39 protein-coding genes and 9 pseudogenes (1 of these 48 running past the window's edge) are annotated in these 57,671 nt (G+C 69.4%); 15 read left to right on the plus strand and 33 right to left on the minus strand.

The annotated features are described in order from the left end of the window. Positions 1–325, plus strand: a 325-nt coding sequence (locus ACZ4Z3_RS37150) for an AbfB domain-containing protein (RefSeq protein ID WP_468505200.1), incomplete at its 5' end; no start/stop codon positions are given. A 358-nt stretch (positions 326–683) separates the two neighbouring features. Next, on the plus strand, positions 684–2,198 hold the full coding sequence (locus ACZ4Z3_RS37155) for a family 43 glycosylhydrolase (protein ID WP_468505292.1): 1,515 nt from the start codon (positions 684–686) through the stop codon (positions 2,196–2,198). Positions 2,199–3,413: 1,215 nt separating this feature from the next. Here the strand turns inward: ACZ4Z3_RS37155 and ACZ4Z3_RS37160 are convergent. Then, a pseudogene (locus ACZ4Z3_RS37160) lies at positions 3,414–3,578 on the minus strand (pirin family protein); the annotation flags it as partial. A gap of 121 nt (positions 3,579–3,699) precedes the next feature. On the opposite strand from ACZ4Z3_RS37160, the pseudogene ACZ4Z3_RS37165 reads away from it, so the two are divergent. After that, a pseudogene (locus tag ACZ4Z3_RS37165) lies at positions 3,700–3,840 on the plus strand (tyrosine-type recombinase/integrase); the annotation flags it as partial. Here the strand turns inward: ACZ4Z3_RS37165 and ACZ4Z3_RS37170 are convergent. Further along, a pseudogene (locus ACZ4Z3_RS37170) lies at positions 3,815–3,997 on the minus strand (flavodoxin domain-containing protein); the annotation flags it as partial. The pseudogenes ACZ4Z3_RS37165 and ACZ4Z3_RS37170 sit on opposite strands and share 26 nt — an antisense overlap. A gap of 129 nt (positions 3,998–4,126) precedes the next feature. Then, a complete protein-coding gene (locus tag ACZ4Z3_RS37175) occupies positions 4,127–5,035 on the minus strand; it encodes a LysR family transcriptional regulator (RefSeq protein WP_468505201.1) in 909 nt (302 codons plus the stop codon). A gap of 201 nt (positions 5,036–5,236) precedes the next feature. Between ACZ4Z3_RS37175 and ACZ4Z3_RS37180 the strand changes: the two genes are divergently transcribed. The 3 genes from ACZ4Z3_RS37180 to ACZ4Z3_RS37190 all read left to right on the plus strand — a co-directional run bounded on the left by ACZ4Z3_RS37180 (position 5,237) and on the right by ACZ4Z3_RS37190 (position 8,422). Beyond that, positions 5,237–6,457 (plus strand): FAD-dependent oxidoreductase, encoded by a 1,221-nt coding sequence (locus tag ACZ4Z3_RS37180; RefSeq protein WP_468505202.1) that lies wholly within the window; start codon positions 5,237–5,239, stop codon positions 6,455–6,457. Positions 6,458–6,497: 40 nt separating this feature from the next. After that, complete coding sequence (locus ACZ4Z3_RS37185; RefSeq protein ID WP_468171026.1) at positions 6,498–7,391, plus strand: alpha/beta hydrolase; 894 nt, start codon at positions 6,498–6,500, stop codon at positions 7,389–7,391. Positions 7,392–7,483: 92 nt separating this feature from the next. Beyond that, positions 7,484–8,422 (plus strand): NAD(P)H-dependent oxidoreductase, encoded by a 939-nt coding sequence (locus ACZ4Z3_RS37190; protein WP_468505203.1) that lies wholly within the window; start codon positions 7,484–7,486, stop codon positions 8,420–8,422. Positions 8,423–8,996: 574 nt separating this feature from the next. On the opposite strand, the pseudogene ACZ4Z3_RS37195 reads toward ACZ4Z3_RS37190, so the two are convergent. From ACZ4Z3_RS37195 to ACZ4Z3_RS37245, 11 genes and pseudogenes are all read right to left on the minus strand, one after another. Further along, positions 8,997–9,233: pseudogene (locus tag ACZ4Z3_RS37195) on the minus strand (sodium:solute symporter family transporter); the annotation flags it as partial. Further along, the gene (locus ACZ4Z3_RS37200; RefSeq protein ID WP_468505204.1) at positions 9,188–9,922 is read right to left on the minus strand and encodes a sodium:solute symporter family transporter; all 735 of its coding nucleotides are present in this window, start codon (positions 9,920–9,922) and stop codon (positions 9,188–9,190) included. The gene ACZ4Z3_RS37200 and the pseudogene ACZ4Z3_RS37195, both read right to left, overlap by 46 nt. 359 nt (positions 9,923–10,281) lie before the next feature. After that, positions 10,282–11,439 carry an NAD(P)/FAD-dependent oxidoreductase gene (locus tag ACZ4Z3_RS37205; protein WP_468505205.1) on the minus strand — a complete coding sequence of 386 codons (1,158 nt, stop codon included), beginning with the start codon at positions 11,437–11,439 and terminating at the stop codon, positions 10,282–10,284. Further along, complete coding sequence (locus tag ACZ4Z3_RS37210) at positions 11,436–11,633, minus strand: ferredoxin (protein ID WP_468170982.1); 198 nt, start codon at positions 11,631–11,633, stop codon at positions 11,436–11,438. The genes ACZ4Z3_RS37205 and ACZ4Z3_RS37210 overlap by 4 nt, the downstream gene beginning before the upstream one ends. Before the next feature lie 41 nt (positions 11,634–11,674). Beyond that, on the minus strand, positions 11,675–12,859 hold the full coding sequence (locus tag ACZ4Z3_RS37215; RefSeq protein WP_468505206.1) for a cytochrome P450: 1,185 nt from the start codon (positions 12,857–12,859) through the stop codon (positions 11,675–11,677). Between the two features lie 260 nt (positions 12,860–13,119). After that, positions 13,120–15,260: pseudogene (locus tag ACZ4Z3_RS37220) on the minus strand (ATP-binding SpoIIE family protein phosphatase). An 84-nt stretch (positions 15,261–15,344) separates the two neighbouring features. After that, the gene (locus ACZ4Z3_RS37225; protein ID WP_468505207.1) at positions 15,345–15,698 is read right to left on the minus strand and encodes a DoxX family protein; all 354 of its coding nucleotides are present in this window, start codon (positions 15,696–15,698) and stop codon (positions 15,345–15,347) included. Next, on the minus strand, positions 15,695–17,662 hold the full coding sequence (locus ACZ4Z3_RS37230) for an acetoacetate--CoA ligase (RefSeq protein WP_468505208.1): 1,968 nt from the start codon (positions 17,660–17,662) through the stop codon (positions 15,695–15,697). The genes ACZ4Z3_RS37225 and ACZ4Z3_RS37230 overlap by 4 nt, the downstream gene beginning before the upstream one ends. Continuing rightward, the gene (gene mhpA, locus ACZ4Z3_RS37235) at positions 17,662–19,245 is read right to left on the minus strand and encodes a bifunctional 3-(3-hydroxy-phenyl)propionate/3-hydroxycinnamic acid hydroxylase MhpA (protein ID WP_468505209.1); all 1,584 of its coding nucleotides are present in this window, start codon (positions 19,243–19,245) and stop codon (positions 17,662–17,664) included. Before mhpA ends, ACZ4Z3_RS37230 begins: the two co-directional genes overlap by 1 nt. Positions 19,246–19,257: 12 nt before the next feature. Next, positions 19,258–20,196, minus strand: coding sequence for a fumarylacetoacetate hydrolase family protein (locus tag ACZ4Z3_RS37240; protein ID WP_468505210.1), 939 nt, complete (start codon positions 20,194–20,196; stop codon positions 19,258–19,260). 36 nt (positions 20,197–20,232) lie between these two features. Next, positions 20,233–21,377: pseudogene (locus ACZ4Z3_RS37245) on the minus strand (VOC family protein). Positions 21,378–21,511: 134 nt separating this feature from the next. Between ACZ4Z3_RS37245 and ACZ4Z3_RS37250 the strand changes: the two are divergent. Then, positions 21,512–22,168 carry a TetR/AcrR family transcriptional regulator gene (locus ACZ4Z3_RS37250; protein WP_468505211.1) on the plus strand — a complete coding sequence of 219 codons (657 nt, stop codon included), beginning with the start codon at positions 21,512–21,514 and terminating at the stop codon, positions 22,166–22,168. 708 nt (positions 22,169–22,876) lie between these two features. Here ACZ4Z3_RS37250 and ACZ4Z3_RS37255 read toward each other — a convergent pair. The 9 genes from ACZ4Z3_RS37255 to ACZ4Z3_RS37295 are packed head-to-tail and all read right to left on the minus strand — an operon-like array spanning position 22,877 to position 31,011. Continuing rightward, on the minus strand, positions 22,877–23,272 hold the full coding sequence (locus ACZ4Z3_RS37255) for an SRPBCC family protein (RefSeq protein WP_468505212.1): 396 nt from the start codon (positions 23,270–23,272) through the stop codon (positions 22,877–22,879). A 57-nt stretch (positions 23,273–23,329) separates the two neighbouring features. Beyond that, entirely contained in the window at positions 23,330–24,790 is a 1,461-nt protein-coding gene (locus ACZ4Z3_RS37260) for an aldehyde dehydrogenase family protein (RefSeq protein WP_468505213.1), read from the minus strand. Between the two features lie 44 nt (positions 24,791–24,834). Continuing rightward, a complete protein-coding gene (locus ACZ4Z3_RS37265) occupies positions 24,835–25,620 on the minus strand; it encodes an SDR family NAD(P)-dependent oxidoreductase (protein ID WP_468505214.1) in 786 nt (261 codons plus the stop codon). A gap of 11 nt (positions 25,621–25,631) precedes the next feature. Beyond that, complete coding sequence (locus ACZ4Z3_RS37270) at positions 25,632–26,480, minus strand: fumarylacetoacetate hydrolase family protein (RefSeq protein ID WP_468505215.1); 849 nt, start codon at positions 26,478–26,480, stop codon at positions 25,632–25,634. After that, a complete protein-coding gene (locus ACZ4Z3_RS37275; protein WP_468505216.1) occupies positions 26,477–27,349 on the minus strand; it encodes a fumarylacetoacetate hydrolase family protein in 873 nt (290 codons plus the stop codon). The genes ACZ4Z3_RS37270 and ACZ4Z3_RS37275 overlap by 4 nt, the downstream gene beginning before the upstream one ends. After that, the gene (locus tag ACZ4Z3_RS37280) at positions 27,346–27,963 is read right to left on the minus strand and encodes a carboxymuconolactone decarboxylase family protein (protein ID WP_468505217.1); all 618 of its coding nucleotides are present in this window, start codon (positions 27,961–27,963) and stop codon (positions 27,346–27,348) included. The genes ACZ4Z3_RS37275 and ACZ4Z3_RS37280 overlap by 4 nt, the downstream gene beginning before the upstream one ends. A 59-nt stretch (positions 27,964–28,022) precedes the next feature. Beyond that, positions 28,023–28,811: an SDR family NAD(P)-dependent oxidoreductase gene (locus ACZ4Z3_RS37285; protein ID WP_468505218.1), complete on the minus strand. Its 789-nt coding sequence runs from the start codon at positions 28,809–28,811 to the stop codon at positions 28,023–28,025. Next, positions 28,811–29,467 carry an MBL fold metallo-hydrolase gene (locus tag ACZ4Z3_RS37290; RefSeq protein ID WP_468505219.1) on the minus strand — a complete coding sequence of 219 codons (657 nt, stop codon included), beginning with the start codon at positions 29,465–29,467 and terminating at the stop codon, positions 28,811–28,813. Before ACZ4Z3_RS37290 ends, ACZ4Z3_RS37285 begins: the two co-directional genes overlap by 1 nt. 8 nt (positions 29,468–29,475) lie before the next feature. After that, positions 29,476–31,011, minus strand: coding sequence for a carotenoid oxygenase family protein (locus ACZ4Z3_RS37295; RefSeq protein ID WP_468505220.1), 1,536 nt, complete (start codon positions 31,009–31,011; stop codon positions 29,476–29,478). Positions 31,012–31,200: 189 nt separating this feature from the next. Here ACZ4Z3_RS37295 and ACZ4Z3_RS37300 point away from each other — a divergent pair, with 189 nt between their 5' ends. Next, positions 31,201–32,121: a LysR family transcriptional regulator gene (locus tag ACZ4Z3_RS37300; RefSeq protein ID WP_468505221.1), complete on the plus strand. Its 921-nt coding sequence runs from the start codon at positions 31,201–31,203 to the stop codon at positions 32,119–32,121. Between the two features lie 481 nt (positions 32,122–32,602). Here ACZ4Z3_RS37300 and ACZ4Z3_RS37305 read toward each other — a convergent pair whose 3' ends face one another. Both ACZ4Z3_RS37305 and ACZ4Z3_RS37310 read right to left on the minus strand, forming a co-directional pair. Continuing rightward, the gene (locus tag ACZ4Z3_RS37305) at positions 32,603–34,423 is read right to left on the minus strand and encodes an alpha-L-fucosidase (protein ID WP_468505222.1); all 1,821 of its coding nucleotides are present in this window, start codon (positions 34,421–34,423) and stop codon (positions 32,603–32,605) included. Positions 34,424–35,364: 941 nt separating this feature from the next. Then, positions 35,365–35,619, minus strand: a complete 255-nt coding sequence (locus ACZ4Z3_RS37310; protein ID WP_468505223.1) for a hypothetical protein — start codon at positions 35,617–35,619, stop codon at positions 35,365–35,367. Positions 35,620–36,022: 403 nt separating this feature from the next. Between ACZ4Z3_RS37310 and ACZ4Z3_RS37315 the strand changes: the two genes are divergently transcribed. Beyond that, entirely contained in the window at positions 36,023–39,385 is a 3,363-nt protein-coding gene (locus tag ACZ4Z3_RS37315; RefSeq protein ID WP_468505224.1) for an alpha-L-rhamnosidase-related protein, read from the plus strand. An 85-nt stretch (positions 39,386–39,470) separates the two neighbouring features. Here the strand turns inward: ACZ4Z3_RS37315 and ACZ4Z3_RS37320 are convergent, their stop codons facing one another. From ACZ4Z3_RS37320 to ACZ4Z3_RS37350, 7 genes and pseudogenes are all read right to left on the minus strand, one after another. Next, positions 39,471–40,145: an RICIN domain-containing protein gene (locus ACZ4Z3_RS37320; protein WP_468505293.1), complete on the minus strand. Its 675-nt coding sequence runs from the start codon at positions 40,143–40,145 to the stop codon at positions 39,471–39,473. A gap of 111 nt (positions 40,146–40,256) precedes the next feature. Continuing rightward, the gene (locus ACZ4Z3_RS37325; RefSeq protein WP_468505225.1) at positions 40,257–42,587 is read right to left on the minus strand and encodes a ricin-type beta-trefoil lectin domain protein; all 2,331 of its coding nucleotides are present in this window, start codon (positions 42,585–42,587) and stop codon (positions 40,257–40,259) included. An 807-nt stretch (positions 42,588–43,394) separates the two neighbouring features. Next, positions 43,395–44,162 carry an SDR family NAD(P)-dependent oxidoreductase gene (locus ACZ4Z3_RS37330; RefSeq protein ID WP_468505226.1) on the minus strand — a complete coding sequence of 256 codons (768 nt, stop codon included), beginning with the start codon at positions 44,160–44,162 and terminating at the stop codon, positions 43,395–43,397. After that, complete coding sequence (locus tag ACZ4Z3_RS37335) at positions 44,159–45,136, minus strand: fumarylacetoacetate hydrolase family protein (protein ID WP_468505227.1); 978 nt, start codon at positions 45,134–45,136, stop codon at positions 44,159–44,161. Before ACZ4Z3_RS37335 ends, ACZ4Z3_RS37330 begins: the two co-directional genes overlap by 4 nt. Before the next feature lie 103 nt (positions 45,137–45,239). Continuing rightward, positions 45,240–46,178 (minus strand): VOC family protein, encoded by a 939-nt coding sequence (locus tag ACZ4Z3_RS37340; RefSeq protein WP_468505228.1) that lies wholly within the window; start codon positions 46,176–46,178, stop codon positions 45,240–45,242. 26 nt (positions 46,179–46,204) lie between these two features. Then, positions 46,205–47,282 (minus strand): annotated as a pseudogene (locus tag ACZ4Z3_RS37345) (amidohydrolase family protein). Then, positions 47,279–48,274, minus strand: a pseudogene (locus ACZ4Z3_RS37350) (FAD-dependent monooxygenase); the annotation flags it as partial. The pseudogenes ACZ4Z3_RS37350 and ACZ4Z3_RS37345, both read right to left, overlap by 4 nt. Before the next feature lie 46 nt (positions 48,275–48,320). Here ACZ4Z3_RS37350 and ACZ4Z3_RS37355 point away from each other — a divergent pair. The 6 genes and pseudogenes from ACZ4Z3_RS37355 (at position 48,321) to ACZ4Z3_RS37380 (ending at position 55,923) form a co-directional block, all read left to right on the plus strand. After that, complete coding sequence (locus tag ACZ4Z3_RS37355; RefSeq protein WP_468505229.1) at positions 48,321–49,262, plus strand: LysR family transcriptional regulator; 942 nt, start codon at positions 48,321–48,323, stop codon at positions 49,260–49,262. 314 nt (positions 49,263–49,576) lie between these two features. Next, positions 49,577–50,863 (plus strand): MFS transporter, encoded by a 1,287-nt coding sequence (locus ACZ4Z3_RS37360; protein WP_468505230.1) that lies wholly within the window; start codon positions 49,577–49,579, stop codon positions 50,861–50,863. A gap of 100 nt (positions 50,864–50,963) precedes the next feature. Next, on the plus strand, positions 50,964–51,704 hold the full coding sequence (locus ACZ4Z3_RS37365; RefSeq protein WP_468505231.1) for an EthD domain-containing protein: 741 nt from the start codon (positions 50,964–50,966) through the stop codon (positions 51,702–51,704). 1,240 nt (positions 51,705–52,944) lie between these two features. Further along, complete coding sequence (locus ACZ4Z3_RS37370; RefSeq protein ID WP_468095393.1) at positions 52,945–53,187, plus strand: family 43 glycosylhydrolase; 243 nt, start codon at positions 52,945–52,947, stop codon at positions 53,185–53,187. 143 nt (positions 53,188–53,330) lie between these two features. Next, positions 53,331–55,088 carry a cellulase family glycosylhydrolase gene (locus ACZ4Z3_RS37375; protein WP_468505232.1) on the plus strand — a complete coding sequence of 586 codons (1,758 nt, stop codon included), beginning with the start codon at positions 53,331–53,333 and terminating at the stop codon, positions 55,086–55,088. Between the two features lie 185 nt (positions 55,089–55,273). Further along, a pseudogene (locus tag ACZ4Z3_RS37380) lies at positions 55,274–55,923 on the plus strand (TetR/AcrR family transcriptional regulator). 233 nt (positions 55,924–56,156) lie between these two features. On the opposite strand, the gene ACZ4Z3_RS37385 reads toward ACZ4Z3_RS37380, so the two are convergent. Continuing rightward, on the minus strand, positions 56,157–57,671 hold the 3' portion of the coding sequence (locus ACZ4Z3_RS37385) for a glycoside hydrolase family 6 protein (RefSeq protein ID WP_468505233.1). The gene runs 207 nt beyond the window's last position; only the last 1,515 of its 1,722 coding nucleotides appear in the window; its start codon lies off the right edge, out of view — the gene reads right to left on this strand; it ends in the stop codon at positions 56,157–56,159.

Below are 57,671 nucleotides of genomic sequence, written 5' to 3' on the forward strand. Positions count from 1 at the left end.
CGTAGCCCCCCTCGCCGACTCGCAGTTCCGCGTCGTCACCGGCCTCACCGGCACCGGCACCGTCTCCCTGGAATCGGCGAACTTCCCCGGCTACTACCTGCGCCACAAGAACAACGAGGTGTGGGTGGAGAAGAACGACGGAACGACGCTGTTCGCCGGTGACGCCTCCTTCACCGCCCGGCCCGGCCTCGCGGACTCCGCCGGCGTCTCCTATGAGTCGTACAACCTTCCCGGCCGATACATACGCCACTACAACTACCTGCTGTACGTCCAGGCTGTCAGCACGACGACCGCTCAGGCAGACGCCACCTTCTACACCCAGTGACCCACACCCAGTGCCCCACCCCGGCGTCCCGTAACCCTCGGGCGGGTCCGACCCCACGGGCGGGAGCTGCGCGAACGAACCGGCACATCTGCCACCCCTGGCGTCGCAAGGGATGCGGCGGTCTCCTTTCCGGCCCGCCGCACGCGAAGAGTCTCCACGCCCCGACTTGCGGCCGGACAGAAAAGCCTTCAGAACCGGTCGGGGCGAGGGTGAGAACAGGCCGTCGGATTCGACCTATTGACGCCAAACCCGGCGAACGTCGATCAATCAAGCGCGCATACGAACAATGATCGCTATCTCGAATGAGCGGGGGAGTCGCTCGGACGAGGTGCTGGAAGGACCCCTCGTGCTCCACACCATGAACCATCAACGGTCACATCGTCGCTGGGCGATGCTCGGGGCGGCTCTGCTGTCCTTGATCGCCTCCCTGCTCCTCGTTGTCACGCAGCCGACCGCCGCAGCGGAGGGCCAGCCGTTCACCAACCCGGTCAAGTCGCAGAAGGGCGCCGACCCCTGGCTCGAGTACTACAACGGCAACTACTACCTGGTGACGACCACGTTCACCAACAAGCTGCTCATGCGGAAGTCCCCCACTCTCGCCGGGCTGAGCAAGGCCCCGAGCGTGGAGATCTGGTCGGACACCACGGCGGGCCGCAACGCCAACATCTGGGCACCGGAGATCCACTTCCTCGACGGCAAGTGGTACCTGTACTACTCGGCCGCACGGGCCGGCGCCGCCTGCTGCGACACCCAGCGCACCCATGTGCTCGAGAGTTCGGGTACCGACCCGATGGGCACGTACACGTACAAGAACATCCTCACCGACGCCAGCCTCACCCCCGGCCCGGCCGCAGCCCAGGGCTGGCTGATCGACGCCACTGTTCTCAAGCACGACAACCGGCTCTACCTGGTGGGCAGCGGCAAGATCAACGGAAGCGTGCAGAGCCTGGTCATCGCCCCGATGAGCAACCCGTACACACTCAGCGGCCCCTTCAGGATCATCTCCAGTCCCACCTTGAGCTGGGAGACCGTCCGCAACCCCGTCAACGAGGGCCCCGAGCCGCTCTACCACGACGGCCGGACCTTCCTGACCTTCTCGGCCAGCGACTGCCAGACTCCCGACTACAAGCTGGGCCAGCTGGAGCTCACCGGCAGCGACCCCCTGGACCCCGCCTCCTGGACGAAGAAGCAGACGCCGGCCTTCCAGCGCAGTGATGCCAACAGCGTCTACGGTCCGGGTCACAACGGCTTCTTCACGTCGCCCGACGGCACCGAGAACTGGATCGTCTACCACGCCAACAGCTCAGCCACTGCCGGTTGCGGCAACTCCCGTACCACCCGCGCGCAGAAGTTCACCTGGAACGCCGACGGCACGCCCGACTTCGGCACCCCGGTCGCCCTGGGCACGACGCTGGCCGGCCCGTCCGGCGAGACCGCGACCACCCCCACCGCGTACACCATCGTCAACCGCAACAGCGGCAAGTGCCTCGACGTCGAGGGCGGCAACACCGCCGACGGCGCCAACATCTTCCAGTGGAGCTGCAGCGGCGGCGCCAGCCAGAAATGGCGCATCGAGGACATGGGCGACGACTCCAGCCGACTGGTGAACGTGGCCACCGGCAAGGTCGCCGACATCGCGAACTGCTCCTCCACCGACGGCACCGACATCCGGCAGTGGTCCTGGCTGAACAACAACTGCCAGAAGTTCCGCCTGATCTACACCGGCGGCGACTACGTCCGGATCACCAACGTCAGCACCGGGAAGGTCGCCGACGTCGCGAACTGCGGCACCGGCAACGGCGTCGACGTGCGCCAGTGGTCCTGGCTGAACAACAACTGCCAGCAGTGGCGGCTCGTACCCACGACCGCCTGAGCGGCCTGATGCAGCCAGTGCGCCGGGCGGACGCCACAAGCGCTTCGCGAAGCAGAGACTCAGATCGTGAAAGCGCAGTGACACAACCCCGGCGCACGGCTCGTGGACCGAGAACCCGAGCGGCCCAGCCCTGACGGACCTGCCGATCGTGGAGGCCATCGACACCCGCGCCGGAACGCTGTACGAAATCGGACCGGACATCGCGGGGGCCTTTGCCCCAGCCGGTCCCGTACGAGGCAGCGCTCACGTTCTCAGACGCGCCACTGACACCCGCCCTGAAACGAAGCCGGCCGCCGTCCAGCAGACGGTTGTCCACGACCCACTGCCCTGGCGCCTCGCTCCCAACGACTACTCATCGTGATCACCTCGCCTCCTCAGGCGGCCACGGATACTCTGTGGCTGCGCATCTCCCAAGGGACCTCCTATGGGGAGAATCTGGGAGTACGACGGCCGCTGGGGAGCGCGTGGGGAGAACGAACCGCGTAACTCCGGATGAAGCCGAAAGCCCCTGAAAGATACGTTCGCGCTGGTCAGAGGCCCAAGGGAGCCCATCACCGCAGGTCAGGGCGACCTAATAGAGGACTTCAAGAAGATCTCTTCGTCAACGGCTTCGCGAATCGTAGTCCGCCTGCCATACGCGCTGCCCTCTCATGCCGCGCCACCTCACAACCAAGATCCGGACCATACGCGGGCCAGAGTCCGCCCACGTCCCTCAGAACCGCGCATTCGCGCCGATCAGGGCGATGCGCGTGATGTACCACCAGCAGACGAAGAATTCGCTAGTCACTCTCCGGCGCAGCACCTTTCGGATCGGACACAAGCGGCGCCGCCGACAGGCAGCGATGACGTCCGAATCTTGGGGAATCTCCACAAGGCGGCATTGAGAGCGTCGCCGCCCCACCCCAACGTCTGACTCGACCGCCAGCCAGGTCAGCATCGGTCCGGACGCCACCGAACCTGCAAACGCCTCCGCAAGCCCCGGAGCTTGGAGAAGAGCCCCCCACCCGAACCTGACGAGGTGTCAGCAAAGTCAGCATCAGGTCAGCAAGAGTCCTGCCACAGCCGCCCACAGACAGCCACACCGAGGAATCCCCAACCACACCGGCTTGAGCCAGCCAGCTGTTCGGACGCCTTCCGGCAAGCAGGTGGAAGTCAGTGAGAACTACCCGACCGCCTTCCGCCCTGCGACCACCTACACTGACGCGTTTCCGCAGGTCATCGCGCCCTTCCCCGCGGTTTCAACGGCACCGGCGGCAGTTCCGGTGCGGGCAGTGGGGCACCGTCGTACCCCTTGACCTCCCCGAACCGCGCCCCTTCCATCCAGTCCCGGCGCGCCCGTTCGATCTCCTCCTGCGACCGTCCGATCCAGTTCCAGAACATAGCGGATCCTGCGCGCTTTTCCGCAGGTCAGCGCTGTTCCGAACCGGTGAGGGTCAGCAAGCTGCCAGCATCGGTCGTGGAGGAGTCAGCAGCCATGGGTTCCGCTGTCCTGGTTCGTGGGATGGGGTCGTTTTTCAAGGAGTGTGAGCATCCGCGGTCGCGGTGGTCGAAGTGCCCTCACCCTTACAGGATCCGGTACCGGTCGGCGGCGGGGCGGCAGTTGGAGGAGTCCGGGTTCGCGACCCAGGATGCGGCCATCGAGCCAAGGTGACGTGCTCCTCGGCGTCGAGCCGGTCCATGGTCTTCTTCACACCGGGTACGGGCGGGATGTCCCGCTCCGAAGCCGAGGAGTCGAGTGGGCCGCTGCTGAAGAGCCAGAGCGGGCGTTCGACCAGTTCGCGACGGTCGCGGCGGACGTAGGTGATGATCCGCGCGTGCAGAGCCTCGATCGCGACTCGTTTTGAGGCCGGTGCGTCGCTGGGGATGACGACCCGCTCGCCGTGCAACTGCTCCTCCTGGTCGGTGTACCACGACCCTACCCAGCCGGCTTAAACCACAGGGCCGCTCTCGACTGCCTGGCCGGCCTGAGCGGCCATGCGACGCAGCCATATGTGGGCCGGTTCCCGCTCATGGAGGGGATGCCACCACAGGGACTCCACCAAGTGGCCGATCTCGAAGGCGGGTTGGACGACGGTGATCGGTTGTCCGGAGAGGGCGGGGATCGCGACCCGTTCGGGCATCAGGCCGATCCGGTCGGTCCCCGCGACCAGGTGGGGAATGGCCAGGAAGTTCTCCGTGACGATCTCCGCGTGCGGTTCGATGCCCTCGGCGTGCAGGCGGTTCAGGGGGGAGAAGACCGGCGACGGGTGACGGTAGGGCAACACCCAAGGGTGTTCCGCCAGTTCCTCCCGCCCGAGGACGGTCGGGGCGCGGTCGGCGGACATCACGCACACCCAACGGTCCTTGTACAGGTCGAAGGTGGGGATGTTCGACAGGATGCCCTGGGGCAGGACGAGGGCGTCCACCGTGCGCAGGTTGTCCAGCGCCTGCTGCACGACCCGTTCGGTACTGTGCTGGAAGCGCAGCCGCACGTTCGGCGCGGCGGTGCGGACCAGGTCGGCCAAGGCCCGCCCGAACGTGGGCAGTTGGCAGTCGGCCATGATCACGGTGAACTCGTGCCGGGCCTGCGCGGGATCGAAGTCGGGGCGCGTCTGGAGGACCCGGTCCGCCCAGTTCAGGGCCTGCTCGGTGTGTTCCACCAGTCGTTCCGCCAGGGGGGTCAGCTCGTAGCTGTTGCCCACCCTGACGAGGAGTTCGTCGCCGTAGTGCCGACGCAGCCGGGCCAGGGCTGCGCTCAGCGAGGGCTGGCTCAGACCGAGCCGTTGTGCGGCCCGCGTCACACTGCGCTCCTGGAGGAGCGCGTCCAGCGGCGGCAGCAGGTTGAGGTCCAGAGTCACGGCACCCACCTCGAATGATCATCAGCTCTGTCTATGTCGAGCATAAGGGATTTCGGCTTCCCTGATCCCAGGGCGGACGCAAGAGTGGTGACACGGCTCGGCGGGACCCCGTGTCACACGGACCGCCACCACACCCAGACGTTCGCATTCTCGGGCCTGCACCGATCGTGCAGGTGTTCCGAGCCCATCAAGGAGGCGACAATGCCGTCGTTCCATGTCCTGATCGCCGGTGGAGGCATCGGAGGGCTCTGTCTCGCGCAGGGTCTTCGCCGCGCGGGCATCAGTTGCACCGTCTACGAGAGCGCGCCGGGCATCGGGCGGGCCGGCTACCGCCTGCACATGAACGGTGCGGGTGGCCGCGCTCTCCAGCAGTGCCTTCCGGACAACCTCTTCGAGCTGTACATGCAGACCTCGCGGGAGACGCCGCGCCGGGAGGTGATGGTCATGCTCGACCACCAGGCCCGCGAACTCGGCGCCCGCCCCCACATCGGCCCGCCCAACGACCCGCGGCGGCCCCACACAGCCGTCAACAGGCGCACACTGCGCCAGATCATGGGCCTCGGTCTGGAGGACATCGTCCGCTACGACAGCACCGTCACCGGCTTCGAGGCGGACGGCGACAAGGTGCGGGTGCTGCTCGACGACGGCACGAGCGCGACCGGGGACGTACTGGTGGGCGCCGACGGCATCAACTCCGTCGTGCGCAGGCAGTTGCTGCCCGACGTTCCGGTCGTGGACACCGGAATGCGCGGCCTGTACTCCATCGCACCGCTGACCGACGATCTGGCAGCACGCCTGCCCGAGGCACTGTTCGACGGTTTCGCCGTCGCCACGGGGCCGAACGGCGCGATGTTCGCCTACGGCGTGTACCGGCCGCGCAGGCCGGTCGCCGAGGCGTTGGCCGAACTGGCGCCCGGCGCCCCCGTCGATCCCGTCGATCCCTACATCATGGTCAACCTCGGCCTTCCGCCCGGCAGCCCTGTCGCCGCCGGGGCTCCCGACCTGTGGCACAGCTCCGCCGACACCCTGCACACGCTGATGCGCACCGCGGTACGGGGCTGGGATCCCGCCCTGGCCGATCTCGTCGAGCACGTCGACGCGTCGACGATCTTCCCGGTGTCCACGCGTCACCTACAGCCGGCAGACCCCTGGCCGGCCGGCCGCGTCACCCTGCTCGGTGACGCGATCCACGCCATGCCTCCCTCGTTCGGCTCCGGCGCCAACACGGCACTGCGCGACGCCGCGGCCCTCACCCGGGCCCTGGAACGCGCCGCCCACGGCGACACACCCGTGGCGGAGGCCGTGGCCGAGTACGAGACCGAGATGCGCGCCGAGGTCTTCCCCATCCTGCGCGCCTCGGCCGACCCGCGGGCCGCCGACATCGACTTCCTGCCCGACGACCTCCCCGTCAGCCGCACCTGATCGCCGACCTCCCGACACGAGCCGCACCACGAGGAGAACCATGCCCGTCACCGAAGACATCGAGTTCCGAGTGTCGGAACTGACCCTGCGGGGCAAACTGTTCCGCCCGACCGACGGTCCCGAACGCCTGCCCGTCGCCATCCTCCAGGGCGGCCTGGGCGGTCCCGCGGAATCCATGTTCGCCATGGCCCGGGGCTTCACCGACGCCGGTCTGGCCTGCCTGATCTACGACCACCGCAACACCGGCTACAGCGACGGCGAACCCCGTCAGCAGTTCGATCCCTGGCAGCAGTGCCGGGACCTGCGCGACGTCATCACCCATCTGACCCTGCGCGAGGACGTCGACCCCGACCGCATCGCCCTGTGGGGCATCAGCATCGGTGGCGCCAACTCCCTCTTCACCGCCGCCACCGACCGCCGGGTCAAAGCCGTCGTCAGCATCATCCCCCCGGTCAGCGGCTGGAGCGCGCGCACCCTGCAACCGGCCGACACGCTCGCGGAGCTGGAAGCCCTCATCCCCGCCGACCGTCAGGCCCAGCTGCGCGGCGAGCCGGCCGCGAGCATCCGCCTGCACGGCGTCCCGGAACCCGGGGACCCGGTCATGTTCAGCGACCAGGAGGGTCTGGAATTCGTCGAGAACATGATCCACCATCTGCCCAGCTTCCGGAACGAGATCACCATCTCCACCCTCGACCGCATCTTCGAGATGGAGGTGCGCGCCTACGCCGAACGCATCACCGCCCCGGTCCTGATGATCCTCGCCTCCAAGGACACCGTCGCCCCCGTCGAGGAGGCCCGCGAGATGTACGAGCGGATCCCCGACCCGAAGGAGGTCATCGAGTACCCGGGCCAGCACTACGAGATCCTCTCGAACCACTTCCCCGAGATCATCACCCGCAGCGCCGACTGGCTGGCAGCCACCCTGCGCGGCTGACCGCCCTGCCATCCGCCCCCGTCCGGTCCGCCGGAGCCCGCGTGGCCCGGCGGACCGCCCCCCCATCCCCCGAACACAGAGAGGTGTCGTCGATGCGTCTGCTCGGACTTGCCTGCGGGCAGGAGGGCGGCAGTGCCGAGGTACTGCTGAAGGCCGCGCTCACCGCGGCCGCGCGCGAGGGGACAGCCGTCGAGATGGTACGGCTGACCGACATGTCCCTGGTGACCGCCGCCACCGCGGACGCCGGGGACGACGCGGCCTGGTTCTGCGACCGGCTGCTCGACGCGGACGGCGTGATCGTCAGCTCCCCCACCTACACCCGCAGCGCACCGGGCGCGGTGAAGCTCCTCATCGACCGCGCCTTCGGTCCGCGCACGGACGTGGTCTTCGTCCGTGAGGCCCTCGCCCGCCGCGAACACGGCCCGGCCGAGCAGAAGGAGACTCGCGGCCTTCTGGGCGTCGACACGGCCCCCGACCCGCGGGTCCTCAAGCCGCGCGTGGCCGGCTTCATCGCCGTGGGAGGCTGCCCGTCACCCCACTGGCGCACGCTGACGCTGCCCACTCTGCACGCCCTGGCCTTCCCCCTGCACATGGCCGTCGCCGACCAGATGGAAGTCCCCACCCCCGGCGGCCTGGGCGGCATAGCCACCAACCCGGCAGCTGTGCTGCGCGCCGAGCGGCTGGGCGCCGCGGTTGCCCGGCAGCTCGGTCTGCCCCACGACGAGGTCCGGTTCCTGGGGGAGCCCGGCACGTGCCCGATGTGCCACCTCGACCTGATCGTGCTGCGCGGCGGCCGCGCCGAATGCGGCACGTGCGGGGCGGCGGGCCGTTTCGTCGTCGAGGACGGCGACGTCCGGGTCGATTTCTCCCCCGCCGGCACCGCTTCCTCCGTCCACACTCTCACGGAGCTGGAGGAGCACTACCGGGAACTGTTGAGCGCCGCCTCACTGGAGCCGGACCCCCAGGAGATCGACAAGCACGCCGCCGCGTTCCGTGACAGCGTCCCCGTCCTGCGCCCACCGCGGCCGTAGACGACCGCTCGCGGGCTCTCGGGAACCATGGGCCGCGGCCGTGAGCGCCCGGGTCAGGGCGGCGGCGTCCCGCAGTGGGGTGAGCGCATCCTCCAATGCGCCCTCCTCGCGACCGCGACGGAAGTAGGCCGCCGGGTCAAGGCATTCACCGACGACGCGGCAACGACCCCGTATCAACTGGCCGTTGGCAGCCGCCGCGCACTGGGACCCCCTGCACACGCTCCGGACCCGCTGGCACTACGCCGGCGCACCGGTACCGGCGACCAGGCCCACGCCCTCCAGAGCGTCGGCGCCGCCACGGGCGGGGCCGCCACCGACAACGGGTCCGTCCCCTTCGCGCATCTTCCGTTGAGCTCCACCGCCACTGCCCGCGCGCACGCCGAGAGGAACTGCCATGGCAACGTCGACAGTTGCTCAGCCACGCACTCGAGCACGTCACAGACGCACGCGGAGGGGCTATGCCGCCGCGTAGCTGGCGCGGAATAGGCCCATAGCCCGCTCCACGTCCCGCTCGGACCGCAACTGCACCTCCAGGTCGCCCATTGTCGTGCGCGGCGATGACCTTGGCGCCCAACGTCGCCGCCGCGCTCAGCCCGGTGAGAACCATGGCGCCGTAGAACAGCGTGATCATGACGACGGCGGCAGTGGAGGCCCGTCTGGCCGCCGCCCCGTTCCGAGAAGCGCTCACCCTCAAAAGGATGTGCGGAAACACGGCAGACCCCAGGATGACGGTGACGCACAGTGAGACCAGATCCAGTCTGCCCGTCAGCGTGTCCCCGTACAGCAGGCCCGGGGCGTAGAAGGATTGCACCCCGCCACGGGGCCGGCAGCGGTCTCCAGCAGGGTGCCCAGGTCCCAATGGCTGAGGGCGGTCCAACTCACCGCCAGAACCATGCCGAAGACGACGATCACCTTGACGATCTCGATCATGCTGCTGCCCCGCATGCCGCCGAACGCAGCGAAGGAGACGATCAACGCTCCGATGAGAGCCGTGCAGACCTCGGCGGCACCCGGTCTGTTCAACCCGAGGACGTACGCTGTCACACCACCTGCCACCGTGAGCTGTACGACCATCACCGGCAGGCATACGGCCACCGTGATCACGGTGCCCGCGACCCTGGTCGCCGTCCCGGTCACACGGCTTTCCAGGATGGCACCGAGGGTGAAATGCCCCGTGTTGCGCAGGGGTTCGGCCAGCATCAGGAGCACACCGAGGGAGGCAACGGCGCTGATGGCGACGACCATACCGTCGTAACCCGCGAGGGAAACGGCGCCGACGGAGCTGAGCAGCGCGGTGGTGAAGATGAAGTCGCCGGACAGAGCCAGAGCGTTTTTCGTCACGGACAGGGACCGGTCGGCGGTGAAGAAGTCGGCGACCGTGTCGTTGTCCATGCCCGCGACCAGGCAGAGCAGGAATGAGACGATGACGACCAGCAGGAATGCCATCAGGGGTGCGAACAGGCCGGAATCGCCGGCCGCGAAGACCACGCCGGACGTCATGCAGGAGGGGAACGCCGGCAGCGGCCAGGTTGAGCACGAGCAGGCGGACCCTGAGCCGCCCTGAGGTCCTTCGCAGGTGCTCCAGAGCAAGGTGGTCAGTGGCTGCTTCCGGTGGTCGGGCACCGGGCGGACGGTCTTGGACGTACATGATGCGCGGCTCTCTGGATGGAGGAAGGTGGAACTTCCTGGCTGTCCGGGCCTCTGAGCGCAGCGTTCGACGCGCCGAGGCAGGCGTGGTACTCGATCAGGTCGGGCTTGTTCACGGGACCGGGTTGATCAGCCGAGTGCGCCGCGGAAGAGCACCCCGGCCATGCCCGCGCCCTGTAGCTTCCTTACGTCGCGACGCTCATGTGCCGTCGTCACGGTGACGGCGGAAAAGACGTGGCGGCCAAGGCCCGTAGCGCGGCGACCGGCTTGCGCAGTCCGTAGGCGACCACCGTCGACGTTCCGTCGGCATGGCTCCAGGTCAGCAGCGCGCGTCCGTCGGCCACGCTGCCCTGCACCGTGGTCGGTTCGCCGAGGAGCGGCAGGCGGCCGACGATCTTGACGGTGAGACCGGCGACCTCGGTCCAGAAGTAGTCGTCCTGCGCTGGTCCTGGCGGTGGGAGACCGAGGGCGGAGGCCGCCGCGGTTCTGCCCTGGGCGACGGCGTTGGACCAGAAGGGCGAGCGCCGGTCGGGCAGGGTGCCGTCGCCGCGGAGGTAGGTGACGTCGCCGGCGGCGAACACGCTGGGCACGGTGGTGGCGCAGGCATGGTCGATGCCGACGCCGAGGCGGTCGGCGAGGCCCGTCCCTGCCAGCCAGTCGACGCAGGGTACTTCTCCGGCGCAGGTGACCACCAGGTCCGCGGTGAGCTCGGTGCCGTCGGGGAGCGCCACGCCGCTCACGGGGTCGCCGGTCAGGGTGGCGAAGCCGGTGGCCTGTATGAAGCGGATGCCGCACGCCGCGGCTCGTGTGCTGATCGCGGCGGACAGGTGGTCGCCGAGGATGCGTTCCAGCGGCCGGTCGGTGTCCACGACGGTGACCGGGATGCCGCGGGCGGCGCAGGCGCTGGCCACCTCCATGCCGAGGAAGCCGGCGCCGACCACGATCGCCGTAGTGGCATGAGCCAGGCAGGCGCGGAGTTGGCGGGCGTCGTCGAGGGTGCGCAGGACGAGTTCGCCCCGCTGCCCGGGGGCGGCGAGGCGGTGGGCGCTGGCGCCGGTGGCGATGATCAGCGCGTCGTAGCCGACCTGGCGGCCGTCAGCAGTTGTGATGGTGCGGTGCCAGGTGTCGGCGGTGACGGCGGGCGAGCGGATGACGTCGGCGTCGAGTCCGTCGAGGGCCAGGCCGAGGGTGTCGTCGGCGGCCGGGTCTTTCAACACGGCTTTGGACAGGGGCGGGCGCGAATAGGCGCCGTGTTCTTCTGCACCGATGATCGTGAGGCGTCCGGTGTGGCCGAGGGTGCGCAGGTGGCGGGCGGCGGTGGTACCGGCGAGTGACTCGCCGACGATGAGCACCGAGCGCGGTGCGGTCACGACAGGACTCGCAGGGCGGCGACCGGGCAGGCATTGACGGCCGCGCGGGCGGCGGGCTGATGCTCGTCGGGGACGTCGGTGCCCTCGAAGTGGTAGGTGAGTTCCGCGTCGTCGTCCAGGCTGAAGATGTCGGGGGCCTGGTCGGCGCACAGGCCGTGGCCTTCGCAGCGTGGATGGTCGACGGAAATCTTCATGATGCTGTCCTCGGTGTCCTCAAACGGGCGAGCGGCGGGGTTCAGGCGGGGATGAGTTCGAGCGGCAGGCGCTCGAGGCGATGGATGACGTTGTTCAGGGCCCACTCGGGTGTGCCGGTCGGCTCGATGCGGTCGACGCGTTCGATCAGGGCGCGGAGCATCGCGGAGGTTTCCAGGCGGGCCAGGCCCTGGCCGGCGCAGCCGTGGGTGCCCTGCCCGAAGCCGAGTTGGCGGGCGGCGTCGCGGCGGATGTCGAAGGTGTCCGGGTCGTCCCACTCCAGCGGGTCTCGGTTGGCGGAGCCGTAGAGGACGAGTACCCGGGAGCCCTTGGGGAGGGGGACGCCCGCGAGTTCCGTGTCGCGGGCGGCAGTGCGGGAGAAGGCGCGGATCGGGGATTCGTAGCGGACGATCTCGTTGACCGCTTTCGGGATGAGGTCGGGGTCCGCCTGCAGCAGGCGCCACTGTTCGGGGTGGGTGGCGAACAGGTACAGAGCGCTGGAGATGGCGCTGATGGTGGTGTCCAGGGAGGGTGCCAGGTAGTCGATCATCATGGTGACGCACTCGGCGTGCATGATCCGGCCCTCGTCGGCGGCGCGCAGCAGGTCGTGGCCCATGCTGCCGTCCAGCACGGACCGGTCGCGGACGACACCGCGGGCGTAGCGCAGCATGCCGAGGGACGCGGGTAGTGTGCGCACCGCCTGGCGGTTGATCGGGCCCAGAGCGTCGAAGGTGGCACCGGCCCAGCGCAGCAGATCCTCGCGGCCCTGCTGAGGCCAGCCGACCAGGTCGGGGACGACTGCCATCGGCAGTGCCGTGGCGACCTCCACCGCGTCGATCGTTCGCCGGACCACGGCTGCCTCGACCACGGCGGCCGCCTGCTGCTCGACCGTGTCCTTCATCGCGCGCAGCGCCCTGGGGGTCAGGCGGTGCGCGAGGAGGGAGCGGCGGCGGGCGTGCTCATCGCCGTCACTGCACAGCGTGGTGCCCTGGCTCATACGGTTGGCGACGGGGTTGAGGCCGACGCCGCCCGAGGAGACGAAGGTGTCGTCGTCCAGCAGCACCTGCTTGCACTCGGCGTATCGCGGCAGGGCGTAGACCTTGTGCTTGCTCAGCCAGACCACGGGGCCGAGCTCACGCAGCGCGGTGTAGTGCGGATGAGTGTCGCGGATGGCCGACGCCGAGTACAGATCGGGGCGGTAGACGGGAATCTCCGTAAGCATGGGCATGAACAGCCCTCCTGAAGGGACGGGGAGAGAGCGGGGCATGACGGGGGTGGGGGTGGGGCGGGCAATCCGCGGACAGCTGACGAGAGCGCAGCCTCAGCGAGCTACCGCTCCATCCCGTGCGCGGGCGGGCGCTGTCGGCGCAACAACGCCGTAATGACGAAATACTCAAGCTTGATGGAATGCTGCGTCAAGGGTTACGGCAAAGAAAACGATGAACTCATCAGAACTGCGGGTGTTCTGGCTTCGTGCGTCGGCGCAAGCTAAAGGACGGAGGCCGGCTCCCAGGGCCCGGCGTGCTTCTCCTCGCCCAGCTCGGCCCAGACCGTCTTGCCCTGCCGGGCGTGGCGCGCTCCCCAGCGCTCGGCGAGCTGGGCGACAAGGAGCAGGCCGCGTCCGCCCTCGTCGAAGGCGCGGGCCCGGCGCAGGTGGGGGGTGGTGCTGCCGGCGTCGGACACCTCGCACAGGAGGGAGTGGTCACGGATGAGGCGCAGGCGGATGGGGGGTCGGCCGTAGCGGATGGCGTTTGTGACCAGTTCGCTGACCACAAGTTCGGTGATGAAGTCGAGGTCCCCCAGTCCCCAGGACGACAGCTGCCGGACGGTGCTGGAACGGGCCCGGGCGACGGCTGCCGGGTCGGCGTCCACGTCCCAGGCGGCGACTTGGTGGTCTCCGAGGGCACGGGTGCGGGCGAGCAGCAGGGCGGCGTCGTCGTGGGGTCGGCCTGCGGGCAGCAAGGCCTGGAGCACGGTGTCGCAGGCGGCCTCCAGAGATACGGAGGGCTGTGCGAGGGCGTGTCGCAGGAGGGTGAGGCCTGCGTCGATATCGCGGTCGCGGGCTTCGACCAGGCCGTCGGTGTACAGGGCCAGGAGACTGCCTTCGGGCAAATCGACCTCCGCCGCCTCGAACGGCAGTCCGCCCAGGCCCAGCGGCGGGCCGGACGGCAGATCCAAAAGATCAACGGTTCCGTCGCCGCTCACTACGGCGGGCAGCACGTGCCCCGCGCGGGCCAGGGAGCAGCGGCCGTCGACGGGGTCGTAGACGGCGTACAGGCATGTGGCGCCGATGTCCCCGGCCGTTTCCGTGTCCGGGTCGGCCGAGACTTCGGCGGACAGGCGGATGACGACGTCGTCCAGGTGTGTCAGCAGTTCCTCGGGCGGCAGGTCGATGTCGGCGAGGGTGCGGACCGCGGTGCGCAAGCGCCCCGTCGTGGCGGCGGCGTGGATGCCGTGGCCGACCACGTCGCCCACGACCAGGGCGACCCGGGCTCCGGACAGCGGGATGACGTCGTACCAGTCGCCGCCCACACCGGCCTGACCACCGGCGGGCAGATAGCGGCAGGCGACATCGACGGCGGACTGCTCCGCCGTACGCCGTGGCAGCAGACTGCGCTGGAGAGTGAGGGCCGTGGCACGGGCGTGTGTGTAGCGACGGGCGTTGTCGATGGCCACGGCCGCCCTGGCCGCGATCTCCTGGGCGAGTATCAGATCCTCGTCCTCGAAGGGAACCGGGTTGCGGTGACGGCAGAACCGCGCGACCCCGAGAGTGGCGCCGCAGGCGCTCAACGGCACCACCAGCGTCGAGCGGGCAGGGTGGGTGCCGAAGGCGTCGACCGGATCCGTCGGCGTCGCCGTATGCCTGGAGGGCCGGCCGGTGGCCAGGGCGCGAGCCAAGACCGATCCGTCCGGACAGGCGTGAACCGCCCCCAACCCAACCGTCGGCTCGGGACCGCGTTGCGCCGACGACACCTGGGCGACCCGGTGCAGTACGAGGGGGCCCGGCGCCGGGGTGCCGTCCCCGTGGACCACGGAGTCGAGCAGGTCGACGGTGACCAGGTCGGCGAAGTGGTCGAGGGCGAGGTCCGCCAGCTCCTGGGTGGTGCGGGCGATGTCCAGGGTAGTCCCGATGCGCAGACCGGCCTCGTTCACCAAGGACAGCCGCCACTGCAGTCGCCGGTCACGCTCCTCCTGGAACGCCGTGACACCCTGTTCGGACGCGTCGTCCACGTATCCGTTCGCCATCGCGAGCAGGAGGCGCGTTGCCGCGCTGATCAACTCCGCGTCTTTCGTCAGCCGCGGCATCTCAGCGAGGAGTCTGTCCAGGACGACGCCCTGACCGAGAGCGCGGTGACGGGCGTGCCGTACCGGGCCAGCCGACGTGCATGTTCCAACTCGGCGGGCGGCGGATCTATCTCGCTCGGCTTGATGCCGTGTTCCAGGCCGGCCAGCACGCCGACGACGTGCTCGGTGATGTTCTCGGACGTCATGCGGACGAGATCCGGGTTGCTCCACAGTGCGGGAACCTCACGCCGCAGGCACCGCACCACGTCGGCGATCACCTCGTCCGCCATCGGCCCGAGGTCGCCGGCGACACGGGACACAAGGCTGCCGGCCGTGTACTCCACACTGTCGACGGTACGCCGAGCGGGAGGCCCGTGAGTCGTCGGGCATCGACAGCCTCCCGCTCGACGCGGCGCACACCCTGGTCGTCAGCCGGTGGCGATCGCCGCCCCGGCGTACGCCAGCGCCGTCAGTGCCAGTACGGCGGCGGGCAGGGCCTGCACGGGCGGGTCGCCGTGGCGCAGGTGAACCACCGCGGCAGCCACCATGAGCACAGCCAGCCCGGCAGCGGCGGCCACCCCGAGCGGGGCCGAGGCCAGGCCGAGCAGCAGCCCGGCGGCTCCGGCGGTCTCCAGCATGCCGATGACGCGGTAGAGACCCGGTGACATGCCGAGGTGGGCTGCCGCCTGACGCATGAACGGCACCGCGGCGATCTTCGCCAGCCCCAGGGGGAGGAAGACCAGGGCCAGTGCGACGGCGAGGATAGTGTGCATGGTTGTCATGCCGATCTGTCCTTGCGTTGAGCGCCCAGGCGGGCGTAGTAGTCGATGAGGTCGGGGGCATCCACGGTGGCCAGGTTGACGACCTGCTCGACCGGGGCGCCTTGAAGGAGGCGTTTGACGGGGACTTCGAGTTTCTTGCCGGTGCGGGTGTGCGGAATGCCCGGCGCCTCGAGGATCTCGTCGGGGACGTGGCGGGGTGAGGCACCGGTCCGGATGGCGTCGCGGATCTTCTCGCGGAGGGTGTCGTCCAGGGTCACCCCGGCGGCGGGGACCACGAACAGCGGCATCCAGTAGGCGCCGTCGCCCTCCTCCGCGCCGATGACCAGGGCTTCCGCGATCTCGGGGAGGCGTTCGACGACGTCGTGGATGTCGGCGCTGCCGAGCCGGACACCGTTGCGGTTCAGCGTGCTGTCGGAACGGCCGTGGACGATCACCGAGCCGTGGCTGGTGACCGTGATCCAGTCGCCGTGCCGCCAGACGCCCGGGTAGGAGGAGAAGTAGGCGTCGCGGTAGCGGGTGCCGTCGGGGTCGTTCCAGAAGTACAGCGGCATCGACGGCATCGGGCGGGTGACGACCAGCTCGCCGACCCGGTCCACCACCGGGAAGCCCTCGGCGTCGTAGGCGGCCAGCGCCACGCCCAGGTGGGGTGCGGACAACTCCCCCGCCCACACAGGGATGTTGGGGGCGCTGCCGGCGAAGCCGGACACCACGTCCGTGCCGCCACTGATCGACGCCAGCAGCACGCGGTCGCCGACGTGGTCGCGGACCCAGGGGTACGCGGAGGCCGGCAGGGTCGATCCGGTACAGCCGACCACACGGATCGACGACAGGTCGTGCACCGAGGGGTCGATGCCGAACTTGGCCATGCCCAGCAGGTACTGGGGGCTCGTACCGAAGACGGTCACCCGGTGGCGGGCGGCCAGCTCCCACAGGACGTCGGGCTTCGCGAGGGGCGCCGGGCTGCCGTCGTAAGTGCAGGTGGTGGCACCGGTCAGGAGAGTGGAGGCGACCAGGTTCCACATCATCCAGTGGGTGGTGGTGTACCACAGGAGCCGTTCGCCGGGTTCGAGGTCGGAGTGCAGGCCGAGGGTCTTCAGGTGCTCCAGCAGGACGCCTCCGTGGCCGTGGACGATGCCTTTGGGCAGGCCCGTGGTGCCCGAGGAGAACACCACCCACAGCGGGTGATCGAACGGCACCGGGGTGCAGGTGAGTTCCTCGGTGCGGGTGGCGGCGTCCTCCCACGGGACGACCAGCGACGGGTACGCCTTCGACGGCCACGGCAGGCCCACATGGCCCACCAGCAGCGTCGCCTTCAACGTCGGCAGCGCGTGGGCGAGTTCGAGGGTGGCGTCGCGGCGGTCGTGGATGGTGCCGTTGAAGAGGTAGCCGTCGGCGGCGATCAGGACGGTGGGTTCGAGCTGGGTGAAGCGGTCGGCGGCGGCCTTGGGGGCGTAGTCCTGGCCGCACACCGACCACACGGCGCCCAGGCTCGCGGCGGCCAGGAACGCGACGATCACGTGCGGGGTGTTGGGCAGGTAACCCACCACGCGGTCGCCCTTGCCCACGCCCAGGTCGCGCAGAGTGGCGGCGACGGAGGCGACCTGGGCGCGCAGGCGGCTCGCGGTCACCTCGTAGCAGGAGCCGGTCTCGTCCAGGGCGATGACTGCCACGGCGTCGTCGGCGAGATTGCGCAGGGCGTGGTGGGCGTAGTTGAGGGTGGCACCGGGGAACCAGCGGGCGCCCGGCATCCTCTCCTCCGCCAGCACCCGCTCGTACGGCGTGTCCGCGTCGATGTCGAAGTACTCCCACACCGCCCCCCAGAAGCCCTCCAGGTCCGCGACCGACCAGTGGTACAGGTCGGCGTAGTCGGCGCCGGACATCCCGACATGGCGGGCGAAGTCCATGAGGTTGCTGTCCGCGACGGCCTGCGGATCCGGCGTCATGAAAGGCTCGGGCACACTCATCAGGTGACGCTCCTCAGCAGGCTGTCGTCGACGTCTCGTCGCGGCGGGTGGGGACTGCGGGTGCTGTGCAGAAGGGACGCCCAGGCGGCAGTGCCGGTGAAATCCCGGCCCCCGGCTGGGACGACGTCCAGGACGACGCGGTCGGGGCGCAGCAGTACGGCGTCCGCGCGGCCGGCGCGCAGCCAGGCGGCGAGTGTGCCGTCGTCGCCGAGGCCGGTCACGGGGATCGCCCGGATACCGAGCGCGTGGGCGAGGGCATTCAGTGAGGGCCAGGGATCGGCGGCGGTCAGGATGGTGAAGGAGTCACCGAGCACCTCGTCGAGGCGGCTGCGCCGTCCGTCGGCGGTGATCCATGGTTGGGGGCAGTGCGTTCCCGCAAGGCCCTTGCGGAGGCGGCGGCGTACGAGGGGTCCCGTGGTCAGGGGCGGGCTGAGGTCGCGGCCGGCCAGTTCGGTCAGGCCGGGTATGCGGCAGGCCGCGGCCAGGACCCTGCGGCGGATCGCTGCGGCACCGTCCTGGCCGCCGGTCATGGCCCAGCCCATCGCGACCGCGAGCCGGATCACATGCCGGGCGTGCGGCATGCGTTCACTCTCGTAGGTGTCCAACAGCCGCTCCTCCCCGCCCTGTCGGAGCACGCGGGCGAGCTTCCACGTGAGGTTGTAGGCGTCCCGCAGGCCCGAGCACAGCCCCTGTCCGATGAACGGCGGGGTGAGGTGGGCGGCATCGCCGAGCAGGAAGACCCGCCCGCTGCGCCAGCGGTCGGCGATGCGGGCCCGGAAGGTGTACTGCGCCTCGCGGATGACCTCGAAGTCCCCCTCGTGCGAAGGAGGCAGCCACGGAGCGACCAACTCACGGACCGGCTGCTCCGCCCCCTCGCGCAGCCGGAACTCCCAGCGGTAACGGTCCTCGCCGATGCGCGCGAAGGTCGCCGGCCCGTCCGGGTCGCAGACCTGGTCAACCCCCTCCCAGGAGCGCACGTCGGCCGTCGTGCGGACGTCGATGACGGTCCAGCGTTCCTCGAAGCGCAGGTCCTCCCATACGGCGCCGATCGCCTCGCGGGTGAGGCTGTTCGCGCCGTCACAGCCGAGCACCGCGTCGGCCCACAGGTGATGCTCACCGTCGTCGTCCCGGTAGGTCACGCGCACGGGGCCCTCGGTGTCCGGGCGGATGCCGGTGACCTCCACTCCGCCCCGCAGTTCGCACTCCGGGTGCCGGGCCAGGGCGTCGCGCAGCACCCGCTCCAGCTCGGGCTGGTCGAACATACTGGTCTGCGGGTAGCCGTGCAGGCCGTGCCCGGTGCGCCGGAACTCGGCCATCACCCGGTGCCGGGCGTCCAGCAGCCGCAGCCCGTTCGCCGGGCGGGCGATCGCGGCGAACTCCTCCCCCACGCCTGCGGCCTGGAGGATCCTGCGCACCTCGTCGTCGGTGGCGACAGCGCGCGGGAGCGGGTAGACGTCCTGGTGGCGTTCGAGGACGACGCTGCGAACTCCGCGCCGGGCCAGGAGGAGGGCGGCGGTCACGCCCACGGGCCCGGCGCCGACGATCACCACGGGTACGTCTGCCCCGTTACGTTCGAAGATCATGTGCTTCCGGTCTCATTTCGCGTCCGTGACGGGGGTACGCTGCTCACCGAGGTCGATCCGGCCGTCCGGGGTCGCGATCGTCGCGGCGATCACGTCGCCCGGGCTGAGGTAGTGCGGGTTCTTCGCCTGGCTCTTGAAGAACGCCTTCCACTTCACGGCGGGCGGCAGCAGCGCGCCGATCTTCTCCACCGGCTTCGGCGGGGCCTTCAGCGCCGTACCGCCGGGCGTGCCGGTCAGCAGCAGGTCGCCGGGGTCGAGGGTCTGGAACCGGGCCAGCAGGGTCAGGGCCTGCGCCGGGCGGACGATCATGTCGGCGAGGGTGCGGTCCTGACGCAGCTCGCCGTTGACGCTCAACTTCAGTCGCAGGTCCAGGAGATGGGCGAAGTCCTCCGGCTCCAGCAACGACAGGTACGGACCGGTCGGCGTGAAGGTGGGGTACGACTTGCTCTCGTAGAACTGCGTCTTGGTCAGCTGCACCTCACGGGCGCTGACGTCGTTGGTGATCACCAGTCCGGCGACGTACGACGGTAGGTCCCGCTCCTCGACGACGGTACCGACGGGCAGGGGCGCGCCCATGACGAGCCCGAGTTCGATCTCGTAGTCGAGGAACTTCACGTGTGCGGGGCGGACGACGGCGTCGCCGGGGCCGCTGACCGAGCCGGACGCCTTGCGGAAGAACGCGGGCGGGATGTCGCCCTTGAAACCCGAATCGCGGGCGTGGCTGCGGTAGTTGACCATCTGGGCGACCACCCGGCAGGGGGTGGTGACCGGCGAGAGGGCGGCCAGGTCGGCGACGGGTGTGCCCGCCTCACCTGAGAGGGCCGCCTCTCGTACGGCGTCGCGGTCGGCGATCAGTTCGGCGGTGGCGACGGCCTTGGTGTCGACCGGGACGGCGCGCTCGCCGAGGACGACCCACCAGCCGTCAGCGGTGCGCAGGACATTGGTACTCATGTCAGTGCCTTTGTGAGGGGGATTGGCGTGCGGGGGTCAGGAGTTGGCGGCCTTGAGCAGGCCGAACAGTCGTGCCCGATCCATCTCGTTGTCGCCGCGCAGGGCCTCGATGACATCGCGGACCCGCTGCGGGGAGGGGCTCGCGCCGAGGAAGTCGCGGGTGGCCGGCGGGCCCCAGCGGGCCAGGCCGCTGGTCGACATCGGCGCCCAGCCGGGTTCCACGTCGCAGGAGAACAGGTCGCCGTCGGCGAAGTGCTCCAGCATGAAGTGGTCGGGGTCGCGCCAGTAGTCGAAGAGCTGGCTGCCCTGGATGTGCCGTCCGATGCCCCAACTGCGCTTGTAGCCACGCTCCTTGAGGTACTCGCCACCGGCGGCGACGGAGTCGAGGTCGGTGACCTGGTAGGCGGAGTGGACGTATCCGGTGCCCGGCCCGAGGTGCATGGCCAGGGTGTGGTGGTCGGCCGGCACACCGCCCAGGTCGCAGCGGATGAACGCCATCGTCGGCCCGCGCCCGCGCTGCCCGTCCAGGAACAGGAAGTCGGACACGATCATCCCGAGGGTGTCCAGGTACCAGTCCAGGGCCCGGCCGAACACCCGCGTCTCCAGCACCACGTGGCCCAGCCGCTGGATACGGGACGGCTCGCGCGGCGGCCGCTGGGTGGCGTTGGTACGCCGGTGATCCGTGCCGAAGTTGAGGATCAGCGGCTGCTGTTCCGGCAGTGCGGGGAGCTGTTCGCCGCAGTGCACGACCCGCACGGGGAAGCCGGAGGGGTCGAGCAGGTCGACCACCTTTCCACCGCCGGGCACGTCGGAGTCCCGTACGGACAATCCGGTGGCGCGGGCCAGCCGGTCCAGATCGCCCCGCTCGGCGGCGCGAAACGCCGGGCCGATGAAGCGGGACGTGCGGCCGCGCCGGATCACCATGCAGGGCGAGCCCGCGAAGGTGCCCCGCAGCCACAGCTCGCTCGCGGTGCGGGCGGCGACGCCGAAGCCGAAGTCGCGGGCGAAGACCTCCGCCCGCTCCAGGTCGGGCTTCTCGAACTCCAGCCAGGCCAGGTCCGCGACCTTGATCACGGGATTGCGGGAGCGGCCTGGATGCTCACCGCGCAGGCGCCCTGTTCGCTGTGGAGGTCCTGGTGGGCCGTCTTGACGTCGGGCCCGTGGACGCGGGTTTCAGACATGGTGCCCTCCGAGCAGCATTGCTTCAATGAGGGAATCATCAGGTTTGACAGTTCCGCCGTCAAGATGTTCGCGGCAGGAATGATGGACTCATCAGAGCTGCTATCGTCATCGCCCGGGCGGGTAGACTCTGCGTATGTCTACGTCAGCCCCGCCCAGCAACCGCTTCGAGCGGCGCCGCGCCGAGACCCGTCGGGCGCTCATCCACGCCGCCCGGCAGATACTCGCCGAGACCGGGGACACCAGCGCCAGCATCCAGGCGATCGCCGAGCGCGCGGACGTCGGTTTCGGCTCCTTCTACAACCACTTCGAGTCCAAGACGGAGCTGTTCGATGCAGCCGTGGTGGACGCGCTGGAGGAGTTCGGTCAGAACTTCGATGAGCGCCTGACGGAGATCGACGACCCGGCGGAACTCGTCGCGGCGGGCTTCCGGCTCAGCGCCCGCATGGCCGACTCCCACCCCGAGCTGATGCAGATCCTGCGCCGCCGCGGCCTCGGTCACATCCACTCGGACAACGGCCTGGCCCGGCGGGCACTGCGAGACCTTGACGCCGGCCTGACGTCCGGCCGCTTCACCCCCGTCGACCCGGTGGTCGCCCTGACCGCACTGGGCGGAACCCTGTTGTCCCTGGTGGAGATGCGATTCGCCCGCCCCGACCTGGACGGCGACGAGGCCGCCGTGAACCTCGCCGAGATGGTCCTGCGCATGCTGGGCGTACCACAGGACGACGCCCACGAAGTCGCCCGGCGCCCCCTCCCCGACCCCGCCTCACCGACCGCCCCTACGCGGTGAGCGACGGCTCGGCCGGAAGGCGGCCGAGCGGCCGGCGAAGTCGGCGCCGATCGCGCCCCGCCGGGGGGGTGACGGCGAGTCGGTGCAGCCCTCGAGAACGTTCCGCAACGGCAGGGGACCTGTAAAGGCTTTATCCACCCTGTTCAGCAGCGCGTTCAGCGAGCGGAGCGGCTCACCCTGGACGCTGCGGACATCCGTGAAGGCGATGCGGTTTGCGGCCGCCGGCGACACGGCGCGGCACTCCGGTCAGCGGCACCGTGGTCCTAGGCCGCTTCTGCCTCTCGCCGTCGTCGTCGGCCAAACGTTCCCCAACGGCGTCGCCACGCCGGGGCTGCCCGCCCGACCACTGCAGCTGGCAGGCCGGAGTGGCGGGCGTCCCGCAGGCTCTGGCAGCACATGAACCCCGCCGGGGTGGGGGCTGCCGCGGCCGTCGGCCTGGCGATCACCGGAGCTGCGCTGTTCGGCACGGTCCGCAAGGTGCCGGAGCCGAAGATCTCTGCGGCGTACGCCGCCGAAGATCTCTGCGGCGTACGCCGCGATCGGCCTGATCGTGGTGGCCGCACTCGGCGGACTGACCGTCAGGTCCCGTGGCTCCGAGGCCCGCCTGGTACAGGGAGGCGGGCCACGTCACCCGGCCCGGACCGCACCGGAGTGTGCCCCTGCGTCACCGCCGCCGGCCCGGCTCGCACCTCGTGCGCCCCTGCCGGGTCAGGGGTGTGCGGCAAAGTACCGGGCGATGCCCGCGATCCCCTCGCTCACGGCTCCCTCGACGATGGGTGCCAGCGCCTCGGGCAGGATTTCCTGGCTGTAGACCACGCGTGAGCCGTCCGCGTCGGGAAGCACGTCGATGGTGCCCAGGTGGAAGTCTATGGGCTGGGGCATGCCCTCGACGAACCGGTACTGGAAGCGGCGCAGTGCGTCGTCCTTCGTCACCACGAGGGACTTCAGCGTTCCCTCGGCCGTGGTCAGGTGGCGGTGCGTGCCGTCGAAGTGCGCCTCCTGCACGGCCGGGAACCACTGCGGAATCGTGCTCACGTCGGTGAGCACGGCCCAGACACGGTCGGGGTCCTGTGCGACTCGGGTGTCGAAACGGAACGTTGCCATCGGGGACTCCCTGGTTGTGGTGATGACGGCTCCGGGCAGGCGCCGGGCGCGCCAGGATCAGAAGGGGTAGCGAGAGTGCTCCGTGGAGAGGGTGACCCAACGGGTGTTCGAGAAGGACTCGATGCCCCAGCGCCCTCCGAAGCGGCCGTAACCGGAGGCCGCGAAACCGCCGAAGGGTGCCTGCGGTTCGTCCCCCACCGACTGGTCGTTCACATGCACGATGCCGGTGCGGATACGGCGTGCCACCCTCAGGCCATGGGTGCCGTTCTCGGTGAGGACGCCGCAACTGAGGCCGTGCTCGGTGTCGTTCGCAAGGGCCACCGCCTCGTCGTCGTCCGCGAAGGCCCTGACGGCGACGACGGGTCCGAATGCCTCGGTGTGGTGCAGTTCCGCATTCTCGGGCAGGTCGGTCAGCACGGTCGCCGGATGCAGGGCCCCCTCCGGCCTGCCGCCGCCGGTCAGGACGCGCGCGCCCTTGCCGACCGCGTCCGTGACCAGGGCGGCGACCCGCCGCGCGGCGGCTTCGTCCACCAGTGGGCCGATGACGGTGCCGGGCAGGCCCGGATCGCCGCTCGGCAGACCGGCGACCTTCGCGGTGAACCGCCGGGTGAACTCGTTGACGAGTGAGGTGTGCACCAGGACGCGGTCGGCGCACATGCAGATCTGGCCGGAGTTCATGAACGCGGCGAACGCGGCGGCGTTCACGGCGTGGTCGAGGTCGGCGTCCTCCAGCACGATCACGGAGTTCTTGCCGCCGAGTTCCAGCACGGACGGCTTGAGGTGCTCGGCGGCGAGGGCGCCGATGACCCGCCCGACGCCGGTCGAGCCGGTGAAGTTGACCGCACGGACACGCGGATCCGCGATCAGTTCCCGCGCGATGCCCGCGGCGTCCGCCTTGTCGTTGGTGATGACGTTGAGGACGCCGTCGGGCAGTCCCGCGTCGCGCAGCACGTCGGCGACGAACAGGCCGCACGCGATCGGGGCGTCCTCGCTCGCCTTGACCACCACGGTGTTGCCCGCCGCCAGCGGGGCGGTGACCGCCCGGGTGCCGAGGATGACCGGCGCGTTCCACGGCGCGAACGCGGCCACGACACCGAGGGGTTCGCGGACGGCAAGGCTCAGCCCGCCCGGCTCCTGGGTGGTGAGCACGTCCCCGCGCGGGGCGGTGATCGCGGCGGCGGCCTCGCGCAGCATGTTGGCGGCCACCCCGACGTTGAACAGCGCCCACCCCCAGGTTCCGCCCGTCTCGGCGGCCATCACCTCGACGGCTTGTTCACGGCGCTCTTCCATGAGGTCCGCCGCGCGCAGGAAGATCTTCCGCCGGGCGAAGGGTGCGAGCGCCGCCCACTCGGCGAAGGCGGCATCCGCCGCGTCCACCGCGGCTCGTACGTCCTCGGGGCCGGCGGCAGCGACCCACGCACAGGGCTCGCCGGTCCAAGGGCTGATGTCGGCGGTGGTCCGGCCCGAGACGGCCGGGGTCTCCTTGCCGCCGATCAGAAGGTTACGGTCAAGTGGCACGGGGTCGTCTCCTTGTGTGCTCGGGCCGGCGTGCATCCTGCGAGTCAGGCGCCGATCATGTTGAAGCCGCCGTCGGCGTTGAGGTAGGCGCCGGTCATGTGGGCGGCGTCGTCGGTGGCGAGGAAAAGGGCTGTGCCCGCGAGTTCGGCGGGGCCCGGGATGCGGCCCATCGGGGTCTTGGCGATCAACTCCTCGCGGCGGCCGGACTTCCAGTCCGCACGGTTGAGGAGCATCTCGGTCTCCATGAAACCGGGGGCGAAGGTGTTGACCCGCACGGCGGGGGCGAACGCCTGGGCGTAGGACTTGGTGATGCCGAGGAGGCCGTACTTCGCGGCCGCGTACTGCGGAGCGCGGGCGCTGCCGCGCACGATCACGGTGGAGCCGATGTTGACGATCGCGCCGTGGCCCTGCTCCAGCATGCGGGAGCCGAACTCGTGCACGCACAGCATCGTGCCCTTGACGTCCACCGCGAGGACGTGGTCGATGGACTCCTCGGTGAGCTCTCGCCAGGACATCTGGTCGCCCGCCGTGTCACCGACGTTGTTCACCAGCACGTCCAGGCTGCCGAAGCGGCCGAACACCTCCTCGGCCATGCGAATGACGTCGGCGTGGACGGCGATGTCGGCCTGCACGGTGAACGCCTCGCCGCCGAGGTCCTTGATCCGGGCGACTGTCTTGTCGGCTCCGGCCGCGGAGCTGCGGTAGTGGACGGCGACCCGGGCGCCCTCCTGGGCGGCACGCACGGCGATCTCGGCGCCGTAGCCGGTGCCGGCACCGGTGACCAGGACGGTACGGCCTTCGAAGCGGCGGGGAATGCTCTGCTCTGTCATGGGACGTCCCTTCAGAGTTGTACGGCCGTGAAGCGCTGGCGGATCTCGCCGATGCCCTCGATACGGCTGACGAGTTCGTCGCCCTCGGCGAGATAGCGGGGCGGGTCCATCCGGTTGCCGACCCCGGCCGGGGTGCCGGTGAAGACCAGATCGCCCGGAAACAGCGGCACTACGGCCGACAGACGGGCGACGAGCTCCGGCACCGGAAAGATCATGGACTTGGTGCGGTCGTGCTGGACGACCTCGCCGTTCAGCAGCCCGGTGATCCCCAGATCGTCGGGGTCGTCGAACTCGTCCGGTGTGACGAGGACCGGACCGGTCGGCCCGAAGCCGGGGAAGGACTTTCCGAAGCTGAACTGTGCGGGCTTTCCCCGGAGTTGGGAGACACGCTCGGACAGGTCCTGTCCGATGGTGAGCCCGGCGACCGTCTCCCAGGCACGGTGGACGGGCACGCGGTGAGCGGACACGCCGATCACCGCGACCAGCTCGACCTCCCAGTCCACCTTGCCGGCAGGAAGCTCGACCGTGGTGTGCGGGCCCGTGATGCAACTCGGGAACTTGGTGAACACCAGCGGCTCTTCGGGCGGGGTGAATCCCGCCTCGGCGGCGTGCGGGGGGTAGTTGAGGGCGAGGGCGAAGACCTGCCGGGGACGGGGCACCGGGGCCTGGAGAGCCGCCGGGTCCACCTCGATGTCGTACGCCTCGTCAGCCAGAGCGGCGGCCCAGTCGCGGAAGGATCGCCACTGCTCCAGCAGGGCCATCGGGTCGGTCGAGAGCCGCCCCTGTGAGGCCCAGCCGACATCCGCGGCCCGGTCGCCGCGGACCACGACGGCCCGGCCGTGGATGACGCCGAGTTTCACCAGTCCACCTTCTTCGGTACAGGCGTGCCGTGGCCCTGCTCCCAGCTGACGATGGGATTGCGCAGCACGCCGAGCCGTTCGACCTCCGCCTCGACGACGTCACCGGGCTTGAGGTACATGTCGGGATCACCGCTGAAGCTGGCGACGCCCTGCACGGTGCCGGTGGTGATCAAGTCCCCCGCGCTGTAGCCCTGCGGGGAGTGGTAGGCGACCAGGTGCGGGATGGAGACCGACATGCGGTTGGTGTTCGACTTCTGCCGGACCACGCCGTTGACCCGCAGTTCCATGTCGAGGTTCTGCGCGTCCGGGATCTCGTCGGCCGTCACGATGTACGGGCCGACGGGGCAGAAGGTGTCGATGGCCTTGCAGAAGGAGAAGACGCCGGACTCCATCTCACGGCGCTGGATGTCGCGCGCGCTGATGTCGTTGAAGACCACGTAGCCGGCGATGTGGTCGGGCGCGTCGTCGACGCCGAAGAACTTGCCGGGTTTGCCGATGACCACGGCGACCTCCAGCTCGTAGTCAAGTTCGCTGGTCAGGTGCTCGGGGTAGATCACCGGCTCGTCGGGGCCGACGATCGCGTCGACGTTCTGGAAGAAGACGATCCCCTTGTGCATGGGGTGCGACCAGTCGACGTTCTTCGACTCGTCCTCGTGCTCACGGAAGTTGCCGGAGGTGTGGAAGAACTTCTTCGGCACGATCGGCGCACGCAGCTTCACGTCGTCCAGCGACAGCCGCTCGCCGGTCTCCGTCACCCGGCCGTCCCGCTCGAAGTACTCGCGGGTCGAGGCGACTTCCAGGGGGAGAACGAGCCGCTCCTCCAGTTCAAGCCTGCCCACGCGGCCGTCGTCGAAGGTGATCAGTTTCATGGTTTCCCACTTTCGGTGTGTGGTGTGTGGCGGTGCTCCGCCTGATCCGCCGGGCCCTCTCCCGCGAAGACCCGCAGCTGAAGGGCCAGCAGCGCGTAGTAGCCCACCAGGGCAGTGAGTTCGAAGAGGCCTCGCTCTCCCCACGCGGCCACCGTGTCGTAGTACTCCTTGTCGCTCAGCGCACCGGCTCGGGTCAGCGCGGCGGTCGCGAGCAGCGCGGTCCGCTCGGCCGGGTCCGGCAGGTCCGGCAGTCCGCCGGCACGCAGAGCGTCCAGCTCGGTTTCGGTGATACCGCGCGTCCGGCCCACGGCCTCGTGCGCCTCCCACTCGAAGGCACTCCCCCAGTGGGCGGCGACGACCAGGATGGCCATCTCGCGCACACGGTCGGTCAGGACCGACTCGTAGCGCACCGCCGTCCCGACCGCCTGGACGGCGAGCCCGACGGGCGGGCTGAGGAGCATGGCGTTGAACGGGCCGCGCAGCCGGCCCTCCTTGTCGACGAGGGGGAACGCCTGTGGCCCGGTAGCCCGGGGGCCTGCGGTGATGGCCCGGTAGACCTCGCTCTGCTGCTCGTCCAACTCGCCGGGCAGCAGTCCGGCCAGACGCGCGGTCATCCGCGCTCCCTTCGAGGCAGGTCCAGGGATGTGCAGGTAAGTCCAACGGAGCCGGGAGATCAGACGAGCGTGCGGCCGCCGTCCACGTAGAGCACCTGCCCGGTGACGTACGAGGCGCGGGCGGAGGCGAGGAACAGCACGGCTCCGACCACGTCCTCCGGCTGTCCGAGGCGCCCGGCGGGGACCAGAGCGGTCAACTCCTCACGCATGCCGGGCTTTGCCAGGTACGCGCGAGTCAGCTCGGTCTCCGAGTAGCCCGGGGCGACGGCGTTGACGGTGACGCCCTCGGCGGCCCACTCGCGGGCCATCACCTTCACCAGCTGGTCCAGGCCGCCCTTGGAGGCCGCGTACGGGCCGTGATGGCGGTGCGCGAGCAGGGAGGAGACGGAGGAGAAGAACACCATGCTGCCGTGACCGGCCTCGCGCATCAGCCGGCCCGCGGCGCGTCCGGTCCAGAACGCGGTCGACAGGTTCAGGGTCAGGATGCGGTCCCACAGCTCGTCCGGTGTGTCCACCACGGGCCGGCGGTCGTTCATGCCGACGGCGTGCACCAGCACATCCAGGCCATCGAGCTCGCGGGCCGCCGTGGCGACCACCCGCTCGCACGCCTCGGACGACGTCAGGTCCGCGGTGATGGTCCGTACGACGGCGGCCGCGCAGGCCGGATCGTCGCGCAGGGCCTCCAGCCGGGCCTCGTCCGCGTCGACGACCGTCAGCCGTGCTCCCGCTTCCGCCAGGCCCCGGACGCAGGCGGTGCCCAGTCCTCCGGCCCCGATGACGAGCGCGCCATGCCCTTCAAGTCCCAGCCACCCGACGGACGGCCTCTGTGTCCGTGTCGACGAAGCCATCACATGAGCTCCATTCCGGCCCCGGCCGCCACCCGCCGGTAGTCGGTCCCGACGTCCTTCAGGCACACCTGCAGCATGTTGTCCGCCAGCGCGTTCCCGCTCTCGCTGAGACCGCCGTCGTGGATCGACAGAGCACTGCGGGCTTTGATCTCGCGGGCGTAGTCGATGACCTCGCCCGTCTTGGACCAGGGGCCGTGGACGGGCAACAGGAGCGTGTCCACCGGGCGCGTGGGAACGGTGAAGGCGTCGCCCGGGTGGAAGACGGTTGCTGTGTCGGTGTCTCCCACGAGGAAGCCGACGTTGGTGACCCGCGGCAGGTCCGGATGGACCACGGCATGCAGTTCTCCGTGCACCTCCACGCCGACGCCCTCGATGTCGAAGGCGTCCCCGTCACCGACCACACTGACCCGGCCCCCGCCGAGCCCGGCGAGCTGGTCCGCCACGGACCGGTTGGCCCAGATCCGCAGGCCGGGATCGGCTTCGGCCGCCGCACGCAGGACGGGCTCGGCGAAGTGGTCCACGTGCTCATGGGTCACGAGCACGGCGTGGGCACCGTCGAGCGCGTGCGGGTCGGAGTAGCTGCCGGGGTCGATGACGATGACGACGCCGTCCTGCTCCAGCCGGACGCACGCGTGGCCGCACCTGGTGAGTCGCATGGGTGTGCTCACTTTCCCAGTTCGCTGCCGGGCACCCAGGTGCCGTGGAAGCCGTACCGGAGCCGGAAGGGGATCTTCACGGTGGCGATCGGGCCGGCGGCGATGTCGAGGGCGTCCAGGACGACCAGGTCGTGCCGCATCTGGTCGCGCCGGCCGACCAGCGCCAGCAGATAGCCCTCGCCCTCGTCGGCGTCAGCGGACTTCGGGACGAAGACCGGCTCCTCGGGCGCGGCGTGCTCGCCGGGGGTCCAGTAGGTCATCGCGCCGGTGTTGTCGTCGCGGTGGATCAGGGAGTTGAAGGGCGGGCCCATGGGTCCGATCTCGGCCATCGGCGCATCGGGGTGCATGCCGCCGACCCAGGCGTGCCGGTTCTTCTCCATCAGCACGCGGGGGTCGACCCGGGGCATGTCACCGGGCGAGGAAAGGAGCTGTTCGCTGTGGTAGGTGTCGGTGGCATCGTCCCAGTGGGCGGCGCCCTGGGTGAGGTCGAAAGTCCAGCGGTGCAGGATCGGCGGCAGTTCGGGCAGCAGGCCGACGGTCGTCTTCGGGAACTGGGAGAACCAGCCGGACCTGGTGACGAAGTGGTCGCCGATCAGGGTGTCGCCGTCCGTCCAGGCGTTCAGGGAGTGGGTCTCCATGAGCTGCTCGCTGCGGAACCACTTGATGCCGCTCACGCCCTCGTCCCGGGGGATGATCGCGACGTAGGTCTCCCGGTTCGGATCCCAGACGAAGTACTGTTCCTCGGTCTTCATCTGCTCCGGGTCGGCGACCATGGGCGAGATCGTGAAGACGAAGTGGTCCCGGGTGACCAGCCAGTCGTGCACCATCGACGAGTACGGGACCTCGAAGGTCTGGGAACGGGTGACCTTGCCGTCCGAGGAGATCTCGTGGATGTGGATCTGCTTGTCCGGCAGACCGCTGGCGTTGTACGCGAAGGCGATCAGCTCGCCGGTGCGCGGGTCGTGCTTGGGGTGCGCGGTGAAGGTACGGCCCGGGATCTGGCCGGAGAAGTCGTAGACGCCCTTGGTCTCCAACGTCGCCGGATCCAGCTCGTACGGAAGCGCCGCCTCCTTGAGCGCGAGCAGCTTGCCCGCGTGCCAGATGATCGAGGTGTTGGCGTTGCCGTCGTCGATGCCGGCGACGGACGGGTCGTCGGTGTAGGGGTTGCGGTAGGCGCCGAACAGGGCCTGGCGGGCGGCGCGTTCGAGCTGGAAGCGCTGGGTGCGGACATAGCGCGTCTTCAGATCCGCGTGGCCGTTGTCGAACCGCACCATGTGGATCATGCCGTCGCCGTTGATGTACACGTCGTTCGGGAACCGCGGCGGGTACTGGGTGTCCGCGGCGGCACGGTAGAAGGCACCGTTCAGCTCGGGAGGTATACGACCCTCGATCTCCAGGTCGTATACGTCCGCCTCGATCCGCGACGGGGTGAAGAACCCCCGGAACTTCGGCGTGTCCGGGAACTGCATGGTCTCCGGGGGTGGCTGGGTGCCCACGGGCTGCCGCCCGGGTGTCCCCTCGGACTGCGTCGTTGCAGTGGCCATGGCTCTCTCCTCTGTGGCAAGGTCGGATCAAGCGAAGAATGTGATTGATTCCTTGCTGGCGGCGCTCTGCTGCGAGAAGGGGCGCAGTGAAAGCTTGAACCGGGCCGATCAGCTGTTCCTGACCATCATGTCCTCGGGACGTCATCGGCGTCCAACACTGAAACACGCACGAAATGATCGGAGAATGCGATGGATCTGCGGCAGATGGGGTACGCGGTGGCCATCGCCGACGAGCTCAACTTCACCCGGGCCGCGGCCCGCTGCAGCATCGGGCAGTCCGGGCTCAGCCACCAGATCACCCAGCTCGAACGGGAGGTCGGTGCCCGGCTGTTCGAACGGACGAGCCGTAGCGTCCGCGTGACCCAGGCCGGGCAGATCTTCGTCGCCTGCGCGCGGCGGGTACTCAAGTCGGTCCAGGAGATGCAGGCCGAGATCTCCTCGCTCGACGGGCCCGTGCGAGGGCGGCTACGGATCGGCTCGGTGACGCTCACGGCGGGGAACATCGACCAACTCGGCCTGCTGCGGGACTATCAGGAGGCATACCCCGCAGTCGAGGTCACTCTCTCCGACTCCGACGGTGTCCACGCCACCGCCCAGCTCCTCACCGGTGAACTGGAGGTCGCCGTCGTCGCCCTGCACGAGCACCAGTTGCCCCCGGGCATCGCCTACCACCTGCTGACCGTGGTGCCGCTGGTGGCCGTTGTGGGCCGGCAGCACCGGCTGCGCGGGGCCGGCGTCACCGACCTGGGCAGGCTGGCCGACGAACGCTTCCTCGAATGCGTTCCCGACACGGGCTTGCGCGCGCAGGTGGACGCCGCCTTCGATCGGGCGCGGGCCCGTCGTCGAGGTGTCTGCGCGCTGCGCAGCGCGGGTGATCTCGCCTCACTGGCGTTCGAGGGCATCGGGGTGACCGTCGTACCCCGCCCGGCTGCGGACGCGGTCGTCCCCGCCGATCACGCCGACTGCATCCTGTGCCTCGCCGACCCGCAGGCGCTCCAGCCTCTGGCCCTCGTCCACCGTGATCCGGCTCCGACCTCACCCGCCGCGCAGGCGTTCCTGCGTCTCGCGCTCACCCGCCTGCCCGGGCGGGGAGCACCTGAGTTCGAGTAGTGCGAGCTGCTGTCCGAGTCGTCCGATCGGGCTCCGGCGGCAGTGTTCCGCAGGCAGCGGTGATCGCGTCCGCACGACGACCGCGGTCTCGACAGCCGCCGCCGACCGGGCCTGGCGCCGCGCCGAATGCGCGTTGTCTTGTGGTCCTCGGTGTCCCACCCGCGTCGTCCTCCTGGTCGGGCGCGGGGGTGAGTTGCAGCCGTATCGGCAGCGACGAGCCACCGCCGCCGCGGATTTCGTTGCCCGGGTTGGTCACAGCTGACCGAGTGTCGAAGCGCCTCGACGAGTCGCTCTCGGCGTCGATCCGGACCTGTGGACTTGCCGTTGGCCCGTGTGAACACGCACATACGCGCCACAAGCCTTGGATCCCTCGTGGGTGGTGGCGTCGCGCCCGCTCAGCCGGGGGCCGCCGCGCGCACCACCGGAGCCGGTCGCGGCCTCTCGCGGCCCCGACCGGCTCCTTCATCCGTTCACCGGGTGCTCAGCCGACCTTGGTCGCGGTCCACTGCTGGGTGGGGCCGGTGTTCTTGGTCCACTGGATGACCGGGTTGCCTTCCTGGGTGGTGTTGGCGTTGTCCAGCGCCTTGCCGCTGGCCCGGTTGACGAGCTGGTACCTGCCGTTGCCGAGCGCGGCGATGGCCCAGTGCTGCTGCCACTGCCAGCTGCTGTTGTCGGTCCGCTGCACCACCGTCGACGCGTCGGAGGTGCTGTTGTTGTTGTCGAGTGCCTTGCCGCTGCGGACGGAGACCAGCTTGTAGTAGCCGTGGCCCAGGTCGGTGACCCTCCACTGCTGGGTGGGGCCGCTGTTGGGGGTCCACTGGACGCACTGGTTGCCCTCGGTGGTGGTGTTGGAGTTGTCGAGGGCCTTCCCGCTCTGGGCGCAGACGAACGTGTAGACGCCGTTGGCGAGAACGGCCGGCATGCCGGTGACCTCCACGCAGACCACGGAGTCGTTCGCGTTGGGCGCGGTGGTCGGCACCTGGACGTTGATCTGGCCGCCGCTGACCGAGTAGTTGAGCGAGACGGAGGGGTTGTTCACCAGGTAGACGCGGTTGATCGTGTTGTGTACCGCGGGGATCTGCAGGGTGCCGTTCGTGGGCCAGTTGAAGACGTGGGCGAAGAGCTTGCCGCTCTTCTTGGTGATCATGCCCCAGGACGGCTCGGTGGCGAAGGGACTGCCGCTGGTGCCGTGGATGCTGTCGGAGTAGGTCGCCATCCAGGAGGCCAGGCCGTTCAGGATGTTCACCTGCTGCTGTGGGACGTGGCCGTCGTTCGCGGAGCCGTCGGGGTTGAAGCCGCCGTCGGGGCCGATGTTGAGCAGGTAGTTGCCGTCCCGGGAGATGCAGGTGACCATCTGTTGGAGGATGTACTGGAGCGAGTGGTAATTGTCTTCCTTGTCCTTGTTGTAGCCCCATGCATCGTTCATGGTGGCGCAGTACTCCCACGGCCGGCTCATCGGCGCGCTGGGGAAGCCGAACTCCGCGACCTCGTAGTCTCCCAGGCCGTGGTAACGCTTGACGCGATCGTTGACGATGACGTTCGGCCAGGTCTGGGTCAGCCAGTTGTACAGGCTCTGGCCGTCGGCCGCGGTCCACCAGTCGGTGAGGGTGGGCGTGGAGGGGTTGCCGCTCCAGTCGCCGTCGAACCACAGCAGGGCCGGGTTGTAGGCGTTCATCAGCTCTGTCAGCTGGGCCTTCATGTCGTTGATGTAGTTGGTGCGGGCGGTCATCGACGACATGGTGGAGAAGTTGCTGTCGATGGTCTGCGAGGGATGGTTCCAGTCGAGGATCGAGTAGTACAGGCAGAACTTGAGGCCCCGGGCGTCGCACGCGGCCTTCAGCTCGCCGAGCAGGTCCCGCTGGAAGCCGATGTAGTCGCGCAGGTTGTACAGCTTGGTGCCGGTGGTGTCGGTGAAGCCGGGGACGTTGGAGTCCCACATGCCGAAGCCCTCGTGGTGCTTGGCGGTGATCACGATGTACTTCATGCCGGCGTTCTTGGCCAGATCGGCGATCTGGTTGGCGTTGAAGCTGACCGGGTTGAACCCCTGGGTGACCTTCGTCTGCCAGTCGGACTTGCTCCAGCCCGAGCTGAACGCCCACTCGCCGTCCCCGAGGTGGGCGTAGGACCCGAAGTGGATGAACATCCCGAAGCGGGCCTGGTACCACCAGTCCATCTTCGAGGGGACGGTGTAGGCCTCGGCGGTGGCGGGCCACAGGGCCTGCGGCAGACCGAATGCCACGGTACCGCCGGCGAGCGCGGCGGCCTTGATCAGCGAGCGTCGGCTGAGGGGTGCGGAAGACATGTGCGGCTCCTGGTGACGCGAGGGGATGCCGGCCGCTTGTCTGCACACAACACCGACAGCGGCAACTACGGCGGCTCATGCCCGCCGAGCTCGAAGTGACCTCGTTGGACATCGGATGTATTAACGGCCATCGCCGCCCCGCTTGTCCAGAGTCTCAGCCGGTTCAATCCGATGACCCTCACATTCGCGTGATCTTCGATGGTTGGACACCCGCACGCAGATGATTAGACGCCCCCATACATAGGAGGTGTGGCGAATTTTGCGGGCACCACCGCCTTCGATGACGGAGCGGCTCGCGGCCCCGCGGGTGCCGCATGCGACGACGGCGGCTACCCGCGAGCACTGGGTCCAGCACGCCGCCACCCTTGGCATCGACATGTCGAGCGGCCCTACGGCCGGCTGGTGCGCCACCGCCGTCCGACTCGCGACTACGGGACATCCCGGCCCAGGCCATTGCTATGGGTCCGCCCCGGTCCGGCTGTGTCCCGCGCGTACTGCCGCTGATGCCGGTCGTCCTGCGGCCAGTACAGGGGGACGTCGGCGTCCGCGAGGGGCCGCACCAGCCTGGCTGGTGGTCGGCAGCGGAGCCGTCTGGGGCCGATGTCCAGGCCGCCGGGGTCCCGCCTGCCGGGCGTGCACCGAGGTGCGCTGTGCGGTCACTGAGCGACCGCCCCAGCGGTGTGGACAGCGCGCCGATGTTCACCCGCCGGGAATGGATCTGCTGCATCCCTCGGGTCAGCTACTCCGCCAGGTCGCGGGTGCGCCGGTAAGCGCCGCACGGCCGACGATCGTGTGGAGCGGCCGGAGCCTCGGACCAGAAGCAGTCGTCCTGCTACGGTCCGAGAGAACGACACTGGACCGGAAGGGCCGTCGCCGGCGGCGAACACGCCGGCACGCCGGTGGCGCAGAACCCTGCCCGCCGCCCGCAGGTGCACGACCCGTCACGCGACAGAGGCGAGCTGCCGGATCCTGCGGACCGGCATCGTGTGGTTCACGGTCGCCGCCGCAACGGCCGACCAGCGCAGAAGCATCGAGCTGTCGTCGACGTCGACCAGACCCGGTTCACCGAGTCCGGCCGGTTCCCCGGCGATCTTCACGTCGACGCCGAACTGGTTGGTCCAGAAGTACGCGGGAAGAGCCGCCCCGGCCACGTCCTCCCCCAGCAGTGCGGCCGCCGCCACCCGCGCCTGCTCCACCGCGTTGGTCCAGTGCGGACGGCGCGCGTTCCCCGGACCACGGCCGCATCTCCCGCCGCGACGATGCCGTCCGCGACGCGGCCGAGGGCCGCCAACGCGGCACTCGACGCGCCTGCCCTGGCCCACTCGACCCGGACAGCACCAGGCAGCGGCCACTGCCGACGGCGCTTCGGGGAGTTCCTCGGCAGACCACAGAACCGCACTGGTGCGGGCCAAACCCCCCCTCCTGCCGCATGTCGCCTGCACAAGCCTTGACACCCTCTCGCTCGGCGACAAAGAATTCCCGCTGCAAACACGCTAATGAAACGATTCAAGACGCACGTCCGGTGAATCCCGCTTTCCCGATCCCCAGGACGCCTCTCCCCGCCCCGCCCATCACCGCACATGGACAGTAGGAGCCCGCATGTCCTCTGCATCTCGCCGGTCCGTCCTGCGCTCGGCGATAGCCGTGGCGCTCGCGCCCACCCTCGGCTCGGCACTTCTGCCGGGGCTCGCTCCCGCGGCGTCGGCCGCCGTCTCCTGGACCGCGAAGTGGATCTGGGCTCCGTCCAGCTCGACGAACCAGTGGGTGGCGTTCCGCAGATCGTTCACCCTGGGTTCCGCGCCGTCGAAGGCGGTGACGCAGATCGCGGCGGACTCCAAGTACTGGCTGTGGGTCAACGGCACGCTCGTCGTCTTCGACGGGCAGCTCAAGCGCGGCCCCGACCGCACCGGCACCTACTACGACGAGATCGACCTCGCCCCGTACCTCACGAGCGGCAGCAACACGGTGGCGCTGCTGGTGTGGTACTTCGGCAAGCAGGGCTTCTCGCACAGCAGCAGCGGCAAGGGCGGTCTGCTGTTCCAGTCCGACATCACCACCGGTTCCACCACCACCCGGCTCGTCAGCGACACCAGCTGGAAGCACACCGTCCACCCGGGCTACTCCAACAACACCAGCGGCACCCAGGTCAACTTCCGGCTGCCCGAGTCGAACGTCTACTACGACGCCCGCAACGCCACCGCCATGACCGCCTGGGAGTCGGCCGGCTTCGACGACAGCGCATGGAGTGCCCCCACCGACTTCGGAGCCGCCGGTGCCGCGCCCTGGAACAACCTCGTACGACGGCCGGTCCCGCAGTTCCGCTACTCGAGCCTGAAGTCCTACGGCAACGCCTCATCGCTGCCGTCCACGGGACAGGGCACCACCGCCATCACGGCCACCCTGCCCTCGAACCTCCAGGTCACGCCCTATCTGAAGGTGGACGCTCCGGCCGGCGCGGTGATCGGCATGCAGACCGACCACTACGCCGACGGCGATGGCCTGACCGGCCTCACACGCGGGGCGGAGAACAACGTTCGCGCCACTTACGTCTGCAAGGGCGGGGTCCAGGAGTTCGAGGCGCTGGCCTGGATGAGCGGCACGGCGGTGAAGTACACGATCCCCACCGGTGTCACCATTGTGGATCTGAAGTACCGGGAGTCCGGCTACGACACCGACTTCGCCGGATCGTTCAACAGCGATGACGCCTTCTTCGACACCCTGTGGGGCAAGGCGGCGCGCACGATGTACGTCAACATGCGCGACACCTACATGGACTGCCCCACACGCGAGCGCGCCCAGTGGTGGGGCGATGTGGTCAACCAGCTCAAAGAAGGCTTCTACACCTTCGACACCCGCTCCCACGCCCTCGGCGCCAAGGCCATCGCCGAGCTGGCCGCCTGGCAGAAGCCCGGTGGCGTGCTCTACTCGCCGATGCCGTCCACCATCTGGACCGCTGAACTGCCCGTCCAGATGCTCGCCTCGGTGTGGGCCTTCGGTACATACCACCTCTACACGGGCAACTCCGACGCGGTCTCCGGAACCTACCAGGCGGTGAAGGCGTACCTGAACCTGTGGAGCCTGGACTCGGCCGGGCTGGTCAACCACCGCGTCGGGGACTGGGACTGGGAGGACTGGGGCACCAACATCGACGCCCGCCTCCTGGACAACTGCTGGTACTACCTGGCCCTCGACACGGCCATCACCCTCGCCCGCCTCAGCGGCAACAGCGGCGACGTCGCCGCCTGGCAGGCCAAGCGCGACAGCATCAAGACCAACTTCGACCGCGTTCTGTGGGACACCTCCAGGAACGAGTACCGCTCACCCGGCTACACCAAGGACACCGACGACCGCGGCAACGGTCTCGCCGTCGTCGCCGGCCTCGCGCCCGCCTCCCGACACAAGGCGATCACCGAGGTGCTGCGCACCCACCTCAACGCCAGCCCCTACATGGAGTTCTACGTCCTGGAAGCGCTCTATCTCATGGGGGCGGCCACCGTCGCCGAGGAGCGGATGCGCAACCGCTACGCCGCCCAGGTCGCCGATCCCGCCTGCCACACCCTGTGGGAGATCTGGGACAAGTCGGGTGGCACCGACAATCACGCCTGGAACGGCGGCCCCCTGTACGTGCTGTCCGCCTACGCCGCCGGCGTCCGTCCCACCAAGCCCGGCTGGACCACGTACGACGTCGTCCCGCAGACCGGCACCCTCACGAAGATCAACACGGTCACGCCGACCGTCAAGGGCGACATCCGCTTCGGCATCACACGCGACGGCGACCAGGTCGCCCTGACCCTCACCTCCCCGAGTGGGACAACCGCGCGGGTGGGTGTTCCGACGTACGGCGGCTCTGCACCGGTCATCAAGGCCAACGGAACCACCGTCTTCACGGGCGGCGCCTCCACCGGAAGCGTCCCGGGTCTCAGCCACGCGAGCAAGGACTCCTCCTACGTCTACTTCACCCTCCAGCCGGGCAGCTGGACGTTCACGGTCACCGGCGCCGGCCGCCTGGACAACCTCGCCCTCGGCCGGCCCGTCACCAGCAACAGCAGTTTGGAGAACAGCAACTGGGGCAAGGACCGGCTCACCGACGGCAAGCTCACCAGCGTGACCGGCGCCAAGGGCTACACCAGCATCGACTTCCCCTCCGCCGATGTCAGCGCGAACCCCGTCTGGGTCGAGATCGACCTCGGCACCGACACCGACCTCGACGCCGTGCGGCTCTTCCCCCGCACCGACACCCCGGCGGTCGGCGGCGGCACGGCGGGCTTCCCCGTCGACTTCACCATCCAGACCCGCCCCGACGGATCCAGCACCTACACCACCGCCCGCACCATCACCGCCGAGCCCAACCCGGGCGGGCTCGTGCAGACGTACGGCTTCAAGACCACCACCGCCCGCTACGTCCGCCTGCAAGCCACCAAGCTCGGCACCCCTCCCGTCGACGAGACCACCAAGTACCGCCTCCAGCTCGCCGAACTCACCGTCCCCACCGCCGCGAGCACCGTCACCGCCAACTACACGCTGGAGAACGGCGACTGGGGCAAGACACGCCTCCTCGACGGCAAGCTCACCAGCGTGGCCGGCGCCAAGGGCTTCACCAGCATCGACTTCCCCTCCGCCGACGTCAGCGCCACCCCGGTGTGGATCGAGATCGACCTCGGCGCCGACCGGGCCATCGGCTCCGTCACCCTCCACCCCCGCACGGACGTCGGCGGGGCCGGCGGCGGCACGGCGGGCTTCCCCGTCGACTTCACCATCCAGACCCGCCCCGACGGATCGAGCACCTACTCCACGGCCCGCACCATCACCGCCGAACCCAACCCGGGCGGAGCCGCTCAGACCTACACTCTCACGTCCGCCACCGGCCGCTACGTACGCTTGAAGGTCTCCAGGCTCGGCAAGCCCGCCTCGGACGAGACCACCAGGTACCGCCTCCAACTCGCCGAGATCCGCATCAAGTAGCAGGCCCATCCCGAGCCGGTTGCCTTCACCCATCGAGGCCGGACGAGGAAGTCGCTCGCCGACTGGAACGAACACCCCAGACCCTTTATCTGTCGTAAGCGGGCAGCGTCCGGGCGTGGTTGTTCGGGTCCCGGATGGCGGCGTCGAAGTCGACGACCGCGTCGAACGCGCCACTGGTGCGGATCCAGTTGTTCACTGTTGTCCGGATGCGGGCCTGTGCAGTGTTCTGCGAGGAGTAGGGCAGCATGGTGCCGCCGATGCCCGCGTTGGCGACAGCGGACCACTGGCCGCCGCTCTCCGCCTGCAGCCGGGCGGCCACGGCGTCCTCACCGGCATGGTTGCCGGAGCCGGCCGCCGACCGGTACGAGGTCTGGTAGGCGTCACGGTGGAAGGTGGAGGCGCCGGTATTGCCCCGCAGGTACAAGGCTTCACCGCCGGCGGTCATGCCGGGTCCGAAGGCCACGACCCGGGGGCGTTCGGTGAGGCTCCACTGCTGGTTGGGGTTGCCTGTGCACGGCCACTGAATGACCTGTGCTTCCGCCGCGGTGGAGGCACCGTTCACGTCGATGCGCTTGCCGCTGTTGATGTTCACCAGGGAGAACGAACCGTCTCCGTCGGCGACGGCCTGCCACAGCTGGCTCGGACCGCCGGAGGCGGTGTTCTGCTTCGGCTCCGTCTCGCCGGAGGAGTCGGCACGTCGGGGGAACCGCCCGAGCCGCCTGAAGGGCCGGCTCGGGCGGGACCTCGGATCTTGCCGGATGTGGCAACTGCCGCGTCACGGGGGTGGGCGTCATGCCTCGCGGCCCGGCCTACGAAGGCGGCCTGCGCCGCAGCCGTGGTCACGTCGGCAGCAGCCGGTGCGTGGCTCGGATCAGCTCCGCGTCCACCGCTGGTTGGTATCGCCGTGGCACGACCAGAGTTGGATCCCGGTGCCGTTCGCGGTGCGCCCCTCGACGGCATCGAGACAGAGCCCCGACTCGACTCCCACCACGGTACCGTTCGCATTGACGGTCCACTGCTGGTTGCCGCCGCCGTTGCAGGACCAGATCTCCACGGGTGTGCCGTTGTAGGTGCCGTGGTCCTTCGCGTCCAGGCACTTGTCGCCGAAGATCCGCAGCTCCTTGGCCGAGGTCAAGGTCCACTGCTGGTTGTCGCCGGCGTGGCAGTCCCACAGCTGCATCAGGGTCCCGTTGGTCTCGTTGTAGCCCGGCACGTCCAGGCAGCGGCCGGACCCGACGCCGACGACCTTCGTGGTCGACCCGATCGACAGGTTGTCGAACTGGCCCGTCTGTCCCTGGCTGTTGCCGTAGCCGGCCTGCCCCTCGGTGTAGGTGTTGTCGTTGACCGCCCCGACCTTCACGCCGTCGATCCAGGCGGTGATCCTGTTGCCGTGGAAGCCCAGCCTCAGGTTGTGCCAGGAGCTGGTGCCCAGTGCGGCGACCGTACCGCCGGCCAGCGTCACGAAGTTGTTGTCGGTGTCGTTGCGCAGGATGGACCAGGCGCCGGTATTGCTGACCCGCAGGTAGTAGCCGTTCAGGCCCTCCGGACCGAACGAGTGCTGCCAGGTTGCGCGGCCGATCAGCTCGGTGAAGCCCGCGCTCTCCAGCAGCACGTCGCTGGAGACCTGGTAGTCCTTCCAGCCCAGGTCACCGAAGAGTGCGTAAGGGTGTGACAGGGGCGCCCAGGTGATCGGCGCCTGGGCCGACATCTGGCGGACGCACTTTCCGGAGCGTCCGCCCCCGCAGCCGACGACCTCGTAGGCGCCTTGCTGGTCCTGGACGTACTTCGCCTGGGTGCCGGTCGGGTAGCTGTCGTAGGAGTCGGCGTACGGCAGGGCCAGGGAGCCCTTCGCCGGGCTGGCGGCGGTGCCCTTGCCCTGCCCTGTCGTGGTGGTGATGGTGTAGACGTACCCCGGCTGGACGGTGAGCGAGTAGGCACCCCCGGAGGGGGTGATGTCGCTGCGGCGCACCATGGCGGTCGAGGAGTCGGTGGAGTTGACGTTGGTCGACCAGACGTGGACGGTCCCGGTGGACAGGCCGCCGGTCACCGTGAAGTCGAGCGTCTGCGCCGCGGATGCCTGGGTGGTCTCGATGATGGTGCTGTAGTCGCGGTTGTTGGTGGACTTGAGGGTCACGTAGCTGCCGTTGGAGGCGCTGCCGCCGATGTAGCCGGTGGAGCTGTCGAGGTACTTCCAGCCCGGCGAGGTGAACTGGGTGGTCTGAGCGGTGACCCACAGGCTCTGACCCGTGGAGTACCAGCCGGACCAGGGCTGGTTGGCGACCATCAGACCCGTCGTCGCGTAGGGCAGGTTGGGCGTCATGGCGCCGATGAGCGGCCAGTTGATGGTCGCGGTCATCCTGCCGTCGATGTAGTCCCGGTTGTTCGCGCGAGCCATGGGTGCGGCGCCGCTGTTGTGGTCGTGCGAGCCGTTCTCACTGGCCCACAGCTGCTTGCCGGTTGCCTTGGCGTTTGCGGAGCTCGGGCAGGAGGTCTGGGGAGTGAGCCAGCCGCACGGGTAGTGGGCGCCGATGATGTCCACGGCGGAGGCGAACGTGGGGTCCGCGAGTATGTCGTTGGCGATGTCCCAGCTGTGGTCGTCCGAGCCCACGATCTTGACCGAGGAGTAGCCCTTCGAGCTGAGCGCCGAACGCAGACTCTTGTACCAGCCGATGTTGTAGCCGCGCTCGTTCCAGCCGCCCAGGTAACTGATGTTCAGGCCGTGCGACTTGGCGCAGCCCAGCCAGGAGATCAGATAGTCGATCATGTCGGGAGTCCAGAAGTTGCCGCCGCCGATCCAGCCCGGCGCACCCCAGGCGAGGCCGGCCAGCTTGATGTCGGGGTTGCGGGCGACCGCCTGCTCCATCAGCCAGAACTCATAGCCGACGTTGCAGTTGATCGTGCCCCTGGTGTGCTCGATGCTGGGCTCGGCGCCGCTGGTCGAGTTGGTGTCGCCGCCGATCTCCGTCTTGAGGATCTGCAGATTGGCGCCGTAGTTCGGCTTGAACAGGTAGTCCAGGATCTGGCTGCGCTGCGGCTCCGGGTAGTCGATCAGCAGTCTGCTGTTTCCCCCGCCACCGCTGATGGCACCGATGCCGTCGAAGGTACGCCCGCCCGATGCGCCGTCGAGGGTGATCGACGTCGCGGCCTGGGCCGGGGCGGCGGTGAGCATGGATCCGATCATTGCGATGACGAGCGCGCACATCATGGCGAGTGTCCGCGGTAGGCGGCAGCGTAGGTCGCGTCCAGTGGGCGGGTGTCTGTGCATCAGCATCCGTTCTCCTGGGGTTGTTTGTCCGTGACGGATTTCGTTGAGGAGAGCAGGTCAGTGGACGAGTGATGAGCTTCCGCACAGCCGACATCTGAACTGTGAAAACTGCCCGTTCATCGCGGATGGCTCGTCCGAAATCCAGACAACGTCAAGCTTCGAGCGCCGAACGTATGGGCGATTTTGTTCGGCGTCGATGTTTCTCACAAGCCAGGTGGCGGCCGACCCGCCCTGGTGGCCGTCCGCGTGAGACTGCCGGACCGAAGCTCTCCTCCCACTCCATGAACCGAACAAGACATCCGATCTATCAGGAGCACGGAAGAGAGCCTCGATCGGTTCACACTCCGAGGGATGGAGTCAGGGGAAGCAGCATCGAGGCCGTCGGGGTGTGCGCGTCGGCACAGCGAGGGCGCGGTCACCGGGCTCTTGGACGCCACGGGGAGTGCACCTGAGAGCTCGGTGAGTGCGGTCCCCCGGTCGGTGAGCGAACCGGTCAGGGCGGCTGTGGACCTCACGGTGATGATGCGGCCTCGGCCGCCCACCGCGCGCGGCCCGGCGACGTGGATCGTCGGCCACTCGCCGACGCGGGGAATGCAGGTGCCGCCGCAAGCGTCGCCGGCGTGTGCCCGTATCGCAGGGCGCCGTCGACTGCGGTCATACCCGCGGTCGCGAGGCACGGCGCCACCGCGAGTCTCTGACCGCGGTTCGTGCCGACGCCAGGACCGCTTTGCCCACCAGCCTTCTTCAGTTCGCCGCCGGGCCCGCAGCAGTCGAACTCAAGGTGTCCGAGATGGACTTGACGCCGCCGTGCGTGGTGAGTTCGCCGTCGACCGGGATCTCGGCGCCGGTGATGAAGGACGACTCGTCGGACAGGAGGAAGACCACGAGCGGGGTGATCTCGTCCACCGTGCCGGTGCGGCCGAGCGGGGTCTCGCGGATGTTCGCCTCGCGGAAGGCGGGCGCGGCGGAGGCGGTCATCTCGGTCTCGATGAAGCCGGGGTGGATCGTGTTGACGCGGATGCCGCGCGGGCCCAGCTCCGTGGCCGCGGTCTTCGACAGGCCGCGCAGCGCCCATTCGCTGGTTGTGTAGGCGACCGGGTAGTGGGCGGTGAGAGCGGCGGTGGAGCCGACGTTGACTATGGACGAGCCGGGTGGCATCAGCGGCGTCAGGTGCTGGATGGCAAGGAGCGGGCCGGTGACGTTGACGGCGTGGACGCGGGCGAAGTCGTCGGGGGTCACTTCGTCGAGGCGGGCGCGCCAGGTGATGCCCGCGTTGTTGACGAGGCCGTGCACCTGGCCGTACGACTCCCTCAGTTCGGCGGCCAGCTCCGCCCAGTGCCGCTCGTCGGTGACGTCGAGAAGGCGGCAGCCGGGGGCCTCGGTCACGTCGGTGGCGATGACGCGGGCGCCCTCGCGGGTCAGGGCCTCGGCCTCGGCGGCGCCCTGGCCGCGCGCGGCGCCGGTGACGACGACGACCTTGCCGAGGAGTCTCCTGGGGCGCGGGGCGTTCACGGCCGTTCCCTGGTGCGGCGGCGGGCGGTCGGCAGCGGCTGCGGATCCCTGCCCGCGACCACGGTGTTGGAGACGGTGCCGATGCCCTCCACGGTGAGGGTGACGGTGTCTCCCGGCTTCAGTGGGGGCGGGGACTGCTCGCCCCGGACGCCCCACAGCTCGGCGAGACAGCCGCCGTTGCCGCAGGTGCCGGAGCCGAGCACGTCGCCGGGGCGGACGACCGTGCCGCGTGAGGCGTAGGCGACCATCTCCTCGAAGGTCCAGCTCATGTTGGACAACAGGTCCTTGCCGACGACCTCGCCGTTCACCGAGGCGGTCAGCGCCAGGCGCAGGAAGCCGTCGGTGTCGCGGTACGGCTCCAGTTCGTCGGCGGTGACCAGGTACGGGCCGAGGGTGGTGGCCGTGTCCTTGCCCTTGCACGGGCCGAGGCGGACCTGCATCTCGCGGGACTGCAAGTCGCGGGCCGACCAGTCGTTGAAGACGGTGTAGCCGATGATGTGGTCCCGTGCCTGTTCTGGCGTCAGGTCCTGCCCCTCCCGGCCGATGATGGCGGCGACCTCCAGCTCGAAGTCGAGGACCGCGCTGCCCGGCGGCACCGGGACGTCGTCGTGGGCGCCGATGACGGCGTACGGGTTGGTGAAGTAGAACGTCGGGGCCTCGTACCAGGCTTCCGGCACCCCGCCGACGCCGTCCCCGTCGACGGATCGCCGTACTCCTTCGACGTGTTCCTCGAAGGTGACGAAGTCCCGCACGGTGGGCGGCTGAAGCGGTGGCAGCAGCCGCACCTCGGACACGTGAGGGCCGGGCGGGACGTCGAGCGTGGCGGCGCCGGCGCGCAGGAGCGCGTCGAGTCCGTCGCCGCGGCTGATCAGCTCCGTGAGCGAGCGTGCCCCGGGAACGGGGTGGAGGGTGCCGTCCTCCTCCACGACGGCGACCTGGCACTGGTGTCGGTGTTCATAGGTGGCGAAACGCATGCACGGCTCCAGACTCCGGCGGTCTTGGGCAGCGGCGGGGACCGGGGACGCGGCAGGGGCGTCAGGGCGGTGACAGGGCCACCGCGTCCCCGGGGTTCTAGGGTCAGACCGGTGGGGCGACGAAGCAGCCGCGGTCGACGTCGTTGAAGGACTCCTTGGCGATCAGTTCGTTCATGGGGTTGGCGGTGCCCCACTGGTCCGTGACCTCGGGCTGGGAGAAGTCGTAGACGTGGGGGTGCCAGGTGTCCTCGTCCAGCAGCTCCAGTTCCGTCGTGTACTCGACGGTGTTGCCGTGCGGGTCCAGGAAGTAGGTGAAGGTGTTGTCACCTGCCATGTGCCGGCCGGGGCCCCAGATCTTGCGGAAGCCGGCGCGCATCACGCGGCCGGAGCCGCGCATGTACTCGTCCAGGCCGCGCATCTCGAAGGAGACGTGATGCAGGGAGGTGTGCGGGCCCTTGGCGATGGCCATGGAGTGATGCTGGTTGCTGATGCGCATGAAGTGCATGACGTCACCGACGTACGGCGAGCTGAGCGTGTCGGAGTGGCGAAAGCCGAGGTGGGTCTCGTACCACGCGCGGGTCATGTCGAGGTCCGGCGAGTTCAGCACGACGTGCGACAGCTTGACCGGGATGGCCTCCTTCTCCTCGATCTTGCGGTGCTGCCGTACGTCCACGTCGGCGGAGACTTCGACGGTGCGGCCGTCGACGTCGAAGAAGCGGAAGCCGTAGCCGCCTCCGGGGGTGTCGATCTTGCCCGGCTGGGAAATCAACTGCACTCCTCCCGCGAGGAGTCGTTCGGCGAGGGTGTCCACGTCCGCCGCGCTCGCCGCGCCGTACGAGACGAGGTCGAGGCGCTTCTCCTCGGCCTTGCGCAGCCGCACCACGTAGTGCTCGGGGCTGCCCTCGGCGGCGAGGAAGGAGATGCCGGAGTCCTCGGCGACCTGGGTCAGGCCCCAGACGCCGGCGTAGAAGTCGAGCTGCTTGTCGTAGTCGGGCACGGCGAGGTCGACGTGCCGCAGATGCGTGAGCAGTCGTGCGCTCATGGCGGGTTTCCTCCAGTGTGGGGGGGTCAGGTCAGGCGCAGCAGCGTGGTCGCGTTGCCGCCCCGCAGGGCGTGGAAGTCGTCGTCGGGCAGGCGTGCGGCGCGCAACTCGCCCACGGGGTCCTCGGTGCCCATGTCGAAGGGGAAGTCGGAGCCGAGCAGCACACGGTCCGCGCCGGCCGCGCCGATCAGCGCCCGCAGGACGTGCGGGTCGTGGACCAGGGAGTCGAAGTACAGGCGCTTGAGGTAGCTGCTGGGCAGGTGGGCGCAGCCCGCGCCCGCGTCCGAGCGGGCCGACCAGGCGTGGTCGGAGCGGCCGATGTGCGTGGGCAGATAGCCGCCCCCGTGCGCGGCGATGACCTTCAGCTCCGGGTGCCGGTCGAGCACCCCGGAGAAGATCAGGTGCGAGAGCGCGACGGCGTTCTCGGTGGGCTGGCCGACGGTGTTGGACAGGTACCACTGGTCGAGGCGCTCGTCGAGCGTGCAGCCGAAGGGGTGCAGGAAGAGGATCGCGCCCGTCTCCTCGGCCCCGGGTCCAGAAGGGTTCGTACGCGGGGTCGGACAGCTCGCGGCCCGGTGCGTGACTGGAGACCTCGACCCCCAGAAGGCCCTGGTCCAGGGCATGCTCCAGAGCGCGCACTGCCTGCTCCGGATGCTGGAGGGGGGCGAGCCCGAGCCCCCGCAACCGGTCGGGCGCCTGGGCGCAGTGCGCGGCCGTCGCCTCGCCCGCGAGCCGGTAGAGCTTTTCGGCCGTCTCCTCGTCCGTCCAGTAGTGGTAGTGCGACGGGGACGGGCTGACCAGCTGGACGTCCACACCCTGCGCGTCCATCGCGGCCGGTCGTACGGCGACGTCCGTCAGCCTCGGGATCCGCTCGGCGACCATGGGGCCGCTGACGGCCAGGGCCGCGGGCCCGTTGCGCCGGGCGTCGAGGGCTCTGGCCTCCGCCATTCCAGGCAGCTCCGACACCAGCGCCTCGACCTCGGGGATCAGGACGTGCGCGTGTACGTCGACGGTCGGGGAACGGCGTGCGTCAGCGCTCGACGAGGGACGGTGGTCGGGCTGGGGGCACCTCCCTGCGGGAGCTGGGGGAGGGAGGGCCGTCACGGCAGCTCCTTGAGAGGGGTCATGGTGGCGTACATCAGCCCGGGCACGTCACCGCGGACGCCGTCGAGTTGCCACTGCCCGATCTGCACGGATGCTTCGACGACCGATCGGACCCGATCGATCCGCCGCTCGTAGTAGCGCCTGAGCAGTTCCTCGTCCCACGCGGATCCGCTGGTCAGCAGTTGGGACAGCACCCAGGCGTCCTCCAGTGCCATCGCCGCGCCCTGGGCGATCGTGGGCGGGCAGCAGTGCGCCGCATCACCGACGAGGACGACCCTGCCCCGGTGCCAGGACCCCTCGACCAGCATCCGTTCGAGCCAGGTGTAGTTCACCTGCGCCGGGTCGGTGATCGAGTCGCGGATCTCGGCTCAGGCGCCGCCGTAGCCCTCGGAGAGGCGGCGCATCTCCTCCGCGTAGGACTCGGGCGGGATCGTGCCGCGGTCGCGGCTGGGCTCCACCAGATAGGCGTAGAGCGTGTCCTTGCCGGTGGGCGTGTAGCCGGCGATGTAGCAGGGCCCGCCGTGGGCGAGATCGCTGCGCTCCACGCCGGCCGGACGGGGTGCCGGGACACGCCAGATGCCCATGCCGGTCGGCTCGGGTTTGGCGTCGATACCGATGGCGGCGCGGGTCGCGGACTGCAGGCCGTCGGCGGCCACGGCGAGGTCGTAGCGGCCCTCGGTGCCGTCACTGAGGCGGACGGTCACCGACGTGTCGTCCTGGGTGAGGATGTCGGCGGTGGTGCCGAGCCGGACGTTCGCGCCGAACGCACGGACGGCGTCGACCAGGATGCGCTGGAGTACCGGGCGCTGCATGCCCAGGGTGGCGGGGAGGTCGTCTCCGCCGGTGCGGACGGTTTCCATGACGCGGAGCACGGTGCCGTCGGGCGCCGTATGCCCCAGGGAGTCGGAGCAGTGGCCGTTCTCGCGGACCTCGTCCCAGACACCGATCTCGCGCAGCACCCGCAGGGCGTTGCCCTGCAGGGTGATGCCGGAACAGTGCAGATACAGCTGCCGCAAGTGCCCTCGCTCTGGAGGCGTCGTGTCCCTCTCCGGCCTCGATCTCAACCTCGTCCTGGCCCTGCGGGCCCTACTGGAGGAACGCAACGTCACCCGCGCCGGGCAGCGCGTCGGGCTCAGCCAGCCGGCGATGAGCGCGGCCCTGGCCTGGCTGCGCCGCCACTTCGACGACGACGTGCTCGCGCGCGTCGGCAGACAGTACGAACTGACCGCCCTCGGCCGCGCTCTGCTGGACCGCACCTCGACCGCCTGCGACCTGCTGGAACGGGTCTTCAGCAGCAGGGCCGACTTCGTCCCGGGCAGCGAGGAGCACGAGTTCACGCTGCTGACCTCCGACTACGCCCTCACCGTGTTCGGCGCGGAGCTCGCCCGGACGGTGCACGCCGAGGCCCCGGGGGTGCGGCTGCGCTTCCGGCGGACGCCCCTCGACGTCACGGAGGACACGGCACCACTGCTCAGCACGGCCGACGGGCTGCTGATGCCGCGCGGCATCATCAGCGGCTTCCCAGCCGTCGACCTGTTCACCGACCGCTGGGCCTTCCTGGTCGCCGAGGCCAACGACGAGGTCGGCGACCAGCTGACCATGGATGACCTGGCACGTCTGCCCTGGGTTGTCTACCAGCGCGCCTACGACGCCCCGGTCGCCCGGCAACTGAGCATGCTCGGCGTCGATCCCCAGGTGGAGATCTTCGTCGACAGTTTCCAGGCCCTGCCCTTCCTGGTCGCCGGCACCCGCCGGATCGCCCTCGTACAGCAGCGCCTGGCCGAGTTGTTGAACGGGGTGGCCGCCGTGCGCCTCATGGAACCGCCCTACGGGGCAGTCCCTCTCCAGGAGGCACTGTGGTGGCACCCGGTGCACACCCACGACGCGGCCCACATCTGGCTGCGCGAGACCGCGGCCCGCGTGGGAGCGGAGCTGGCCGCTTCCCAGCCCGGCCGGATCGCCACGCCCGCACCGAGATAACCGGCTCCTGCAGGTGCCCAGCATCCAGGTCCCGGATGATCCACATCTTCGATCTCGATCGAACGGGGGCTAGGCAGAACCTGCCCGTTGGCCCATAGTCGTCTCAACCCGGCGCCGGACCGCACCTGTTACCCGCTACACGAGCCGCACCTTCACCCGCCGCCGGGCTCGCACAGGCGCCCGACGAGCCAGCCCGCCGGCGACGCCCAGCGGCATCGGCACCCCTGTCGCGTGCGCTGCCACGGACGCCGGGTGGCCCGACCGCGACGGCCGCGCCGTTCCCTTCCCTCCGACACGCCCCGTGGAGTTCCCGCATGCCTGCATCCGTGCCCCCGCTCCCATCCCCACCGTCCGAGGCTGTCACGGACTCCGCGGCCGAGGAGACCGTGTCCGGTCCCGGCCACCGGCTTCGCCTCACGCTGCTGATGGCCGGCGCCTGTCTGCCCATCCTGGGCGCCGTGCTCATCGCCCCGGTCCTGCCACAGATGCAGGATCATTTCGCCGACGTGCCGGGCGTCGACGCACTCGTCCCCATGGCCCTGACGATCCCCGCCCTCTCCCTGGCGCTGCTGGCCCCCTTCGCCGGCGTCCTGGTGGACCGGCTCGGCCGCAAACGCCTGCTCGTCGTCTCGACCGTGCTGTACGCGATCCTCGGCACCGCCCCCCTGTGGCTGGACTCTCTCGGCGCCATCGTCGCCAGCCGCGCCCTCGTCGGCGTCACCGAAGCCGCCATCATGACCTGCTGCACCACCCTGCTCGGCGACTACTACTCCGGCCGGCAACGCGACCGCTACCTGGCGATGCAGACGATGTGCGCCGCGATCTCCGCGACGGCCTTCTTCGTGCTGGGCGGCGTGGCCGGATCGGCCGGGTGGCGCGCACCGTTCTGGGCCTACGCCGTAAGCCTGCTGCTCGCCCCCGCCATGGCCGCCTTCCTGCCCCGGCCCCGACCCGGCGACCACGCCGGCGCCCCCTCCCCCACCGTCTCGGAACCGATGGCCAGGCGGCCCTTCCCCTGGCGTCCGCTGGTCGGCACATGCGCGCTGACGGTCTTCGGCGCCGTCCTCTTCTACACCCTCCAGGTGGAGATGGCGTTCCTCCTGGACGACATGGGCGTCACCGAGAGCGGCATCATCGGGCTGGCCACCGCCATCACCAGTGCCGCGATCGTGGTCGGCTCCGCCACGTTCGCCAAGGCCGGCCGCAGCCCGCAAGCCTGGCTGCCCACCGCCTTCGGCCTGTGCGCCCTCGGCTTCGCGGTGGTCTGGCTCGCTCCCAACCCCGTCGTGCTGACCCTCGGTGCCGTGATCACCTGCCTGGGTGGCGGCATCATGCTGCCGAGCCTGCTCACCCTCGCCATGTCCAAGCTGGAGTTCGCCGACCGCGGTCGTGGCATCGGCCTGTGGACAGGTACCTTCTTCCTCGGTCAGTTCCTGTGCCCGCTCGTGGCACTCGCCCTCACCTCAGTCGTCGGCACCCTTGAGGGCGCCATGGGCGTACTCGCCCTCGCCGGGGCCGTCGCCGCCGCCGCACTCGGCCTCGCGACCCGGCGTCGCCGGGTCGGCGCCGGCCCGGAACCGGTCCAGCAGATGGCGGGCTGACCTGCCACAACGCGGATCCGCCGCGACGACCACACCGTCAGGATCGGCGTCGCGGCCGTCCCCACGATGCCGATCACACCACTCGTCCCACCGGAGATCCATGCTGAACCTGATCGCCGCCATCCGTCGCAAGCCGGGCATGACTCATCGGGCATTCCTGCACTACCTCCACCACGTGCACGGTTCCCTGGCCGCCGCCAATCCGCTCCGGATTCGTCGCTACGTCCAGAACCACGTCTTCGACGCGTCCTTCGGCAGCGAGGGGGACTTGACGTACCTGACCGAGTTCGGCCGGGACTCCGTCACCGAGCTGCGCTTCGAGAACATGGAGGCGCTGACCGCCACGATGTCGGATCCGTACTCGCGCGAGGTCATAGGCCCCGACGGCGCCCACTTCAACGACCTGCCCAGCGCCCTGGCCCTGCTGGCCCGCCCCACGGTGCTCATGGCCCCGCCGGCATCCGACGCGGGCGAAAGCCACGTGAAGGTACTCCATTTCGTCCACAAGCCCGAAGGACCGGTCCCGGACGAGGTCGCCGAGCGGTGGCAGGCTGCCCACGAAGAGGTGCTCGACGCGGAGGAGACCCAGGCCAAGGCGCTGCGGGGATACGTCCAACACCGCAAGGTGCCGGGGGCCGGGAGGGCGCTGCGCCATTTCGGCGGCGGGGACGAACCCGCGTACCTGGGAGTCGCCGCCCTGTACTACGACTCCCAGGACGAAGCTCTGACCCACTTCCCCTCGTACGAGCGGTCACTGCGAGAGCGGTCCGCCGCGACCGGCGACTTCTACGACCCGTCCCGCTCGTTCGCCCTCTACAGCCGCGAGGTGACCATCTTCTGAGCCGCCGGGCACTTGTCCAGGGCTGCTCCGTCCGCATGTCACGGATCCGTTCGAAGAGGAATTCGTGCTGCCGACGACCCAGGAGCCGAGGGCGGAGTTCGCCAGATGGAGCACCAGCGCCTGCTGCCGGAGCTCGGGGGCGGTGGCCGTACCCGGCAGCCGGGGCGGGGTGGGCCGAGTGGGTGGTCATTCCGCTGCCTCCTGCGGGCGGTCGGCCAGCCGGGTCGCCCATGAGTCGATGTCGAGCCGTCGTCGCCGGTCAGCTGCCGCCACAACGAGATGCGGTTGTAGCGTCCAGGCGGCCTGTCGCCGACTCGTACCAGGGGAGCATCTCGTCCAGTTCCGGGATTACCTGCGGATCGTCCAGATCCGAGGTTTGTTGTTCCACCAGCTCGGCAGCTGTATGTAGTCCGGCAGCTTCCTCGACGGGTAGGTCGGGTAGCCGGGGTCGGTGCGGGCGCCCGCCGTCCCCTCTGACGGAGGGGATGTCGGGCTCGACCGAGGTGCGCGGCTGGTAGCAGCACGGCGGCCGGGCCGCCGTTCATGAAGACTCTGCGGTTCCTGGGATGCTCATGGTGGGCGACCCTTCCCTGGGATCCGTGACGAGCGTCGTGCAGGAACGGGCGGTGCACGCGAGAGAACGCGAGCTGCTCGGCCCGCTGTCGGGACGCCGGAGGGCCGCATCCCCGTTCGCAGCAGTCGAAGCGCTTCAACACCTGGGGGAGATTAAGGGCCGCTGCGAAAGATGGACAAGACTCGGGCAACGAAAAGTGAAAGCGCGAACAGGCCAAATTTTCCAAGAAACTTTCTCTTGACGCTCCTGGGAACCCGTGCCAGCGTCGAAGGGCTTCACCTCCGCTGCAACCTGCTTCCCGGCTCACGCAGGACCGCTCCCCCTGGACCACCGTCCAGGCCGACTTGGCGGAACCCCTCGAAGGCGTGCACGAGCTGACCGTCGTCCTCGCCGGAGAGCAGCGCCTGGCCGCGCTGACGTTCACCCCCTGAGGCCGGTGGCGTGCCCCGCTCCGAACGGACGGCGCGGCGCACGCCGTGCACCAACACCCGTAGTAGCACCGTCCGCTCGCACGGCCGAACCCACCCCGGGGACCTTCCCCAGGCGGACCCCACCGCCCGCCGACGCCCAATGTCGCCGACCTCGCTCAACGCGTTGGACGACCGCCGCGCCCATGCCTGCCCCGAACTGCCCGCCCCATCGATCTGCCAAGGACGGCCTGACGCCATGGAGACGCATCCCTCCGCCACCTCGGCCACTCCGGTGATCCCCGGTTTCCGCCCCGAGCCGGGTGTCTGCCGCGTGGGCGAGGACTGCTACCGCGTGCGCTCCAGCTTCGAGCGCTCTCCCGGCATCCCGGTCTTTCACGGCCGCGACCTGGTGAACTCGACCCGGATCGGCAACGCCCTCGATTCGAGTACCTGCCGATCTCCGGCTGAGGCCAGGGGCGTCACGGTGCTGCCGCCGTAGCGCACTGCGACGCCCCGCCGCGAAGAAACCGCTCCCCGTGGTCCCAGACATGCAACTGATCCCCCACACAGTCCCCCGCCGTGGCACGCCACCGGCCGACCGCGGCGGGTCCCCCACACCCGCACGTCCGAAGGGAAACCACGTTGCACACCAGACAACGCACCGTCCCGCAAGGGGGCCAGAAGCGTCCCCCACGAGGCCGCCGACTCCACCGCACCCTCGGTCTGCTGCTCGGGGTGGCCGCCGTCCTCCAACTCGCCTGGGGCTCGGGCGCGTTCGCCGCACCCAAACCTCCGGTGAACAACAACCGCATGGCCGTCGTCGCCGACATGCAGCCCAGCTGGAACCTGGGCAACACCCTGGACGCCATCCCCAACGAAACCTCCTGGGGCAACCCACCCGTCACGAAAGCCCTGTTCGACGCCGTGAAGGCGAAGGGTTTCCGCAGCGTGCGCATCCCGGTCAGCTGGAGCAGTCACCAGTCCGCCGACGCGCCGTACACCATCGACCCGGCCTTCATGCAGCGGGTCAGGCAGATCGTGGACTGGGCCATCGCCGACGGTCTGTACGTGGTCCTCAACGTCCACCACGACTCCTGGCAGTGGATCGCGGACATGCCCGCCCAGCACGACACGGTCCTGGCGCGGTGGAAGGCCACCTGGAACCAGATAGCCACCACGTTCAAGGACGAACCGCGCCTGCTGCTCTTCGAGAGCGTCAACGAGCCGGCGTTCAACAACGCCACCGACGCGCAGAAGACCCAGTTGCTCAATGAGTTGAACACCTCCTTCCACCAGCTCGTACGCAGCTCCGGCGGTGGCAACGGCACCCGCCTGCTGGTGCTGCCCACGCTCGGTACCACTCCGAGCAAGCCGCTGATGGACGACCTGGTCACGACCATGTCCTCGCTGAACGACAACAACCTGGTGGCCACCGTCCACTATTACGGCTTCTGGCCGTTCAGCGCGAACATCGCCGGCTACACCACCTTCGAGGACACCTCGAAGAGGGACATGGACACCGCCTTCGGCCTGATGCGTGACGTCTTCGTGGCCAAGGGCATCCCCGTGTACCTCGGCGAGTACGGCCTGCTGAGCTACCCCGACTACACCAAGCCCTACACCAACGTCCAGCCGGGTGAGGCGCTGAAGTACTTCGAGCGCCTCGGCTACGACGCGCGCGTCAACGGCGTCACCACGGCTCTGTGGGACGCGGGGTCCTTCATCAACCGCAACACCCTCCAGTGGCGGTACCCCACCCTGATGAACCAGATCACCTCCAGCTGGACCACCCGGTCCGGAACCGCCTCCTCCAACCAGGTCTTCGTCCCCGCGTCCGGCACCATCACCGACCGGACGCTCACCCTCGACCTCAACGGCACCTCCTTCCGCGGGCTGTGGCAGGGCGGTTCACGACTCGTCGCGGGCCGTGACTACACCGTGTCCGGCGACCGGCTCACACTGGCCGTGAGCGCGCTCACCCGCCTGGCCGGTGACCGGGTCTACGGCGTCAAGGCGACGCTGGAGGCCAGGTTCTCGGCGGGTGTCCCCTGGCGGATCGACATCATCTCCAGCGACGTCCCCGTGTTGTCGAGCGCGAACGGCACCACCAGCGGCTCCGTCACCATCCCCACCCGGTACCGCGGAGACGTGCTCGCCACGATGGAGGCCAGGTACGCGGACGGCAGTAATGCCGGCAGCGCCGACTGGACGCCTTACCAGGAGTACGGCAGGGCCTTCGTCCCGGACCACCCGGCGGGCACCCTGACGCTGACGTCCGACTTCCTGTCCGCGCTCAAGGACGGCCGACAGGCGACCCTCACCTTCCAATTCTGGAGCGGCGCGAAGGTCACCTACCACGTCACCCGCAACGGCACCGCTGTCACGGGCTCCGCAGCCTGATCCACCCACCACACCCGGTGCGGAGCCGCTCTCCCGGCTCCGCACCGGTTCCTCGTGCACGTCGCCCACCCGGCCGGGGCTGCCCTGGCTGAACTCACCGGGCAGAGGATCGCCACGCGGTGACCTGCGAGAATCCGAGTCGTTCGAGTGACTTCATCAGGCAATCAAGTCGGTAGGGTAGGTGTATGGCTCACGTCCCAGCGGCCGAGCGCCGCCCTCAGTTGATCAAAGCAGCCATCGAACTCATGGCGAGAGAGGGAGTCGCTGCCGGAAGTACCCGTGCGATCGCCGCCGAGCTCGGCGTCGCGCAGGCCACGGTGCACTACACGTTCGGCACGAAGGAGGATCTGTACCGTGCCGTCATCCAGCACCTGACCCAGGAGATGGAGAGCCAGGTGCGGCAGGCCGCACCGGTCGACGCCGGCTTCGAGGAAACGTGGGAGTGCTTGCCTCCGCCTTGTGGCGCACGGTCCGTGACCAGCCGAAGAGCTATCAATTGCTCACCGAACTGACCCTGTTCGCGCTCCGGTCGCCCCACCTCCGGGGGGCTCTCGAAACGCACAACCTCGGTGTCCTCAGCGTGACATCGGAGCTTGTGACGGACGCCGCCGAGCGCGCCGGCCGGCAGCTCGCACAGCCGGCGAGCACGGTCGCGCGGTTTTTCCTCGCCGGATTCGACGGACTCGTGCTGCAGCACCTGACGCACCCCGACGACGAGGCAGAACTGTCCTGTCTCCATGCCTTGATCTCCTCCACGCTGGCCCTCGCCGGCGGTCGCGTGGAGATGGTCGCCGTACCTCGTGACCTCATCGAAGGAGCTGCGTCGAGCGGTTGACCTGCCGACCACGGCCGTCCGCCTGATTGCTCAGCGCTCATTCCCGCTCGCCCGGCCCCAGCGGGTGGCACCGTCGCCATCCGTATGGATTCGGCCCAGTTGGGCCAGAGTGACCAGGCCGCGCTGCACTGTGCTCCTCGGACACAAGAACCGAGTACAGAGCGCGATCCGCCGGGGCCCGGCCCTCCGGCAGGGCCAGACCGACCCCGGCGGACGCTCACCGCGTCAAGGGTTTACGGAAGCGGCGGGTAAGCGTTCTGCATCAGCTGCCTGAACTGGGCGGAGAACCAGTGTCCCGCCACGGGCGCGTTCGGCAGTGAACCCGTGGGGTTGTTGCCGTTGCGCGGGTTGCCGCCGTAAGTCGGGTCGCACATGCGGTCGAAGCCCTTGCCCTCGTCGTTGGGGATGGCGCTGCTGGAGCCGTCGGACTCCCCCGGCGGCTTGACCCACACGTAGGCGTCGATGCCGGCGGCCGGTGCCGCGGTGGGCCGTTCGCCGAGGCCGGCGCCGCTCTGGTTGCACCAGTTGCCGGCGTGGATGCGCCGGTCGATGCGACTGCCGTTGACGTAGTCGTCCACAGAGGTCGTCGGTCCGGGGCCGGTGGGCCGGGCGGTGCCGCCCCAGCCGTTGCGGGAGGTGTCGATGAGCATGCCGAGGCCGGAGTCGAAGCCGGCCGCGACGAGCTTGTCACGCAGCGCCTGGGCGAAGGACTGCTCGTCCACGTACTGGTTCCAGTCGACCCACTTCGACTGGCGCACGGTCTGCCCGGTGACGGTGTCGGTGACCTTGAAGTTCGGCTCCTTGACCGGGCTGTAGTTCGCGGTGTTGACGATGAACCCGGCGACGTCCTTCACGCTCGCGCCGTTGGTCGTGGCGACCTTGTGGAACTCCTGCACCGACGGGCCGAGGTTGCTGTCCCAGCCGAGCCAGCCGTGATGCCCTGCGTCGACGTAGTTGTAGACGTTCGCGAGGGCGCCGAGCTTGTCGAGGGCGTAGGAAACGCCCTTTTCATAGTTGCCGTTGTTCTTCATGGCGATGCACGCGTCGGTGGTGGTCGGGGTGCCGCCGGCGTTGGTGACCAGGTTGGGCAACGAGTCGGGCTCGATGACCGTGGCGATCCGCAGGCCCGCGTACTTGGGGTCGGCGAGGATCGAGACGATCGGGTCGATGTACTGGCTCTTGTACTTGTCGAGTTCGTTCGGTCCGAGTTCGCCGTTGGAGGCGAGGGCGGCGCAGTCACGGCCGGGCAGGTCGTAGATGACCAGCTGGACGACGAGTTCGCCGCTGCCCTTCTGTTTCAGCGCCTCGTCGAGGTGGGCGCGCAGACCCATGCCGCCGTTCACACCGTTGATCGCGGCGATCCGGTCCAGCCAGACCGCAGTGGGCTGGTTGGCGATACGGCTGCCGCCCGGTTCGGCGGCGGCCTTCGCGGACCACTCCGGGTTCACATAGACCTTGGCGCCGGAGTACGGGTTGCCTGCCTTGGGCCCGGTCGGGCCGGGGTCCGTCGGGCCCGGGTCGGTGGGGTCGCCGCCTCCGTCGACGTTGCAGGTCACGCCGTCGAGGGTGAACGTGGCCGGGACGGCGTTGGTGCCGCTGTACGTGCCCTGGAAGCCGAAGCTGACCGAACCGCCGGTGGCGAGCGTGCCGTTGTAGCTCTCGTTGGCCGCGGTGACGGCGGCGCCGCTCTGGCTGATCTTCGCGTTCCAGCCGCTGGTGATCTTCTGATTGCCCGCGTACGACCACTT

This window comes from Streptomyces sp. NPDC030296 (assembly GCF_055572815.1).

Bases quoted from the DNA above. Each gene is read 5' to 3' on its own strand.
- ACZ4Z3_RS37275 (WP_468505216.1), bottom strand. From the start codon at position 27,349: ATGAAACTGATCACCTTCGACGACGGCCGCGTGGGCAGGCTTGAACTG.
- ACZ4Z3_RS37255 (WP_468505212.1), bottom strand. From the start codon at position 23,272: ATGGCAACGTTCCGTTTCGACACCCGAGTCGCACAGGACCCCGACCGT.
- mhpA (WP_468505209.1), bottom strand. From the start codon at position 19,245: ATGATCTTCGAACGTAACGGGGCAGACGTACCCGTGGTGATCGTCGGC.
- ACZ4Z3_RS37155 (WP_468505292.1), top strand. From the start codon at position 684: ATGAACCATCAACGGTCACATCGTCGCTGGGCGATGCTCGGGGCGGCT.
- ACZ4Z3_RS37335 (WP_468505227.1), bottom strand. From the start codon at position 45,136: ATGCGTTTCGCCACCTATGAACACCGACACCAGTGCCAGGTCGCCGTC.
- ACZ4Z3_RS37295 (WP_468505220.1), bottom strand. From the start codon at position 31,011: ATGGCCACTGCAACGACGCAGTCCGAGGGGACACCCGGGCGGCAGCCC.
- ACZ4Z3_RS37290 (WP_468505219.1), bottom strand. From the start codon at position 29,467: ATGCGACTCACCAGGTGCGGCCACGCGTGCGTCCGGCTGGAGCAGGAC.
- ACZ4Z3_RS37200 (WP_468505204.1), bottom strand. From the start codon at position 9,922: ATGACGTCCGGCGTGGTCTTCGCGGCCGGCGATTCCGGCCTGTTCGCA.
- ACZ4Z3_RS37360 (WP_468505230.1), top strand. From the start codon at position 49,577: ATGCCTGCATCCGTGCCCCCGCTCCCATCCCCACCGTCCGAGGCTGTC.
- ACZ4Z3_RS37305 (WP_468505222.1), bottom strand. From the start codon at position 34,423: ATGTCTTCCGCACCCCTCAGCCGACGCTCGCTGATCAAGGCCGCCGCG.
- ACZ4Z3_RS37190 (WP_468505203.1), top strand. From the start codon at position 7,484: ATGCGTCTGCTCGGACTTGCCTGCGGGCAGGAGGGCGGCAGTGCCGAG.
- ACZ4Z3_RS37225 (WP_468505207.1), bottom strand. From the start codon at position 15,698: ATGACAACCATGCACACTATCCTCGCCGTCGCACTGGCCCTGGTCTTC.
- ACZ4Z3_RS37240 (WP_468505210.1), bottom strand. From the start codon at position 20,196: ATGAGTACCAATGTCCTGCGCACCGCTGACGGCTGGTGGGTCGTCCTC.
- ACZ4Z3_RS37280 (WP_468505217.1), bottom strand. From the start codon at position 27,963: ATGACCGCGCGTCTGGCCGGACTGCTGCCCGGCGAGTTGGACGAGCAG.
- ACZ4Z3_RS37180 (WP_468505202.1), top strand. From the start codon at position 5,237: ATGCCGTCGTTCCATGTCCTGATCGCCGGTGGAGGCATCGGAGGGCTC.
- ACZ4Z3_RS37185 (WP_468171026.1), top strand. From the start codon at position 6,498: ATGCCCGTCACCGAAGACATCGAGTTCCGAGTGTCGGAACTGACCCTG.
- ACZ4Z3_RS37265 (WP_468505214.1), bottom strand. From the start codon at position 25,620: ATGACAGAGCAGAGCATTCCCCGCCGCTTCGAAGGCCGTACCGTCCTG.
- ACZ4Z3_RS37325 (WP_468505225.1), bottom strand. From the start codon at position 42,587: ATGTGCGCGCTCGTCATCGCAATGATCGGATCCATGCTCACCGCCGCC.
- ACZ4Z3_RS37230 (WP_468505208.1), bottom strand. From the start codon at position 17,662: ATGAGTGTGCCCGAGCCTTTCATGACGCCGGATCCGCAGGCCGTCGCG.
- ACZ4Z3_RS37370 (WP_468095393.1), top strand. From the start codon at position 52,945: ATGGAGACGCATCCCTCCGCCACCTCGGCCACTCCGGTGATCCCCGGT.
- ACZ4Z3_RS37365 (WP_468505231.1), top strand. From the start codon at position 50,964: ATGCTGAACCTGATCGCCGCCATCCGTCGCAAGCCGGGCATGACTCAT.
- ACZ4Z3_RS37300 (WP_468505221.1), top strand. From the start codon at position 31,201: ATGGATCTGCGGCAGATGGGGTACGCGGTGGCCATCGCCGACGAGCTC.
- ACZ4Z3_RS37340 (WP_468505228.1), bottom strand. From the start codon at position 46,178: ATGAGCGCACGACTGCTCACGCATCTGCGGCACGTCGACCTCGCCGTG.
- ACZ4Z3_RS37215 (WP_468505206.1), bottom strand. From the start codon at position 12,859: ATGCCCATGCTTACGGAGATTCCCGTCTACCGCCCCGATCTGTACTCG.
- ACZ4Z3_RS37250 (WP_468505211.1), top strand. From the start codon at position 21,512: ATGTCTACGTCAGCCCCGCCCAGCAACCGCTTCGAGCGGCGCCGCGCC.
- ACZ4Z3_RS37285 (WP_468505218.1), bottom strand. From the start codon at position 28,811: ATGGCTTCGTCGACACGGACACAGAGGCCGTCCGTCGGGTGGCTGGGA.
- ACZ4Z3_RS37210 (WP_468170982.1), bottom strand. From the start codon at position 11,633: ATGAAGATTTCCGTCGACCATCCACGCTGCGAAGGCCACGGCCTGTGC.
- ACZ4Z3_RS37315 (WP_468505224.1), top strand. From the start codon at position 36,023: ATGTCCTCTGCATCTCGCCGGTCCGTCCTGCGCTCGGCGATAGCCGTG.